The sequence below is a fragment of the Streptomyces sp. NPDC088766 genome (genome assembly GCF_044750845.1).
Classification (GTDB): Bacteria; Actinomycetota; Actinomycetes; order Streptomycetales; family Streptomycetaceae; genus Streptomyces.
In genome coordinates, this window is record NZ_JBIVKQ010000005.1 from 57,516 (window position 1) to 115,186 (window position 57,671).

Below are 57,671 nucleotides of genomic sequence, written 5' to 3' on the forward strand. Positions count from 1 at the left end.
GCCTCCCCCCAGCGCCTCACCTCCGACAGCTGGTGGCCGAGGTTGGTCAGCGAGGTGGCGAGGCCGGGTTCGTGGGCGGCGGGGTCGTCGGCAGCGAGCCGACGCAAGATCACCACCGCCTCCTGCCCAGCGGCGAGACCCTCGCCCCAGCGCCCCGCCCTTGACAGCCAGAGACCGAGGTTGGACAGCAAGGTGGCGAGGCCGGGTTCGTGGGCGGCGGGGTCGTCGGCAGCGAGCCGACGCCGGATCACCACCGCCTCCTGCGTCGCGGCGAGGGCCTCCCCCCAGCGCCTCACCTCCGACAGCCGGACGCCGAGGTTGGACAGCGAGGTGGCGAGGAGGTCGAATTCGTAAGGGTCAGGGAAACCGTGCGCCATCTGCTGGTGGGCCTGGGCGAGGGTCGTGGCGAGCCGGAGGGCGAGGGGGGCGATGATGCGCGATCGATAGGGAAGTGCGGCCGAGACCGATTCAAGTGCTGGGTAGGCGAGGGGAGCGGTGTCCAGGGATGTGTCCAGAGTGCGGAGGACGTACCTAGTGTCGGTGGTGCGGGCGGCGTTGTAGTGGGCGATGGCGGCGCGAGTCAGGACGGTGACGATCTGAGCCTGTTGGTCAGAGCCAGCCGCGCTGAGGAGGGCGGGCAGCTTGATGTCGCCCTCTATCAACACGCTGGTGGCGTGGTACTCGGCAATGCGGTCGGGTTGGAGCGAGCCCCAGTAGCGGTCGGGTCGGAGCGAGTCCCTGTCGCGGTCGGCCGGATACAGGCGTGCGAGCCACGCCGCGGCGCGTGTAGTCGTGTCGGCGGGCATACCTGGGACCGCGGCGAGGACGCGGGCGGCGGCGTCGGCGCTGTCGGCACCGCACAGGGCCGCGACCGCCACGGCGGCCTTCAAGGTGGTGGTGCCCAGGCCGAGTTTGAAGGCGGGGGCCTGCGCGCTGTCCTCCCAGAAACGTCCCTCGTGCTCAAGCAAGACCTTCTCCGCCGGGTCACCGGAGTCGGCGCGGGCGGGGCGCGGGCCGTTCTGAAGGAGCGTCACCAGGGCGGCAAGCTGCAGGGTGAGAGCGTTGCCGTAGCGGGGGTGGGCGAGGTCGTCGGCGGGGCGGAGCATGTCGGCGAGGGCTGTCCAGTCATGGCCGGGAACGCTGGGGATGCTGGGGACACGGGGTAGTAGGAGCGCCAGGTCGTGGGCAGCGTTACGGAATGCTTCGCTGCGGTCCTGGGAGGTTCGGGCAGCGGGCTGGAGCGGGCCGAGCGGGACAACGGGGGCTGCGGCCAGGAGGCGGCGGACAGGCGGGGTGGCGCTGAGGGTGTCGGTGCGCCATTCGCCGTCGGAGCGGGCGAGTAGGAGCAGGCGGACCCGGTGGCGGGTGGTGTGGAGGTGGGTGATCAGGCGGCGCAGCAGGCGGGGGCGGGTCTCGGCGTAGTCGACGACCAGGAGCAGGGGCAGTGCGGTGTTCAGGGGGGTGAAGTCGGGCGAGGTGTCGTGGTCGGCGAGGTCGGAGCGTAAGTGCCCGGTGACCCAGTTCTCGTGGCTGAGGGTGTCGGTGAGGTGGCGGGCGAGGCGGGTCTTGCCCTGTCCGCCGGGGCCGGTGATCACCTGGATCGCGATTTTGGCGGGGTTGGTGGTGCACCATGCGTGCAGGTCGGCGAGTTCCTGCTCACGGCCGTGGAAGGCGACGGCTTCGGTGTCGGCGCGCAGCAGGGCGGCGGGTGAGTCGAGGTCGCGGTCGACGGTGGCGGGTTTGAGAAGCGGGGCGGGTTCGATGGGTTCGAGGACCGGGTCCCAGCCAGTGTGCTCGGCGACCAGTCGACGGAACTCGGAGGGACGCCCGTCCCGGTCGCTGAGGAGGTGGCTGATGGGGGTGGCGGTCAGGCGGGTGCCGGCGTCGGCCTGGCGGTCGTGGCGGACGATGCCGCACAGCAGGTCGCCGACGGAGCCGTCGTCGGCCAGGACAGCGGCCCCGGAGATGCCGGACCAGCGGGTGCCGCCGACGGCCGACGGGCCGACGGGCACGGGCGTGGTGCTGGTGACCTCATAGCGGCGGGCGAGCGTCCCGGTGCCTGGGGTGATCTGGCCCTCCATGTGCTCGTCCAGGCGGCCCCGCTCGGGGTCTTTCTGAAACCGGGGGAAGCCGGTCAGGGATACCGGGCGGGAGCAGGTGCCGATGAGGTGCCCATAGCGCTGCGGCGGCCTGGCGATCAGGTCGGAGAGAGACTCGGGAACCGGCCAGTCGCAGTCGGCGGCGATCTCGACCAGCGCGGCATCGGCCTTGTCGTCCCGCTGTCGCCAGCGCACGCTCGCCGGGTACTCCCTCTCGCCGTCATCGGGTCGGCACACCGTCAGCGCGAACCGCCCGCCGCCTGGGTCAAGGTCGTCCAGGACGTGGTCGGCGGTCAGCACCAGCCTGGGGGCGACCAGGTACCCCGTCCCGAACCCCTTCGCATCCTCGCCCCTGAGGGCCACCCGGATCTGCACCCGGCGATCCAACTCCACGAACGCTTCCCCCTCCAGCCACGGTCACTGCCACATCAATCAGCCAGGAGCGGCTGCTCCCTGTCGCGGACCTCGACATCGCCGCCGCCCGGCTTGCCAGGGGTCAGCTTCACGGTCACCACGTGGGTGGCCTTGCGGCCACTCTCCTTCTTCCCACCCAGGCTGATCACGCTCCAACGCAGCCCGCCGTTGACGCCCTTGGTGCCGGTCAGCTCCAGGCCGAGGTCCAGCGTGATCTCACCCACCGTGAACCGCACCCCCTTGTCACCCCCGCCCGCGGGATCGGTGATCCGGCGCTGTGCCTCGGCGATCTGATCCCGCAGCAGGGTGATCGCGTCCGCCAGGTCCATCCACTCTTCGTCCGCACTGCTTGCACTGCTCATCTGCATCCCCTCCGTCTCGGAACACGCCCTCCCTCCCGGCGGGAAGAGAGACGTATCTGGCTGTTTCTCCGAGAAAAACCATCAGAAACCATGCCCTGCTCGGCGCCTGTGGTGTGACCGCCACATCCCCGGCCAGGCCGGGGATGGGCGCTGCCGCCCTCTACATGCCGGCCTCCGTGTCCTCGTCGTCGGCGGCGTCGACCGCCTCGCGCAGGGGCCGCAGCATCCCGCGGCCGGGAAGGGCGGGCCGGAAGCTGTAGCGGCCCAGGCAGTTGAGGTTCGCGTGCTTGAGCGGGGAGAGCCGGGCCACGTCCTCGTCCAGGACCTCGTGCTCACGCTGGCCAGCGGGCAGCGCATGCAGCGCCGTGACCGCGGCGTCGAGGTAGCGGCTGGTCCACAGCACGGCGGCGTTGAGGACCAGGCCGAGCGCGCCGAGTTGGTCTTCCTGTCCCTCGCGGTATGCCTGCATGATCTGCCCGCGCTTGCCGTGGCAGATGTCGCGGGCCAGCTTGTGGCGGGACTCCTGGACGGTGAGCTGCCGGTTCATCTGCCGGCGGTAGGTGTCGTCGACGGGGTCGACCACGCGCAGCAGGTGGAGGGTCTTGGCGATCCGCCCGTACTCGGCGAACGCGGTGCCGAGCGGGGTGGGGCGCCCCTCGCGGCCGAACATCCGCAGCAGGTCGTATGCCCTGACCTGCCCGGTCACCAGGGAGCCAGCCACTCGCAGCATGTCCGGCCAGTGCGTGATGACCTTGTTCAGGTTCACCCGGTTGCGGGCCAGGGCCTCCAGCGGCCCGTAGCCGCCGGTCGTGACACCGGGCATCTCCACGCGCCAGAACCGCTGGTCGGCCAGGTCGCGGAAACGCGGGGAGAAGTTGTAGCCGAGCATGGAGAACAGGCCGAACACTATGTCGGAGTACGAGGCGTTGTCGGTGGCGACCATCTCCGGCTTCACCCCGGCGTCCAGGTTGAGCAGGGTGTCCAGGATGTGCAGGGAGTCGCGCGGGGTGCCCGGCACCACCATCTGCCCGATGCCCGCGACCTGGTCATTTACGGCGTTGAGCCAGGTGATGCCGCGTTTGAAGTGGTAGTACTTCGGCGACGGACCGGCATTGATGGTGCGCTTGGGCACCACGAACCGCAGCCCGTCGACGGATGCGAGCAGGCCCTCTCCCCAGTGCTCGACGATCGGCACGCGTCCCTGGGCTTCGATCAGGCGCGCGTTAGCCGCGGCGATGGTGTCGGCCCGCAGGTAGTACTGGTCGACGTGCACGAGCCGGGCCCGGGTGAGTGCCTCGTCATTCGGGTCAATGACGGGGGTGTAGCCGATGTTGCACGCCTCCGCGACCAGCAGCGCTACCAGGGAGGTCTTCAGGTTCTCCATGCGGGTGCGGCCGTCACCGAGGTGCACGAAGGCGTCCAGGAACCCGGTCCAGGCATCAACCTCGAACAGCAGGTCCGGCAGGTCGATCCTCGGGAGCATCGCCGCGGTGGTCTTGCGCAGCCAGCGCAGCGATTTCGGTTCGCCGAGGGCGCCGAGCCGGTCCACGTTCAGCTTCAGCCGACCGTTGGGTTGCACCTCGAAGCTGAGCTTGGCGTCCTGCCCGGCCTCTTCCAGCCGCTCGGCCATCAGCTGCCACGCGGCGTCCAGCGCCCGCACCCGCCCGGCGAGGTGTTCCTCGACCGGCTGGTCCAGGCTCAGGCCGTGCAGGACGTCCTCGGCGACGGCCTCCCACTGCTTGCCGTCCAGCAGCCGCGCCCGCGGGTCGGACCATCGGTTCGACGGTGAGGCGAACACGTCCCGGCGGTTCAGCGCGCGGTAGAGCTGCTCCAGCACGCACACCACGTACGCGTCGCGGTCCACCGCTCCTTCGGGCAGGTCGGGGTTGGAGAACACTGCGCGCTTCCACGCCGGTGGCACGAGCTTGCCGTCGATCTCGCGTGGCAGTAGCGGCTTGGCCTTCACCTTCCGCCGGGCCAGTGCGGGCAGCCGCTTCACCGCCGCCAGCACCCTCGCCCCGCCGGAGGCCGCCCCGAGCGCGGCCGATTCCCCGAGCAGGGACAGGAAGGGGCGGACGGTGTTGTAGCGGGTGGCCAGCAGGCGCCGCATCTCGGCTTCTGCCTCGTCGTCCCCGGGCGGCAGCAGCTCGTCCAGCAGCGTGGCGGCGGCCTCGACGTCCTCGCGCGGGCCGACCTCCGTCTCCAGCGCCCGCCACAGCGCCGCTGCGTCCAGGTCGGCGCCGTGCTCGGTGACGAGGTTCAGTTGCTCGCTCCACAGCCGGTACACCGCCGTGACCGTACGGGACGCCTTCGCCAGCCGCGGCTTCGCCGCCAGCCAGTCCTTGTCCGTGGCCCGCTTCGCTGCGCTGATCAGCTTCACCTGCATCAGCAGCGCGAACAGGTCCAGCGCGTCATCGATCGCGGACGCCTCCAGGTGCCGCACCACCGACGTCAGCAGCGCCGTGCGCTTCGGCTCCGGGGTGCGCTCCAGGTTCGGCGCCTTGCTGCCCAGCCCCGTACGGGCCAGCGCCGCCAGCCGGTTCGGCGGCACCTTGCCGATCTTCACCCGGCCCAGCTGGAAGGAGGAGATCTCATCGATCCGCTCCAGAGCCTTCGCCATGCCGGTGCCCGTGGTCCGCGTCGGCGGCCGGCGCAGCCGCTCCAGCTCCGAGACCCGCCGCCCCTCCGGCACCTCAAGCAGCGCGACCAGATCGCCGTGCAGCGACGCGTCCGCCCGCTGCACGGCCCTGGCCACCGTGACGTACAGCCGCTTCTCCGCGACCGCCCGGACCTCCGCCACCTGCCGGGCCAACACGCTCACGCCCGGCAGCAGCACCCGGTTCCGGCGCAGCCACCCCACCGCCTGGTTGAACAGCGCCACCGGCCCCTCGGCGTGCGTCCACGCACGACCGTGCAGGAACGCACGGAACTTCCGGCCCCACTCGTGGTCCTCGAACTGGTGGTAGCCGTAGGCGTCCCGGATCTCCCACGCATGCTCGTACGCCGTCATCTGCCGCTCGGTGTACCGCTTGACACACGAGACATCCTCCACGCCCAGGTGCTCCCCCAGGTACTCGATCACCGACCACGGCACATCCAGCGGGTCCTCCAGGAACAGCCCCAGGTAGCGGACGGTGCACATCTGGAGCGCGAACCCCAGCCGGTTGTGATCCCCGCGCCGCTTCCGGATCAACTTCCGGTCGACGTCATCGAGGTAGAAGAACCGCTCCAGCTCCGGCCGCGTCGGCTCCTCCACGAACCGCCCGTACGCCCCAGCCTGCTCATCAGTCAGAAACTCCACTGGCACCCGGCGGACGCTAGCCACGCGCCGAGCCATTCATGCGATCTTCCGCCGAACAACCGCAAAACCGGGAACCCCTGTGCTACTGGACCAAGATCAAGTGCTTAGCGCTAACGGCTGCTCCGTTGTTCCCCGAGGCCGTGGTGGTGCCCCACGTCCTGCGCCGGCACGGCTTCAGGCCCTTCGCCGTCTCCCCGGCCCGCCGAGTCCGCGCCGCGGAGCGGGTGCCGGCCCCGGCCCGGAAACGGGCGACGCTACGTGCACCACCACAGGAACCGTTCGCACGTTTCCGACGGTGACGGTTGCGGCTTCGGGTCGGAGGTGGTCGGGTCGGCCGAGGGGGTGCCGGGGGCGGGGTCCGCCGGGGTGGAGGCCGCGGGGGGCGTGCCCGGGGCGGGAGCCGACTGGGGGTCCTGGTCCGTGTCGTCCCGGGCCGTCTCCGACTCGCCGGGCGACGCCGACGCCGATGCCGACGGTGACTCCGAGGCGGAGGCGGAGGCGGACGGGTCCGCGGACGGGGAAGCGGTTTCTCCACCGTCGCCCTCCGCGTCGTCGTCCGGCTCGGCCGTGGCACCCGGCGCCTCCTCGGACTCGATCCGCGCGGACTCCCCGCCTGCCGCCGCCGGGTTCGAGGAGGAGCCGAACCCGGTTGCGTCGATGCCGAGTTCGGCCAGGCTCAGGCCGCCCGCGGCGAGCAGGAAACCGGCGGTGACGAGGAGCGTGCGGCGACGGCGACGGCGGTGCGCGGCGGCCTTGCGATCGCGACGGCTCGCCTCGCCCTCGGCGGGGCCCTCACCGGCCGGCCCGCGTTCCCCGCCGCCCCGGCCGCGGCCCTGTTCACGGCGGCGCGCGCGTCCGGCGGCGGGGGGCGCGGAATCGCCCCCGGCGCCGGCCCCGACACCGGCGCCGGCCCCGACACCGGCACCGGCACCGGCACCGGCACCGCCCCTGGCCCCGAACTCAGGCTCGGCGTCGGTCACTTCGGGAGCTTCGGGGACCTCGGGAGTGCCCCGGTCCGCACCGGGGCCGCGCTCTTTCGGCAAGGGCTCCTCGGGGGCGTACGGATCCGGTTCGTACGCCTCCTGCGGGTGCGTGGGCAACCGGTCGGCAGGGGTGCCGCACCCCGGGCAGGCGAGGGCGCCGTTGAGGTGCCGTCGGCACGGGTGGCAGTAGTCCATGACGCGGGAAGACTAAGTTCCCGGCGTGTGAAGTTCCTAGCGCCGCCTGTGAAGATTGTGCAGGGAACCGACTGTTCCGGTTTGGCTACCTTGAGCTACCGCCTCCGGCCGACCCGGAACCGCCGGTCGCGCCCCGCACCGAAAGTCCCGCCCGAAACTGTCGAAACCTCTCTGTGTCCACCCCATTGACACCCCCCTGGCCGCGTCCTTACTGTCACGCCAGCATTTCGAACGTGTGACGAAATCTCGAACAGCTGAAGGGCAACTTCCGTGCGCATCACCGGAATCAGCACCCACGTGGTGGGGACGCCTTGGCGCAACCTGACCTACGTCCAGGTGCACACCGACGAGGGCATCACGGGTGTGGGTGAGACCCGCATGCTGGGCCACACCGACGCGCTGCTCGGTTACCTGAAAGAGGCCGAGACCAACCACATTCTCGGCTCCGACCCGTTCGCTGTCGAGGACCTCGTGCGCCGCATGAAGTACGGCGACTACGGCCGGGCGGGCGAGATCGTGATGTCCGGTATCGCCGTCGTCGAGATGGCGTGCTGGGACATCAAGGGCAAGGCCCTCGGCGTCCCCGTCTGGCAGCTGCTCGGCGGCAAGGTCACCGACAAGGTCAAGGCGTACGCCAACGGCTGGTACACCACCGAGCGCACGCCGGAGGCGTACCACAAGGCCGCCCAGGGGGTCATGGAGCGCGGGTACAAGGCGCTGAAGATCGACCCCTTCGGCACCGGGCACTTCGAGCTGGACCACGAGCAGACCCTGTACGCCGTCTCCCTCATCGAGGCCGTGCGCGACGCCATCGGGCCGGACGCGGAGCTGATGCTGGAGATGCACGGCCGGTTCTCGCCGTCGACCGCGGTCCGGCTGGCGAACGAGCTGGCGCCCTTCAAGCCGGCCTGGCTGGAGGAGCCGGTCCCGCCGGAGAACCTCAAGGCACTGGAGAAGGTCGCCGCCAAGGTCGACATCCCCATGGCCACCGGTGAGCGCATCCACGACCGGATCGAGTTCCGCGAGCTGTTCGAGAGCCAGGCGGTCGACATCATCCAGCCGGACGTCGGCCACATCGGTGGCATCTGGGAGACGCGCAAGCTCGCCGCGACCGCCGAGACGCACTACATGCTGGTCGCCCCGCACAACGTCGGCGGGCCGGTGCTGACCGCGGCCTCCCTCCAGGTCGGGTTCAGCTCACCGAACTTCAAGATCCTCGAACACTTCAACGACTTCGCGGACTCGGAGATCAAGAAGGTCGTCAAGGGGGCCCCGCAGGTCGTCGACGGTTACTTCCACCTCTCCGACGCCCCCGGTCTCGGGGTCGAGCTGGACGTGGACGCGGCCGCCGAGTTCCCCCAGCAGCAGGCCCGCTTCGACCTGTGGGCCGACGGCTGGGAGCAGCGCAAGCCGAAGGGCACCGGGCAGTGAGCACCGCCGTCGTCGTCGAGGCGCCCGGCGAGCACCGGCTCACCGCGCACACGCCCCGCCGGCCGGAGCCAGGTGAGGCGCTGGTGCGGGTGCACGCCGTGGGCATCTGCGGCAGCGACCGCGAGGTGTACCAGGGCAACCGGCCCGAAGGATACGTCCGTTACCCGCTCACGCCCGGCCACGAGTGGTCCGGGACGGTCGAGGCGGTGGGCGCCGGGGTGCCGGTCTCGCTCGTCGGCCGCAAGGTGGTCGGAGAGGGCTTCCGCAACTGCCAGGTGTGCGACCGCTGTCACGCGGGTGAGACGACGCTGTGCTCGGACGGGTACGAGGAGACCGGCTTCACCCAGCCGGGCGCGATGGCGGCCACGCTGACCCTGCCGGCCCGGCTGCTGCACGTGCTGGCTCAGGACGCCGACCTCACGGCGGCGGCGCTGCTGGAGCCGGCCGCCTGCATCGCGGCCGCCGCGATCAAGGCGCACGCCCTGCCGGGCGAGCGGGTCGCCGTGGTCGGCACCGGGACGCTGGGCATGTTCGCCGTGCAGTTCCTGCGGGCGGGCTCGCCGGCCGAGCTGCTGGTGGTCGGGACCCGCGACGACCGGGAGGCGCTGTCCCGGCGCTTCGGCGCCACCGACTTCCGCACCAGGGACCAGGACCTGCCCGACGACTTCGACGTGGTGATCGAGACCGCCGGGTCCGCCTCGGCCGCCCGCACCGCCGCCTCCCTGCTCAGGCGCGGCGGCCGGCTGGTGCTGACGGGCATCCCCGGTCCGGGCGCCGACGGCCTGGACCCGACGGACCTGGTCGTGCGGCAGCTGGAGGTGCACACCGTCTTCGGAGCGCCGCCCGACGCCTGGTCGCACACGGTGCGGGTGTTCGGGGCCGGGCTGCTCGATCCGCTGCCGCTGGTCACGCACGAGCTGCCGCTCGCCGAGTTCTCCGAGGCGATCAGGCTGGTCGGCTCCGGCGACCCGAAGGTGGGCAAGGTGCTGCTCCGCCCCTAGACGTACGCCGGTGCGGGGCGGCCTGACGGCCCGCACACCGGCGTACACCCGGTCCCCCCACGCCTTGAGCCGCGAACCTCGTCCGACATACCGAACACGAAGGACAGCTTGTGACGACCGACGCCTCCACTACGGCCGCCCGCCGACCCGGTGAGCAGGTGCTCACCGCGCTCGGACTGGGCGCGCCAGCCCTCGATCCCGCCGACACCTCCACCCACTCCTTCCCGGGCGGCGGCCGCTGGCGCACCGAGATCCCCTCGTGCGAGGGTCCCGAAGCGCTGGGTGTCGTCCTGAAGGAGGCCTCGCGGCTCGACGTGCCGATCCACCGGATCAGCCAGGGCAGCGGCGTGTGGATGCTGACCGACGCCGAGATCACCGAGATGGTCGACGCGACGAACGAGCGCGACATCGAGCTGTGCCTGTTCACGGGGCCGCGCGGCACGTGGGACATCGGGGGCTCGACGCGTACCGACTCGCGCGGCGGGGGGCTGCGGGCCCGCGGCCACGACGCGGTCGCCGGATGCGTCGAAGACGCCGTGCGGGCGACGGAGTTGGGCGTCAAGTGCCTTCTCGTCGCCGACGAGGGCGTGCTGTGGACGCTGCACCGGGCGCGGTCGGCCGGCCTCATCCCGGCCGACACCACGCTCAAGGTCTCGGCGCTGATCGGCCCCGTCAACCCGGCCGCCTACGCGGTCTACGAGCGGCTGGGCGCCGACTCGGTCAACGTGCCCAGCGACCTGACGCTCGATCACCTCACGGAGATCCGGCGGGTGTCGGGCGCTCCCATGGACATGTACATCGAGGCCCCCGACGATCTCGGCGGGTACGTGCGGATGTACGAGGTCGCCGAGCTGATCCGGCGCGGCGCACCGCTGTACCTGAAGTTCGGCCTCTCCAAGGCCCCCGCCATCTATCCGTACGGCCACCACCTGCGCGAGGTGACGCTGTCCACGGCCCGCGAGCGGGTGCGGCGCGGCCGGCTGGCACTCGACCTGCTGGCGCGGCACGGGGCGGACGGGGACATGGCGCCGCTCGGCTCCCGACTGCCCGGCGAACTCAACAGATTCGACATCCAGTCATAACGTTACGGAAACCCCGCTTCACAGAAGACGACACAGGCGCGCAGAATCCCACACACCTCTTTCTCGGTCTTCGGGGAACCTGCCGGGAGCGCCGTCGCACCGCGAGACAGACCGAATCCGCGCACACCGAACCCTGCACACCGAACCCTGCACACACATCAAGGATGATGACCATGGGTAACCGCAGAGCCGCACTCGCCGCCGTCGCCGGCGCCGCCTCCCTCGCCCTGACCCTGTCCGCCTGCGGCCAGAGCGGCGAGGGCGGCAGCGAGGAGAACAAGAGCGGCGGCGCCAAGGGCGGCACGATCGGCATCGCGATGCCGACCAAGTCCTCCGAGCGCTGGATCTCCGACGGCAAGAACGTCGAGAAGGACCTCCAGGCCAAGGGCTACAAGACCAAGCTGGTCTACGGCGAGGACAAGCCCGACCAGCAGGTCTCGCAGATCGAGAACCTGATCGCGCAGGGCGTCAAGGCGCTGATCGTCGCGGCGATCGACAACAAGTCGCTCGACAACGTGCTCCAGCAGGCCAAGGACGCGGACATCCCGGTCATCTCCTACGACCGCCTGATCCTCGGCAGCGAGAACGTCGACTACTACGCCTCCTTCGACAACTCCAAGGTCGGCGAGCTGCAGGCGAACTACATCGTCGACAAGCTCGGCCTGAAGAGCGGCAAGGGCCCCTTCAACATCGAGCTGTTCGCCGGCTCCAACGACGACAACAACACCAAGTACTTCTTCAACGGCGCGATGAGCGTGCTCCAGCCGTACATCGACAGCAAGAAGCTCGTGGTGCGGTCGGGCCAGACCCAGCTCACCCAGGTGACCACGCTGCGCTGGGACGGCGCCACCGCCCAGCGCCGCATGGACGACATCCTGACCAAGTCGTACAAGACCGAGAAGGTCGACGCGGTCCTGTCGCCGTACGACGGCATCTCCATCGGCATCCTGTCGGCGCTGAAGTCGGACAACTACGGCTCCGCGAGCAAGCCGCTGCCGGTCCTCACCGGCCAGGACGCCGAGCTGGCCTCGGTGAAGTCGATCATCGCCGGTGAGCAGACGCAGACCGTCTACAAGGACCTGCGCGAACTGGCCAAGGTCGCCTCCAACATGGTCGACGCGGTCCTGAACGACAAGAAGCCCGAGGTCAACGACACCAAGACCTACGACAACGGCGCGAAGGTCGTCCCGGCCTACCTGCTGGAGCCGGTCAGCGTGGACAAGACCAACTACCAGAAGGTCCTGGTCGACGGCGGCTACTACACGGCCGACCAGCTCAAGTAGCCCCCGCCCCCTAAGGATTGGAAGGCACGACCATGGCGGGACCCGTCCTGGAAATGCGCTCGATCGTCAAGACCTTTCCCGGTGTCAAGGCGCTGTCGGACGTCTCACTGACCGTCCGGCAGGGCGAGGTCCACGCCATCTGCGGGGAGAACGGCGCCGGCAAGTCCACCTTGATGAAGGTGCTCTCCGGCGTCCATCCGCACGGAAGCTACGAGGGCGAGATCCTCTTCGAAGGAGAGGTCTGCCAGTTCAAGGACATCAGGGCGAGCGAGCAGCACGGCATCGTGATCATCCATCAGGAGCTGGCGCTGGTGCCGTTCCTGTCGCTGGCGGAGAACATCTTCCTCGGCAACGAGCACGCCAAGCGCGGGCTGATCGACTGGAACCAGACCCTGCGGCACGCCTCCGAGCTGCTGCGCCGGGTCGGTCTGAGCGATCACCCCGAGACCCGCGTCGCCGACATCGGCGTGGGCAAGCAGCAGTTGGTGGAGATCGCCAAGGCGCTGTCGAAGGAGGTGAAGCTGCTCATCCTCGACGAGCCGACCGCGGCTCTCAACGACGAGGACAGCGGCAAACTCCTCGACCTGATCCTGGAGTTGAAGAACCAGGGCATCACCTCGATCATCATCTCCCACAAGCTGAACGAGATCCGCAAGGTCGCCGACTCGGTGACGATCATCCGCGACGGGCGGTCCATCGAGACCCTCGACGTGAAGGCCGCGGACACCACCGAGGACCGGATCATCTCCGGGATGGTGGGCCGCGACCTGGACCACCGCTTCCCCGAGCGGACCCCGCACGAGGCCGAGCAGGGCGCGGCCCCGGCCCTGGAGATCCGCAACTGGACCGTGCACCACCCGATCGACCAGCAGCGCAAGGTGGTCGACGACGTGTCGATCCACGTGCGGCGCGGGGAGATCGTCGGCATCGCGGGCCTGATGGGCGCCGGCCGCACCGAACTCGCGATGAGCGTCTTCGGGCGGACGTACGGCCGGCACGCCGCCGGCACGGTCCTCAAGGACGGCGAGGAGATCCGTACCAAGACCGTCCCCGAGGCGGTCAAGCACGGGATCGCGTACGTCACCGAGGACCGCAAGCACTACGGCCTCAACCTCATCGACACCATCAACCGCAACATCTCGCTCAGCGCGCTGGGCAAGGTCGCGAGGCGCGGTGTGGTCGACGAGCACGAGGAGCGGCAGGTCGCCGAGCGGTACCGCAAGTCCATGAACATCAAGGCGCCGACCGTCTTCGAACCGGTGGGCAAGCTGTCGGGCGGCAACCAGCAGAAGGTCGTCCTCAGCAAGTGGATCTTCGCGGGTCCCGACGTGCTGATCCTGGACGAGCCCACGCGCGGCATCGACGTGGGCGCCAAGTACGAGATCTACACGGTCATCGACAAGCTGGCCGCCGAGGGCAAGGCGGTCGTCTTCATCTCCTCCGAGCTGCCGGAGCTGCTCGGCATGTGCGACCGCATCTACACGATGGCCGCGGGGCGGCTGACGGGTGAGTTCCCGCGTGCCGAGGCCACGCAGGAATCGCTGATGCGTCAGATGACGAAGGACAAAGAGGTAACCCGATGAGCACGGATGTGACCGCCAAGAGCCCGGCCCCCGCGCCGCCCGGCAAGAGCGGGGGCGCGGCGGGCGAGGGCCTGCTCCAGCTGATGCTGGACGGCATGCGCCGCAACATGCGGCAGTACGGCATGCTGATCGCCCTCGGCCTGATCGTGGCGCTGTTCGCGGTGTGGACCGACGGCGACCTGCTGCTGCCGCGCAACGTCTCCAACCTGGTGCTGCAGAACAGCTACATCCTGATCCTCGCGATCGGCATGATGCTCGTCATCATCGCGGGCCACATCGACCTGTCGGTCGGCTCGCTGACCGCGTTCGTCGGTGCCTTCGCGGCCGTACTGACGGTGCAGCACGACGTCTCCTGGCCCGTCGCCGTGGTGCTGTGCCTGGTCGTGGGCGCCGTGGCGGGCTCGGTGCAGGGATTCTTCATCGCCTACCTCGGCATACCGTCGTTCATCGTCACCCTCGCCGGGATGCTGACCTTCCGCGGTGTCACGGAGATCCTGCTGGAGGGGCAGACCCTCGGCCCGTTCCCGCAGGGGCTGCAGAAGATCGGCAACGGGTTCCTGCCGGAGACCGGCCCCGAGACCAACTACCACAACCTCACCCTGCTGCTGGGCATCGTCCTGATCGCGTTCGTGGTCCTCCAGGAGATCCGGGACCGCAAGCGCCAGCAGGAGTTCTCGCTGGAGATCCTGCCGCGCAACATCTTCCTGCTGAAGCTCGTCGCGATCGTCTCCGCGCTGCTCGTCGTGACCCTGCTGCTCGCCAGCTACAAGGGCGCGCCGATCGTGCTGATCATCCTGGGCCTGCTGGTGGTCGGCTACGGCTACGTGATGCGCAACTCGATCTTCGGCCGGCACATCTACGCGATCGGCGGCAACCTGCCGGCCGCGAAGCTGTCCGGCGTCAAGGACAAGAAGGTCACCTTCTACGTCTTCCTGAACATGGGCGTGCTCGCGGCCCTGGCGGGTCTGGTGGTCGCCGCCCGCCTCAACGCGGCCTCTCCGAAGGCGGGCCTGAACTACGAACTCGAGGCCATCGCCTCGGCGTTCATCGGTGGCGCGTCCATGAGCGGCGGTGTCGGAACCGTCCTCGGCGCGATCATCGGCGGTCTCGTCCTCGGCGTGCTGAACAACGGCATGAACCTCCTGAGCGTCGGCACCGACTGGCAACAGGTCATCAAGGGCCTCGCCCTGCTGGCCGCGGTCGGGTTCGACGTGTGGAACAAGCGCAAGTCCGGTTCGTAAGTCAGTTTCGGGCCCCGTCAAAGCAGCCGGCGGGGCCCGCCCTTATCGAGGGAGCCGCACATGGAACTGAACCGACGCACGGTCATCGCGGGAGCCGCGGCCGCGGGCATCGCCGCGAGCACGCTCGGCGGAACGGCACACGCCGGCGACGGCACCGCTCACTCCACCGACGGCAGAACGCCGGTGCGCAAGCTGTTCGGCACGCTCGCCGACGGCACCGAGGTGCACAGCTGGTCCCTGTCCAACGGCGGCACCCGCCTGAAGGTCCTCTCCTACGGCGGGATCGTCCAGTCGCTGGAGATCCCCGACCGGCACGGCCGCCACGCGAACGTCTCCCTCGGCTTCGACAACCTCGAGGACTACGTCGCCAAGTCACCGTACTTCGGCGCGCTGATCGGCCGCTTCGGCAACCGGATCGGCAAGGGCCGGTTCACGCTGGACGGCAGGGCCCACCAGATCGACGTCAACGACGGCGCGAACACCCTGCACGGCGGCTCCAAGGGGTTCGACAAGCGGGTGTGGGACGTCGAGCCGTTCACCAAGGGCTCGGACGTCGGCCTGCACCTGTACTACACGAGCGTCGACGGGGAGATGGGCTACCCCGGCACGCTCAAGGTGAAGGTGACCTACACCCTCACCCGGCACGGCGACTGGCGCATCGACTACGAGGCCACCACCGACAAGGCCACCGTCGTCAACCTGACCAGCCACGTCTACTGGAACCTCGCCGGCGAGGACAGCGGCTCGATCCACGGCCACCAGCTGAAGATCGCCGGCTCCCGCTACACGCCCGTCGACTCGGGGCTGATCCCCACCGGCGAGCTGGCGAGGGTGGCCGGCACCCCCTTCGACTTCCGCCGCACCAAGACCGTGGGCGAGGACATCCGGGTCGCCCACCAGCAGCTGCTGTACGGCCAGGGCTTCGACCACAACTGGGTCCTCGACAAGGGGATCACGGCCCGTCCGGTGCCGGTGGCCACCCTGCGCGACCCCTCCTCGGGCCGCAGGATGACGATCTCCACCACCGAGCCCGGTCTCCAGTTCTACTCGGGCAACTTCCTCGACGGCACGCTCGTCGGCAGCGGCGGCACCGTCCACCGCCAGGGCGACGCGCTCTGCCTGGAGACGCAGCACTTCCCCGACTCGCCGAACAAGCCGTCGTTCCCCTCGACGGTGCTGCGGCCCGGGCAGACGTACCGCACGACGACGGTCCACTCCTTCGACAGCTGATACGTCAGACAGCCGATACGACCGACAGCCGATACGTCAGACAGCTGATGCGCCGTCACCGGCGGTCCGCCCCCGACCGGCGGCCGCGTCCTCACCGCCGGCGCACGACTTCCCACCGATTCCCCGGCGGTTGAACGGCGCCACCGCGGTATCCGTATGAAGAGGTGGCCCGCGCTCCCCCGCGCGGGCCACCCACATGACGACGGACCCGGTCGTCCCCGCCGGGTCCGCCCCATACGGAGGTTCCATGGCCGACAACGTCACCTCGTTGTTCCGCAGCACCGCCGCGCACAGCCCGTCGATGGCGGCGCTGACGCGGGAGGGCGGCGACGGGGGCGGCCCGGTGGACTTCTGCATCCCCTGCAACCCGTACTTCCCCACGCCGCAGATGTTCGACGACATGGCCTCCCGGCTGCGGGACATCATCACGTACTACCCGAGCAGCGCCGACACGATCACCGCCGAGCTGTGCAGCCTGCTCCAGCTCCCGCCGCAGGCGGTCGCGATGGGCAACGGCTCCACCGAGCTGATCACCTGGATCGACCACCTGCTGGTGCGCGAGTCCCTCGCCGTCCCCGTCCCCACCTTCGGCCGCTGGACCGACCAGCCCATGGAGACCGGCAAGCGGGTCGACATGTTCCCGCTCCAGGAGTCCAGCGGCTTCGCGCTGGACCTCGCGCAGTACGCCGAGTTCATCCGCTCGCGCGGCACCCGCGTCGCCGTCATCTGCAACCCCAACAACCCCGACGGCGGGTTCCTGCACAAGCACGCCATCGTGCAGTTCATGGACGCGATGGCCGACCTGGACCTGGTCATCGTCGACGAGTCGTTCCTGGAGTTCGCCGACGCGGAGAGCGAACCCTCGGTGGTCCAGGAGGCGATGCTCCGCCCGAACGTCATCGTCCTGCGCAGCCTCGGCAAGAACTTCGGCCTGCACGGCATCCGCTTCGGCTACCTCGTCGCCAACCCGGCCCTGGCCGGCCGCGTCCGCTCCATGCTGCCCAAGTGGAACCTCAACTCCTTCGCCGAACACGTGGTGTTCATGCTGAAGGAGCACGGCCCCGAGTACGCGCAGAGCCTGATGCAGGTACGCCGCGACCGCCTCGACATGGCCAGCCAGCTCTCCGCGCTGCCCGGCCTGACCGTCTACCCCTCCCAGGGGAACTTCCTCTTCGTACGCCTTCCCGTGGGCGCCGAGGGGACGGTCGTCCGCGACCGGCTGCTCACCGAGCACCGGATCCTGGTCCGCGAGTGCGGCAACAAGATCGGATCCTCCAGCCGCTTCCTGCGGCTCGTGGTGCGCCCCCAGGTGGACGTGCGTCGCCTGGTGTCCGGCCTGGAACAGGTGCTCTACGGGACCAGGAGGGGAGCCGCCGTACCGGAGCTGGGCAACGGGACCGGCTACAGCTCGGGTACGGCGGCGGTGGACCGGCTGGTGGGAGCGACGAACGGGGCGGGCCTGCAGGGGCTCGCGGCGCAGGCGCAGGCACTGGGCGGCGGGGCGCCGATGCCTCTGCCGACTCCGACTCCAACTCCGGCGCCGGCCCCTGCGCCGCAGCCGGTGCCGGTGCCGGTGCCGGCTGCGGCGCAGGTGTTCCCGCAGTCGGTTCCGGCACCGGCATCGGCGCCGGCGCCGATGCCCGCGGCGGCCGCCATGGCTCCGGTGCCGATGCCGATGCAGATGCCCGCGCCCGCGGTGGCCGCTCCGGCGGCGGCGATGGAGCCTCGGACGGCACCGGCGACGGCTGCTCCGGCTGCCCCGGCCGCCGGGCCGATGGGTGGGCCCGGCGGGCCGACCCCGCCGGGTGTGCCGGCCCGCGGTGGCCTGACGGCCGCGCAGGTGCGGGGCACGAACGGGTTGTCGCCCGCGGCGACGACGGGCTGGCCGAACGCCCAGAACTGGCCCAGTCCGGCGGGAATGGGCCAGGCGGGCTGACCCGGGGGACGTCGGCGGATCCGGCGGCAGCCGTTCCGGTCGGCTGCGCCGGCTGGTGCGAGTGTGCCGTGACGCCGCGGGAGAAGAGGGAGACGTCCTCGGGCGCCTCTCCCACCGGTGACCGGGGTCGGAGGTTCCGTTCCCCCAGAAACCGCCGACCACGCCGGTCACCCCATGACGGTGAGCCTTGTTCCGCACTCCACGCTCCGCACTCCGCGGGACCCCGGCCTCGGGGCGGCCGGCGGAAGGGTAGCCGACCGATCCCCCGCAGGTTCATCCATGTGAAGAGTGAACACGTACATAACTATTGACGTGTCCTGGTCCAGATCCTAGTTTCGGCTCAGAAAGCGCTTTCTCAACTGTGTTCCGTGTTCCGTGTCCCGTGTCCCGTGCAGAGCCGCACCTTGGAGACGAACCATGCGCCTGAAGCCCGTCATCCGGTCCGCCGGCCTCCTCGCCGGATTACTCGTCGCGTCCTCCGTGGGGAGCGCGCACGCCACACCCGCCCACCTCGCCCTGGAGGGCGACGCTCAGGTCCTGGCGAGCGACCTGTACGTGGCGGGCAACGGCAGTGACAGCAACCCGGGGACCCTCGCAGCCCCGTTGAAGACGATCCAGCGCGCGGTGGACCTGGCGCAGGCGGGCACCACGATCCAGGTCCGGGGTGGAACGTACGCACCGACCACGAACATCCGGCTGCTCAAGAGCGGCACGGCGAGCCAGCCCATCACGATGCGGAACTACAACGGCGAACGCGTGGTCATCGACGGCGAGAACATGCCGTACACCCCGGGAGCGGTGGGCTCGAGCATCCCCCGGATCGAGCGCGGGGCCGTCCACATCGAGGGCGAGTACTGGCGGCTGACCGGACTGGAGATCGTCCACGGGCCCTACGGGGTGTTCGGCCTGGACACGAGCCACAACGTCTTCGACCGCCTCGTCACCCGGGACAACTACGAGTCGGGGTTCCACCTCCAGGGCGCTTCCGGCGACAACCAGATCCTGAACCTGGACAGCTACGGCAACCGCGATCCGCGGAAGAACGGGGAGAGCGCCGACGGGCTGGCCATCAAGGAAGGCTCCGGGAGCGGGAACGTGGTGCGCGGCGCCCGGTTGTGGAACAACGCCGACGACGGCCTGGACTTCTGGATGTTCGACAGCTCGCCGATCCTCGTCGAGAACACCCTCGCCTGGGGCAACGGGTTCAACCGGTGGAACCTGCCCGACTACCAGGGCGACGGCAACGGGTTCAAGATGGGCGGCAACGGTGTGGCCGCCGACCACACCGTGCGCAACAGCATGGCCTGGGGCAACTCCGCCGGCGGCTTCGTCGACAACAACAACCCGGGCAAGATGAAGATCGACCACTGCACCGCGTGGAGCAACACCAAGGCCGGGTTCGACTTCAGCCGCTCCTCCAGCACGCTGACCAAGAACCTGGCGGTGGCCAACGGCAGCAACGTCTCGCTGGGCTCGAACTCCACCGGGAGCGGCAACTCCTGGAACACCGGCGGCACATGGTCACTCGTCAGTACCGACGCGAGCACCATCACCGGGGCCAGGACAGCCGCCGGCGCCATCCCGTCCTCCACCTTCCTGCGCCCGGCGAACGGCGCGGACGCCGGAGCACGGTTCTGAGCGACCTCCCCCGGAGAAGTCCAGGGGCTCGCCGAGAGTTCGAGGCCGCGGAGGGAGCTGCCGAGGGCCCGGCGAGCCCGATGTCCGGCAAATGACTTGACGGTCCGTCACTTTGCCCGACTGACAGCTCCCCGACAGGAACGCTCCCTACGGTGCCGTGTTCATGACAGACACCTCAGGAGTACCCCGTCCCGTCGGACGCCGGACCGTGCTGATCGCCACCGGCGCCACCGCCGCCACCCTGGCCGTGGGTGCGGCCGCCGCCCCCGGAGCGCCGGCCGCGCCGGACACCGCCCCCGTGGCCGCGGCGGCCGTGTGCACCCTCACGAAGGAGATGACCGAAGGCCCCTACCACCTCGACGGACAGTACGTCCGCGCCGACATCACCGAAGGCAAGGCGGGCATCCCGCTGAAGCTGAACCTCACCGTCGTCGACGACGACACCTGCGTGCCGCTCGCGGGCGCCCTGGTCGAGCTGTGGCACGCCGACGCGCTCGGCGAGTACTCCGGCTTCGTCGGCAACAACGGCCACGACGAGCCCGACGACGGCACCTTCCTGCGCGGCGGCGTGCTCACCGACGCCCGCGGCGTCGCGGCGATCACGACCGTCTACCCGGGCTGGTACCGGGGCCGCTGCGTCCACATCCACGTCAAGGTCCACACGAACGTCACCGTGACCTCGGACGGCCACTTCACCGGCGGCCAGGAGCTCCACACGGGTCAGCTCTTCTTCAACGAGACGGTCACGACCGCCGTCGCGCGCGTCTCGCCGTACTCGACGAACACGGTCACCCGCACCACCCTCGCCCAGGACTCCATCTACGACGAGGGCGGCGCCGCCTCGGGCCTGCTCACCCTCACCGCCCTGGGCAGCACCCCCGCCGCGGGCTACACCGGAACGCTCACCCTGGGCGTCGAACGCTGACCTCGACGCCGGACGTCACCGCGGGTGCGGTGGCGTCCGGCCGGCGGACGGTGTGGATCTTCTGTCCGGCGGGGCTTCGGCGCAGCAGGAGCAGGGCGCAGTCGTCCTCGGCGCGGGCGTCCGGCAGACAGCGGGTGGTGATGTGGTCGAGGGCCGGCGCGGCAGGCAGCGTGCCGGCCTGGGCGAAGGCGTCGTGCAGGAGGGCGCGGGCGTGGGCGGGGTCGGTGCCGGGCCGGTCGGTGAGCCCGTCGGTGTGGAGCAGCAGCTGGGCGCCGTCGGGGAGCCGGTGAAGCGTGGACGGATAGGTGCTGTCGGTGAAGATGCCCAGGGGCGGACCGCCGTCCGTGGCGAGTTCGCGCAGGCCGTCCCGGGGGCTGTACACGAGGGGCGCGGGGTGTCCTGCTGTGGCGCAGCGCATCTCGCCGGTGGCGGGTGAGAGGACGATCAGGCAGCAGGTGGCGGTGCGGGCACGTTCGGGATCGTTGTCGTTGTCCTCCGTGAGCAGCCGGTTGGTGTGGTGCAGCAGCTCGGTGGGGTCGTCGGTGAGCGCGGCGTAGGCGCGGATGGCGGTGCGCAGCCTTCCCATGAGGGATGCCGCCTGGGTGTCGTGTCCCTCGATGTCTCCTATGGCGAGCAGCAGGTCGCCGTCGCCGGTGGTGAAGGCGTCGTACCAGTCACCGCCGGCGTGGGCGCCCGCGGCCGCGGGCAGGTACAGGGCGGTCAGTTCGGTGTCCGGCAGGTGGGGCAGCGCGGGGGGAAGCAGGCCCTTCTGCAGTTCGACGGCGCGCGCGTGTTCCGCGTCCCAGGCGCGGCAGCGCTCCAGGGCACGTCCGAGCAGCCCGGCGGCCGCGATGAACAGTGCGTGGTCCTCGGCCGTGAAGGCGTGGGGCCGGATGAAGGACAGCATGCAGGCCGCCGGCCGTGCGTCGGGGTCGGACAGGGGGATCGGCAGGGCGGCCCAGGCCTGCCGGTCCAGGAGGGGGGCGGTGTTGACGTAGTGCGGGTAGGCCGCGATGAGCTCGTCGTGGGAGGCGATGAACACGGTGCGGTGCTCGCGCAGGGCGTCGGTGAGGGGGGCACTCGTGCTCAGCGCGATGCCACGGAGGGCGTCGAGGTGTTGCTGCCCGTGGCTGGTCAGTACGTGCAGGCGCTCGTCGGCGGCTTCGGCGAGCACGATGGCGTCGGCGCCGAAGACGGCCAGCACGTCACACGCGGCTGCGGCCAGTTCGCTGGTGCTGCCGACCGACGCGCACGCGGAGGCGAGGGCGCGTATCTGTTCGGCGCGCCGCATCTGCCGGTGCATGCGGGTCTCGCGCCGGACGGCATCGTCCGTGTCGACGGTGATGTCGGTGACGTGGCCGGTCAGCACCACCCGGTCGCGGGCGTCCGTACCGCGGGAACAGCGGGCCTGGAGCGTGCGTTCCCCCTCGGTTCCGACGACGCGGTAGACGACCTCGTACGTGCCGGGCCCGGTCGCCACCTGCGCGAGAAGGCGCCGGGCCTGCGGCAGGTCCGCAGGCGGGAGTGCCGCCAGGGCCGCGGACAGTGGATGCCGGCCCGGCCCGGGCAGTGCGTGCAGGTCGGCGAAGACGCTGTCGGCGGTGATGTCCTGATCGGCCAGGTCCAGGACGAAGGCACCCCGCTCGATCTCGCGCAGCCGGGGCAGCGCGTCGGCCCGGTGCGGTCCCGGCAGGGCGGCCAGGGCGTCGGAGACGTCTTCCGCGACCGCCGACAGGAACGCCTCCTCGGCGGCGGTGAAGGGCTCCGGTCCCGGCCTCAGGGCAACCAGCGTGCCCTGGGACTTGCGCAGCGGCAGGGCTGCCGCGGCCGCCGGGGCGGTGGCCAGCGGCAGCGGATAGGGGCGTTCGAGCCCGTGACCGGTCCAGGTGTGACCCAGTGCCGCCGAGCAGACCGGCCAGCTGCCGGAGCGTTCCAGGGGCCGCAGCGGGGGCTCCCAGACGGAAGGCAGTCCGCTGATGCCACAGGGGAACAGGTGGCTGCCGTCCTCCTGGGAGAGCATGAGCGCCCAGCCCACCACCCCCAGCCAGGCGCACGAGCCGGCCAGCGACGCCGACATCTCCCACGCGCTGCCCGCCTCGCGCAGCCCGTACCGGACGCGGCTCAGCGCATCGGAGGGGATGTCCATGACGACACCTTCCACTACCAGATCTTCACGTCATCGACACTAAGTCCTGTGGACGGACGAACGATAGAAAAGTTCGTAAATATTACTTACTGCAATACTTTGGACATCGAAAAACAGGAGAGCCCGCTTTCTTCTTCCCCGTCAGCGCAATGACCGGATGCACCTGCGCATCGACAGGGCGCGGGAAACACCGGCCCGAAGCGGCCCTGGATCCTTTGAGGCGATGACGGCCCGGGGCCGGTCTCCCCGTCCGCCGGTCCGACCGGCAACGGGCCACGTACCCGCCTGCCCGGCGGGGACGAAAGGCCTTCGGTTGGTCCTCACTGAGAAAGTTGGTGGGCACCGCGCGCTCCTTGATCGTTTACGTGACTCGCGCGCGAGGGTCTCAGCCTCTCCAACTGCTTGTTCGGTGATCTTCCATTCCGGTCCGGATCATCACCGCATCTGGTGGGCAGACCCGCTGGCCGTGCATACCGGGGACTTCCGGCTGTACGGCCGGAAGGGAGGATTCTGGAGGTACGTCCAGGAGGAACCGGCGTTGCGGCCAGCGCGGCACCGAGCTACCGAAAGGCAGCAGGCATCACGCTTCATCCGCCCAGACGGCCTTCACTCCGTCCAACTGGATGTGCACGGTCCGGGACATCTCTCGGTATCCCCAGGGGGGTCACCGCTGAGCCGGCGCGCACCCTACGAGCAATGCTGCGCGAGGGTGTGGTGGCGGGGCTGCGGAACGTCGTCGCCCCGGCCCTCGGTTCGGAGGGCGGCGAAGTCGGCGTGCGCCGCCTCGACGGCCTCGGGGTACGTCTGGGTCTTCTCGTGCTCGGCGAGCGCCCGGTAGATGCTGGCGAGGCCGGGATTGTGGCCCTTGCGCTTGCCGGTGGCGATCCACAGGTCGGGGCGGATCTGCTCGACGGACTCGCCCAGCGCGCGCCGGCGGAGCACGGTGTGCAGCATGTCATCGGTGATGACCTGGGGCCGGCCACCGTGCTTGCCCTTGCGGGCTGCGGCGTCGAGCCCTTCCAGGGTCGACTCACGGATGTTCTCCCGCTCGGTCTCTGCCATCGCCGCGAAGAACGCGAACAGCAGCCTTCCCGCCCCGCTGGGGTCGTACATTCCCTGGAGGGGACCGGCGAGCATCTCCAGCACCAGGCCGTGGGCGGTGAGGTGGTCCGCAAGGGCTGTGAGTTCGGCGGCATCGCGGCCCAGTCGCTTCATCTCGTACACCGTGACGATGACCCGGCAGTGCGGGGCGTGGGCCTTGATCTCCCGGGCGGCCTGCAGCGCGGCCTCGAACTGCGGGCGCACCCGCACCCGGGTGCTGATCTTCTCGCTGAAGATCTTGTCCCTCGGGATGCCGTGCTTGGCCAGAGCATCCAACTGCGACTGGAGCTCTTGGCTCAGGTGCGAGCATCGCGCGTACCCGATGCGGATGTCCGCGCTGGGGGTGTCCGGGTCGATGGGCGCCGGGGGCGGGGTGCCGGGCCGCCACGACTGCCCCGGGCTCCGGTCGGCCGGTGTCGGCACCCGTAAGAGCTCGGCGAGCCGGGGCACCTTCGTGAACCGGCCGGCGTGGTAGGTGCCGGCGACCGCTCCGCCGCGCGAGCGGCACGGCGATCCGGGCTCGGCGCCGCGGCGGGGGCAGGGATGACGCTCGACTTCGTCCGCGTCGGTCGGGGAGGGCTCGTGAGGGTCCGCCATGGCCTCGGATCTCGACACAAACAATTCTCGGAAGGGAGCGACTCCCCTCTTTGCGTGAGAGCGGGTTCTGAGAATCAATCCGAGATCAACGGGGTCCCGGCAGCCCGTTCTCGATCTCGCTCTGGCAAAGGTTCGTTTGTGAGAATCATTGGCTGGGAGAGCCAGCCGGATTCGGCTGGCTCTCCCTCTCGCGAGATCTTGTCGCCCCACCGGAACAAGCCGATCCGCAGGAGTCGGGTCAGGTCTCGACCCGCTTCACGGTGATCTCGTACTGGTCCACGGCGCCCTCCCACTTGGCCACCAGCGGGCTGTCCTCCTCACTGGACTTGCGCGGACAGAAGGCGAGTTCGTCGGAGCGGGGGTCGCAGAACGCACGCAGGTGCGCTCGGAGACCAGCGTGTTCCACGGCTGTGATCGCTGCCTCCGTCGTCGCGGCTGTCTCCTCGCGCGGCACGAGGCTGTCGGGGTCCTCGCCCATGCCGGTGGCGACCCGGAGGGCGTCAAGGAGGGTGCCGTCCGACGCAATCCTGGCGTCCGTCAGTCGCCAGGTCTTCGCGAGCAGGTCCGGTGAGGTGAGGTCGACCCCGTGGTGTGCCGTCAGGCGCGCCAGATCGGCGCCCCTGACCTGAGGGTAGCGATCGGAGCCGGCCAGTTTGACAGCCGCCAGGCCTTCCTTGAAAGCGGCCGGGAACTCCGCCGCGTCGGTGTAGATCTCGAACAGTGACCGACTCGCGTCAAACCGAAGGTCCGGGTAGCCCACTTCGTCGAGCAGCAGCAGGTTCTCGTTGGTTATCGTCTCCCGGCCGGTGAGAGCGGCCGGCTCCAGCCAGACGGGATCCTTGTCGGCCCCGGTCTCGTAGAGCCAGTTGCCGCTGTAGCAGGCGGCGTATTCCGCGCCGGAATCGAAGTCCGCGAGGGGGTGGTTCAGCAGGACGCTGAAGGCCTGTGTCAGTGACGACTCCCAGTCATCACCGGTGGTGGGGTGGGGAGGTTGGACATCACGCTGACGACTTTCCTGGGTCGGGGCCGTGGCAACGGGGAACGGGCTCCACGGCACGGAGCGGTGGCGGGCCAGCACCGCCACATCCCGGCCGAACCCCACCACCAGCCGGCCATCCGCAGCAACAGCCACCGCGCCCACGTCCACGGGAAACACCAGCTCCGGCCCGGCCGGCCGGTGGCCAGGTCCCACACCCGCACCGTCTCATCGGAGCTGCCGGTGACGGCGACTGGCCGGCCGTCCACCACCCCCGTCGCGACAACGCGTACCGGCTCGGTGTGGCCGGTGAGGGGCTCACCGACCGGCCGGCCGGTGGCCAGGTCCCACACCCGCACCGTCTCACTGCCGTCGGCGACAACGGCGACTGGCCGGCCCTCCACCACCTCCGTCGCCACCGCCCACACCCCATAGGTGTGGCCGGTGATGGGCTCGCCGATTGGCCGGCCGGTGGCCAGGTCCCACACCCGCACCGTCTTGTTGTCGTGTTCGGCAACGACGACAGGCCGACCCTCCATCACTGCCGTCGCCTCAACGTGTATTGGCCCAGTGTGGTCAGTGAGGAACTCGCCGACGGTCCTGCCAGTGGCCAGGTCCCACACCCGCACCGTCCCGTCCCGGCTGCCGGTGACGGCGACAGACCGGCCCTCCATCACTGCCGTCGCCACTCCACCGGTGGCGAACGGCTCGCCGACAGGTCGGCCGGTGGCCAGGTCCCACACCCGCACCGTCTCACTGCCGTCGGCGACAACGGCGACTGGCCGGCCCTCCACCACCTCCGTCGCCACCGCACTCACTGTGTCCGCGTGGCCGGGGAGCGCGTGCTGGAAGCGAAGGTGGATCGTGCTGCTCGTTGCCCACTCCACTGCCCACCATGCGTCGGGTTTGCCTTCCACCGGCACGGAGGTGATGCGTGCCGCCAGTTCCCGGTCCCCGAACCGGGCGGCGTCCAGGGCCAGCAACTGCCGCCGCACCCCCGTACCGGCGTCACGGTGCAGATAGGCCGACTCGCGGTACACCGCCCCCGCCAACCGTGCGGCAGGCCCCGAGGCCGCATCCACCAGGCCCAGCACCTCATCCGGGTCGGCATTCACCAGAAACCCCGGATCCACCAATCGCCCGTCTGCAGCCCCGGCCCCATCAACGTTCAAATCATCCGACATACCCGCATCCAACCAGTCCCCACCGACACACCACCCCCAACCGACACCCCCCACCAAACGATTACGTAGCCAACCGCGTAGGACTACCGGTACCCCTCTTCGCGTGGCGGACGCCCTCGCCACCCGCCCACGACACCGATTCGCGCCTGCGACCTACCTGACCGCTGACGTGTGGCACGTCTCGCTCGCATTCCGGCCCCTCCCATCGCCACCCTGGTGGCCCGGATCACGGCCTGTCGAAACTTCTGACAGCAACACCGGTTTCCTGGTTCATTCCCACTCGGACCCCAACTCCTCGTCGCCGACCAGTTCGGCCGGCTCCACCCATGCGGCGACCTGCTCGCTGGACGGGTCCTCGGGGAGGTCGGGGGTGGCGGCGCGGACCATGGCCACCGCGGCCGGGTCGACGTCCTCCGCGCCGAAGGTGCCGGCGACGAAGTCGTCGACCAGACGCCGGCGTTCCTCGCCGGACAGTCGCGTGAGCCTGTGCATGAGCTTGGTCTCCTCGGGGTCGGACCCGCGTCCGGCCACGACTCGCAGGACGCTCCGGCGCAGTCGCAGCACCCGGATCCGGACGTCCACGGCGTCGGCCTGCGCGGCGGCGACCTCCGCCACCGAGAGCTCGCGGTCCAGGACCCGTCGGATCGTGGCCAGGTCCACGCCCAGCTCGCGCAGGGTGCGCAGGAGTTCCAGACGGAGCAGTGCGTCGAGGTCGTAGAGCCGGTAACCGGCGGGGCTTCGGGTGGTCGGCGCCACCAACCCCGAGTCGGAGCAGAACCGGATGGCTTTCACCGACAGGCCGGTTCGCCGGGAGAGCTCCCCGATCGGGTAGAGGGTCGTGACGTCCATGTCCCCCACTCTGGGGTCTCCCGTCACCGGAGACTCAAGCCCGTTCCCGGCGGGTCCCCGACCGGGGCGTCCTGCTCGACGCCGTGAACACCACGGGCATCGCGGGTGGGATCCGCGGACCGTACGGCGTCTCAGTCGGCGAAGACGGTGCGGGTCTCGAGGTAGGCCTGGAGGCCGTGGATGCCGAACTCGCGTCCGAAACCGGACATCTTGAAGCCGCCGAAGGGGCTGATCGGGTCGTCGACGAGCTCGTTGATCTCGAGCAGGTCCTGCACGAGGAGGAAGAAGTCGCGGGCCTGGCCGTCGATGTAGCCGGCGAAGAGAGGCGGGGCGCCGAACTCGGCGACGGTCGTCGCCACCAGTTCGTCCATGCGCTCGGTCAGCGCGTCGGCGATCCGCTGCAGGTACCGCTTGCGCTCCTCCAGGCTGGTGGTGGACCAGGCGGGAAAAGCCGCCTTGGCCGCGGCGATGGCCCGCTCGGCGTCCACGGCGTCACCGCGTGTGGAGCGTCCGATGAGTTCACCGGTCGCGGGGTTGTGCACGTCGACGGTCTCCTGACCGTGGGATTCGACGAAACGCCCGTTGATGAAGTGCTGGCTGACGATCTTCACGATGAGTCCTTTGTCGGAGGGAGGTTCTCGGGATCACTTCCGCACCGGGTCGTTCTCGACCGGGTGCCGCGGCTCGGCGGCGCGAGCGGAGGCGGAGAGGCGGGAAGGTGGGGAGGCGGAGAGGGAGCCGTCGTTCGGGCGGCGAGGGAGGTCGCCCGGCTTGTCGTGCCCCACCGGGGTGGCGGGCGACGGGCGGTGAACGGCGGGCGGTGGGGCACGGCAGGTCCCGACGGGCCCCGGGTGCGTTTCGCCGGCCGCGCCGAGGGGCGCCCGCGGCGCGTTCCGGGGTGTCAGACGGTGAGGACGATGCGGCCGGGGACTTCGCGGGCCTCGAGCCGGCGGTGCGCTTCCGCGGCTTCGGAGAGGGGGAGTTCGTCGACGCGCTGGGTCAGCCGGCCGTCGGCGAGGAGGGTGACGACGTGCGCGGCGGAGGGCCTTGCGGCGAAGGGGTCGGCCTGGAGGTAGGGGCCGACGGCGAAGCCGAGCATGCTCGCGTTCCTGCTCCACAGTTCGTCGCCGGTGACGGGGGCGTCCGGGGTGCGGGCGGCGTGGCCGAGGACGAGGATGCGGCCGAGCGGGGCCAGGACGTCCAGGCCGGCGGTGCGCAGCTCGCCGCCGACCGGGTCGACCACGACGTCGACGGGGCGGCCGTCCAGGGCCTTCACGAAGTGGTCGCTGGTGAGGACCTCGTCGTAGTCCAGGTGGTCGGTGTCGGCGATCCTGGCCCGCGAGCTGACGGTACCGGTGATGCGGGAGGCGCCCAGGGAGCGGGCGACGGCGGGGAAGGCGGCGGCCAGGCCTCCGGCGGCTCCGTGCACCAGTACGCTCTCGCCCTCCCGCAGGTGTGCCACGCGGGTGAGGGCCAGGTGGGCCGTGACGGCGTTGGGCAGGACCGCGACGGCCTGGGCCGGGTCCACGTCACTCCCCTTGAGGGAGACGGTCATCGCGGCTTCGGCCAGTGTCACGGTGGCGTACCCGCCCAGGCTCATCCGGGACAGGGTCACGACCGGCTCGCCGACCTGGAACCCGGTGACGCCTTCGCCCAGTTCGCGGACGGTTCCGGCGACCTCCAGGCCGGGCACGAACGGCGGCCGGGGGAAGCCTGGCCGGCCGGCCAGGTCGCCGCGGCGGAAGAGGACGTCGACGAGGCCGACCGCGGCGTGGCTGGTGTCGATGGCGATCTGCCCCGCTCCCGGCTTCGGGTCGGGCAGTTCCACCGGGACCAGGACCTCGGGCCCGCCGAATTCACTGATGGTCATCGCACGCATGGGAACGCTCCTGCTTCTCGGGCTGTGGGAGGGAGGGAAAGAGGAAGGGGGGAGGCCGCGGCAGGGCGCCGGGCACGGGGGCGGGGCCGGACATTCCCGCGGAACGGGCTCCTGAACTGCCGGGCACGCATCGCGGCGCCCGTCCGACACGGCCTGCGGACGAGGAGCCCGTCGTGTCCGCCTGCCACGACGACAATAACGCAATGGGCTTGCGTTGTACAACGCAAGCCCATTGCGTTGCTAACATCGATCACATGACGCAGCCGAACACCTTCCAGCGCGCCTACTCCCGCCACCACAAGGAGCAGCGGGCCGCCGACCTCATGGAGGCCGCCCGCTCCCTGGGCACCCGCGACGGCGTCCGCGCGGTCACCCTGACGGCGATCGCCGGCCATGCCGGCGTGCACGCCTCGGCGGTCCGCCGCTACTACTCCTCACGCGAGGAGATCCTGCTCAGCCTCGCCGAGGAGGGGTACCGCGACTGGTCGCAGGACGTCGCCGCGCGGTTGGCCGACCGCCGGGTCACCCCGGACGAACTGGCCCGCGCCCTGACCGCCTCACTCGCCGAGCGGCCGCTCTTCTGCGACCTGCTGACCCACGTTCCCCTCAATCTCGAACGCGAGGTCACCTACGAGCGCGTCCGCGCCTTCAAGACCGTCGCTCTCGGCAGCGTGGAGACCCTCGTCACCGCCATCGCCTCGGCCGGCGGACTCGACAGGGCGCAGGCGGGCGACCTGGTCATCGCGGTCATCGCCATGGCCGCACCCCTGTGGCAGGCCGCGCACCCCGCCGAAACCCTCACCCGTCTCTACGCGGAGGAGCCCTCGCTGGCCCACCTCGGCATCGCCTTCGAACCCACCCTCATCCGCCTGATCAGCATTCTGGCGGACGGCATGACCCGCCGGCCGTGACCACCGGCGGCCAGGGCCCGGCGACCGGGAGGACCGGGCCAGGACCCACCGGCCCGACATCCGCGGACAGCTCCCCGGGAACGAGGAAGCGCCTTGCGGCCGGTGCCCGACCCCCGTCAGGCGCCCGCCCGTCGCGCGATGCCGAGCCAGCCCGGTACGTCCACCTCCGCGCGGACCGTCTTGCCCGGCGCGGGCGCGCGGTCCAGCACCTCCCAGCGGGCGGCGACCGCGTCCACGAGCAGCAGCCCGCGCCCCGCCTCGCCGAGCGGACACGGCGGACGTACGGCACCGGGGCCGGGCGGACGCGGGCCCGTGCGGGTGTCCGTGACCTCGACCCGGACGCTTCCGGGGATCAGGAGGAGCCGCAGCTCGAAGTCCCTTCCCGGTACGCGGCCGTGCGTCACCGCGTTCGCCGCCAGCTCCGCCACGATCACCGCGACCGCGTCGGAGACGTCCGTGCCGTGCGGGACGCCCCAGCGTTCCAGCTGGTGCAGCGCGAGGTGCCTGGCCAGACGGGCGCCCCTCGGCGTGGCACTGAGCCGCTGCGTGAACACACGTACGGTGAACAGGGGTTGGGGGGTGGGACGTACTGTCATGCCGCCAATGTGACGGGCCGACAGGGGGGTTCACCAGGTCCGACCCGCGTACGCCGCGCGAGCGTACGCGGTCACCGGGTGGACAGTACTCGTCACGGGGCGTGACCATGGGGTGCGGGAGGTGACCATGGTGGTCGACGGGCAGGTGGGCACGGGCAGCGGCGAGCCGGAGTCGTCGGACAGTCTGCGGACGTTCGGCGCGGTGGTCCAGGCCCTGCGCGAGTTCAACGGGCTGAGCAGGGAGGAGTTCGGCGGGCTGGTGGGCTTCTCCAAGCACACGGTGGCCCCGGTGGAGTTGGGCAGGCGCATGCCGGACGTGGACTTCGTCGAGGCGGCGGAGGGGGTTCTGGGAAACACGGGGGCATTACGGCGCGCCGTGGAGCACCTCGTACGGCAACCGGGGCTGGCGGCTTGGTTTCGGCGGTGGGCTTCGATGGAGAAGCTGGCCATCGGCCTCTTCAACTACGAGTGCAGGATGATCCCCGGACTCTTGCAGACGGAGGCTTACGCACGACAACTGTTCGCCGACGAGTTGCCGCCGCTGGCGGACGAGCAGATCGAGGCCAACTGGGCAGCCAGGGCGGAACGGCAGAAGTTGCTGCGGGAACGTCCGAACACCGCCTTCAACTTCATCATCGAGGAACACGTATTGCTGCGGCAGACCGGGGGCATCGACGTCACCCGCGAAGCCATCGACCACTTGTTGAAGGTGGCGGAGTCGCGGAACGTAGAAGTCCAGGTCATGCCCCTCGTCCAGCCCTCCCACGCTGGGCTGCACGGCCCGATCGCCCTGCTGGAAACCCCTAAACACAAGTGGTTCGGATACAGCGAGGGCCAAGAGAGCGGGCACCTCATCTCCGACGCAAAAGGGATCAGCGTCCTCCAGAACAGGTATGCCAGGATTCGTTCACAGGCTCTCGCCATCCAGGATTCCGTGAGCCTGTTGCGACGGATGCGAGGAGACCTATGAGCACGTCCGAACTTGCCTGGTTCAAGAGCAGCTACAGCAGCGGTTCAGGCGACAACTGCATCGAGGTCGCCACCCTCCCCCACCACGTCCACGTCCGTGACTCCAAGGACAAGCGCGGTCCCCGGCTCACCCTCTCCCCCGCCGCCTGGGCGGAGTTCGTCGCCCACGCGGGCAGGTGAGCGCGAAGGGGCCGCCCGCACCCGCACGGGCGGTCCCTTCGGCTCACCTCACTTGCCCGGGCACTCCTTCCAGGCCATGTGGTAGACGGTGCTGATGTCGCCGTCGGTCGAGTCCATGGTCATGAAGCTGACCTTGCCCGGCGCCGAGGTGCCCGCGTTGACCCGCAGCTCGGTGTTGATGTTGAAGTTGCGCTGGACCCCGCAGGGCGCCCACACGAGCTGCGCCCAGTCCGTCGAGTCGGTCGCCTGCCAGTTGTCGTCGTAGGCGCCGCTGACGGTGTGGTTCTTGTACACCGTGCTGGACGAGCCCTGGAAGTAGTACGAGGCCCGCTGCACGGCGCTCGCGCCCGGCTGGAGCAGGGCGTAGCCCCGGTAGTCCGCGCTGGCGATGGCGTAGGTGAAGCCCTGCGGGACGTGGACGACGAGGTTGAGCTGGCAGTTCTTGCGGAATGCCGTGGGGTCGGAGTTGCCGCCGGCCTGGGCGAGGTAGTCGCTGTAGGTCACGGTGAAGGCCGTGTTGTCCTCGGAGACGGCGACGGCCGCGGTGCCCGCCGGGCAGCCGGAGCCGTTCACCGTGGCGACGTCGATGACGATCCTGTCCGGGGGCGGGTCGACGAACCCGGAGGACGGGTTGTGCGCGGGAATCGCGGAGGTGACGAGAGCGGCGACGGCACCGCTCAGAAGGAGCCCACCTGTCATGGTCTCTCCCTGGGATCGGGGGGTGGCTGCGTCCCGCCTGTCACACCAACTCTGTTAATTTCAAATGGAGTTGCTGTGAAGGGACGGGGCGTTCGCAGCGTAGGGAGACGCGCGGAGCGGGCCCAGACCGAACTCCGGCCATTCACCTCGACCCGTTCACACCGGCACCCCGTTCCGCCTCTTCTCTGTGACCGTTCCTGTTCAAACCGTTGACACCCGGCAAACCCCCTCCTAAGGTCACGCAAACATTTCCGACCTTGTGTCGAGATTTCGAACGGCGGAAGGCAAGCGCTCTGAGCACCACCGGAATCAGCACCCACGTGACCGGAATGCCGTAGCACGGCCCGACGTGCCCACAGGTGCACACCGGCAGAGGCATCACGAGTGTCGACGAGACCCGGATGCCGGGCCGCACCGCCGCACATCCTTCGATCTCACGCCGCGCCCTCTCCCCGCGGTCCGGTCCGTCCAGCGCGCCCGGACCCCGCAGGACGCCGGCGTACCTGGCTCCCTCAACGACGAGAAGAACAAGGAACGATCACCATGCGCACTCGAAGAGCCGCTCTCGGCATCATCACCGGCGCCTCCCTCGTCCTCGCCCTGGCCGCGTGCGGCAAGGAGAGCGCGGCCGGCTCCGGCTCCGGTTCCGGGGACGGCACGATCGGGATCGCCATGCCGACCAAGTCCTCCGAGCGCTGGCTCACCGACGGCAAGAGCATGGTCAAGGACCTCGAGGCCAAGGGGTACCGGACCAAGCTGGTCTACGGGGACGACGACCCGCAGGCCCAGGTCACGCAGGTCGCGGACCTGGTCAAGCAGCACGTCGACGCGCTGATCATCGCGGCCATCGACAACAAGTCGCTGACCGGCGTGCTCCAGCAGGCCGCCGACGCCGGCATTCCGGTGATCTCCTACGACCGGCTCATCCTGGGCAGCAAGAACGTCGACTACTACGTCTCCTTCGACAACGAGCAGGTCGGCCGGCAGCAGGCCCTCTACATCATCGACCGCCTCGGCCTGGAGGACGGCAAGGGGCCGTTCACCATCGAGCTGTTCGCCGGGTCGCCCGACGACAACAACACCAAGTACTTCTACGAGGGCTCGATGTACCTCCTCCAGCCGTACCTGGACAGCAAGCAGCTGGTCGTACGGTCCGGCGAGACCAAGCTCGACGAGATCACCACGCTGCGCTGGGACGGGACGACCGCGGAGGCGCGCATGAAGCGCATCCTGTCCAAGTCGTACAACGGCGAGACGGTCGACGCGGTCCTGTCGCCGTACGACGGCATCTCCCTGGGCGTCCTGTCCGCGCTCAAGTCGTACGGCTACGGCTCCGACGGCAAGGACCTCCCCGTCATCACCGGTCAGGACGCCGAACTGGCCTCGGTGCGGTCGATCATCGCGGGCGAGCAGTCGCAGACCGTCTACAAGGACCTCCGCGAACTGGCCACGGTCGCCGCGAACATGGCCGACGACATCCTCAAGGGCAGGACGCCGAGGATCAACAACAGGAGGGGCTACGACAACGGCGTGAAGCCCGTGCCCGCCTACCTGCTCCAGCCGGCGAGCGTCGACAAGAGCAACTACAGCTCCGTCCTGGCCGGTTACTACACCGCCGACGAGCTGAAGTAGCGGCGGTCACCGGTTCTCCCCGGCCGCCAGGTCGCGGACTCCGGCCGGGAGGGCGTCCGCGGCGACATCAGCCACCGTGACGCCCTCCAGGATCTTGCGGACGTGACGCGCAGGGCGAGCCGGTAGCCGTCGTGCCGGAGGCCGCCGAGGATCCCCTCCAGGAACTTGTGCGGGATGCCCTGCCCGGCGGAGACCGCCACCGCCTTCACCGGGTCACCGCCCTGCCGTACGGCCAGCTTCAGTACCGCCCGTACCGCGTAAGTCCGCCCGTACCGAGACCATCATGCCGCCGTTGCGGGGCAGGCGGCGCCTTCGGGTCGGGGCTCCGCGGCCCGTACCGCCGGACCGGCCTGGGGAACATCGGAAAGCGTTGTTCACCACCAATCGTCGAGGGCTGCGACCAGCACAGCCACCTCGTAAAGGACAGTGAGCTCGCCATAACAGCGATGCGAACATATTTCGCATTTATGTCAGTCACCGAAGCATGGTTCAACTCTACCTAGGGCTAGGTAGAGTTGAACCATGCCTGAAGAGCCCTCCACTCCAAGGATGACACTCCCGACACAGCTGGTGCTGCGGGCATTCCTGGAGAAGCCCGCTGAAGAGTTGTACGGGTTGGAAATTTGCGCCAAAGCCCAACTCGCCAGCGGCACGATCCATCCGATTCTGGCTCGCCTGGAATCCGTAGGCTGGTTGATTTCACATTGGGAGGATACTGATCCGCACGAGCAGGGGCGTCCCCGTCGGCGTTACTACCGACTGAGTCCAGACGGTGCCGTGCTTGCCAGGGAAGCACTCGCTCGTACGACTGCCGCCAGAAACGCGCTCGGCGTCCTGCGTCCGGGCCTGACCGGAGGTGCCGGCGCATGAGTCCGGCTTCTCCTTCGAGCACCCCGAGCGTCGTCGGTGAGTTCGAGGCCGACCAGGCTCGCAGCCTGGCTCGTGACCTCGTCCGCAAACTCGCTCGTGCCGACACCCGCGCCCGGACACTGGCTCGCGCTCTCGCCCTCCAGCGTGCAGGTGCTGTCAGCAGCGATGTCGACCTCGCGTTCGACGTGGCCGAAGCCGTCGCCCATCTACATCTCCGCGCAGTCCGCCTCCCGTCCGCGATCGGGGCACCCGCCGCTCTCGAGGCCCGGACCGCCCACCTCGCACAGGGACTCGAGCACGTTTCCGGTACGTCCTGCGAGCTCGCACGACAACTCGACCGCGCATACCCCCGTGGAAGCGCTCGGGCCAGGCGCATCACCCGAGCCTGCGACGAGGCCACGGCCTTGCTGCATGACTTCACGTCCGCCTTGCACCGCCCAGAGACAACCTCCGATTCGAGCTCGGCTCAAAGGCGCGTGAGCCTACCCGCGCAGTGGCTTGTCTGTTCCGCGGTGCGCGTCCTCCCGGCTTCAGAACGCCCCCGCTACGCAGAAGAATGGCGCAGCGAACTCTGGGACCTCGCCACTGAGCCACGCCACCGCCATCTCGCTCACGCGCTTCGCGTCACGGTCCACGTCTGGCCTACTCGGCGGGCAATTCTGCATGCCCAGCGAGATGACAGCGGTTGGGAATGGTGAGAAGAATGCGAGCTACAGGAGTAGCCGCAGTGGTTTCGCCGTTCGCGACGGCACTGCCGACGGGAACAATGCCATGGCAGGCGGAGCTTGCACTGGCACTGTCAGGGCCACTGGTGTACGGATTGCATCACTTCTGGGTGTACAGGCTGAGCCGCCGGGCTCTGGAATGCGCTCCTCGCGACGACGTGGTGAATGTACTCGCGTACGGCACAGGACAGCCTCCGGATACCCGCAGGCCGGTACAGAACTGAGCACCCGCGTCTCAACAGAACGTAGAGCCTTGTTTTCTACCGGTAGTCCCCGGTGTAGCTCGGGGCGAGAAAGGCATGCGACGTCTTGCGTCCGCTTCATGATGACTGAGGGGCATGGGCGGCGCCGGCCTGAGAACGCCAGAGGAGCAGGAGGCGGCCGGTCGTACTCGGGGCTGTCGGGGAGGCCTGTCATGCCTCGGCCTTCGCGGTGACGCGGATGCGGGCCGGTCGTCGTGTTCGTCACATGCACAGGATCGGACAAGTGGGCCGGCTCATCGGTGGTTCATGCGCCGGCGACGACGATGCCTTCGTGGCCGAGGCGGTTTGCGGGGTCAGTGATCGCCATCGCTGTGGCCCTTGGGGCGGGCTCGCACGTGCATGCGTTCGCCCTGTCGGCCCAGCACGGACAGTACCTCGCACGGTGCCTCGCCGGTGGTGCCGAACCAGTGCGGAACCCGCGTGTCGAACTCCGCGACCTCGCCCTGACCGAGGACGAGGTCGTGCTCACCGATGACGATACGCAGCTTCCCGGAGATGACGTAGAGCCATTCGTAGCCCTCGTGCGTCTTCAGTTCGACCTTGTTCTTCGTCTTGGGTATGACGATCTTCCACACCTGGACGGCACCCGGCTGACGCGTCAGCGGAATGACGGTCCGACCATGGACCTGGTGCGGCTTCAGCCGCACCCGTGGATCGCCCACCTCCGGTGCCCCGACGAGCTCGTCCAGCGGCACTCCGTACGCATGCGCCAGAGGCAGGAGCAGTTCCAGGTTCGGCTTGCGCTGGCCGGTCTCCAACCGCGACAGGGTGCTCTTCGAGATGCCTGTCGAGCCGGCCAGCTCGGCGAGGCTGACGTTGCGCTGCGCGCGGATCCGCTTCAGCCGCGGTCCCACTTCGTTGAGCGCGGCAGCGATTCGTTCGTTCGAGTCGTCCATGCCCCCAGCGAACCGCGCACGTCCCGGTTTCGGCAACAGATGTCGCTGATCGCGGGACGTCGGCCGCATGGTCTGGGGCATGAACACCTACGACATCGCAGTCATCGGCGGCGGAGCCGCCGGACTCTCCGCGGCCCTGGTCCTCGCTCGCGCCCGTCGAGAGGTCGTCGTCATCGACAACGGGCGGCCCCGCAACGCTCCGGCCACTCACATGCAGGGCTTCCTCTCCCGTGACGGCATGCCCCCGGCCGAACTCCTCGCGGCCGGACGGACCGAGGTGGCCGGCTACGGCGGGGAGTTCGTCCGCGGGACGGTCAGCGGCCTCACGCGGTCGCCCAGCGGCACTTTCGAAGTGCTGCTCGAAGGCGGTGGCACCTTGCTCGCCCGACGGGTGCTGGTCACCACCGGTCTGAGCGACCGGATCCCCGACATCCCGGGCATGACCGAACGGTGGGGCCGCGATCTGCTGCACTGCCCCTACTGCCACGGCCACGAGGTCCGTGACCAGCCCCTCGGTGTCCTCGGCGGCACCCCCGGCGCCGTCCAGCACGCGTTGCTGATCCGGCAGTGGAGCCCGGACGTCGTTTTCTTCCCTCACACCGCCCGGCTCGCCGACTCCGACCGCGAGCGGCTCACCGCCCGCGCCATCGGCATCGTCGAGGGCGACGTCGCCGGCCTGGTCGTCAAGGACGACCGGCTCTGCGGGGTGGAACTCGCCGACGGCCGCCTCGTCCCACGCACAGCGGTGTTCGTGCGGCCCGAGTTCGTCGGCAACAGCGCCCTCGTCCGCGGCCTCGGTGCCCGGACCGACCAAGCCGGATGGCCGCTCGCCGACGCCGACGGCCTCACCTCCGTGCCCGGCCTCTGGGTGGCGGGGAACGCCGCGAATCCGCGGGCGCAGGTCATCACCGCCGCCGGCGAGGGCTCCGCCGCCGCGATCGCGATCAACAACGATCTCACCGAGGAAGACGTCCAGGACGCCGTCGAGGCCTTCCGCGCGGTCCTGCCCGCCTGAAGCAACGACATCCGGCACCCACCATCCGAACGAGAGGTACCACCCGTGTCCGACAAGAACGCCCCGCCGGCCGGACCGCCGACCAAGCACCAGCTGGCGCTGATGATCTGGCTCTGTGTGTTCCCCACCCTGGCCCTGCTCAATGTGACGCTGGCCGGCTGGCTGAGCCCCATGCCCGTACTGCTGCGCACCTTCGTGCTCGCCACCATCGCCGTCCCGATCGTGATCTACGGCCTGATGCCCCAGTTGCACAAGATCCGCATCCGTGTCCTCACGGCCAGGAGCAATTCATGAGCCACCCTCGCCGTGTCGCCGTCCTCGGCGGCGTCGCCTACTTGATCACCTTCGCGGCCTCGATCCCGGCGCTGCCGCTGCTCGAACCGGTCACCGATCACGCCAACTACGTTTTGGGCGCCGGGAAGGACACCCAGGTAGTTCTCGGCGGCGTCATGGAACTGGTCACCGCCTTCGCCTGCGTTGCCACCGCCCTGGCCCTCTACCCGGTGACCCGGCGAGTGGGCAGGACCGCAGCGCTCGGGTTTTTCTCCTCCCGCCTGGTCGAAGCCGGCCTCATCCTCGTCGGTGTCGTCAGCGTCCTGTCGGTCGTGACACTCCGCCAGGACCTCGGCGGCAGCCCCGACGCACCGGCCGGCCTGACCACCGTCGCCCAAGCCCTGGTCGACGTCCGCGACTGGACCTTCCTGTTCGGCCCCGGAATCATGCCCGCCGTCAACGCCTTGTTCCTCGGAACCGTGCTGTACCGCGCCGGCCTGGTCCCCCGCTCGCTTCCCGTCATCGGCCTCGTCGGCGCACCCCTTCTGGTCGCGAAGACCATGGTGGTCACCTTCGGCGGCATGGACGGCCTCTCCGTCGTCGCCTGGCTGCTGACTCTCCCCATCGCGGCCTGGGAACTCGGACTCGGCCTCTGGCTCACGTTCAAGGGCTTCCGTCCCTCACCCGCCCTCACCCCCGGCCCCGTGCCGGCATGAACCGGGGCATCCGGCTCCGGCACCTCGCCTCCGAGCGGGGCCTGGACCGGATACGCGCCCGCCTTCGCACAGGTCGTGGGTCACGTCTGGGTCCCACGACCAGGTGGCGGACCACGGACGACACCCGACCCGGTCCTGGCCTCCGAGGCCTGCAAGCAGCGCGACGCGGTCGAGCGGTGCACCGACGAGCTCACACAACGGCGCGGGCAGGCAACCCGCCGGGACAAGACCGCGACCGTCCACCCCGCCGGACTCCCTCTCGCCGCCATTTCATCTGGTCGGCAAGAGGTTCCGGAGGAAACACGCTAGGCCAGCCGGATCACGTTCCAGGACAGCGGCTCCAGCGTCGCCCGCAGCGTCCCGTCCGTGACCGCCGTACCGTCCACCGCGTGCGGGACGACCCGTTCGGGGTCGTCGAGCGTGTTGCGGGCGTCCGGGTCGGCGTCGGCGAGCGCGCTGTGCTCGACGAGGCGGGAGACCCCGAGGCCGTTCAGGGTCACGTCCAGCGGGAGCGCCCCGGTGCGGCTGCGGTTGACCGCGAAGACCGTCACGGAGCCGTCCTCCGCGCGGACGGCGGTCGCGTGCAGCAGGTCCGTCTCGCCGTACTTCTGCGTCTCGTACGTCGGCGAGTCCACCCGGACGTCGAGCACCTCGCCCCGCCCGTGGCGCGACGCCTGCGCGAACGGGAAGAACGTCGTCTGGCGCCACGCCGGGCCGTCCGGCTCGGTCATGATCGGCGCGATGACGTTGACCAGCTGGGCCAGGCAGGCGACGGTGACGCGGTCGGCGTGCCGCAGCAGGGCGATGAGGAGGGAGCCGAAGACGACGGCGTCCAGGACGCTGTAGTTGTCCTCCAGCAGGCGGGGGGCCTCGGGCCAGTCGTCCCGGGCGAACGTCGTCGCCTGCTCCTGCCAGCGGGACATGTACCAGACGTTCCACTCGTCGAAGGAGAGGTTGATCCTCTTCTTCGACTTCAGCCGCGCGCCCACGTGGTCGCAGGTCGCCACCACGTTCTCGATGAAGGACTCCATGTCGACGGCGGACGCGAGGAAGGAGTCCAGGTCGCCGTCGTGCGGCTCGTAGTAGGCGTGCAGGGAGATGTGGTCGACCAGGTCGTACGTCTCCTGAAGGACCGTCGCCTCCCACGCGGCGAACGTCGGCATCGACTGGGCCGAGCTGCCGCAGACGACGAGTTCGACAGCGGGGTCCTGCTGGCGCATGGCGCGGGCGGTCTCGGCGGCGATCCGGCCGTACTCCTCGGCCGTCTTGTGGCCGGTCTGCCAGGGGCCGTCCATCTCGTTGCCGAGGCACCACAGCCGGATGCCGAAGGGGTCCTTGTCACCGTGGGCGGCGCGCAGGTCCGAGAGCGCCGTGCCGCAGGGGTGGTTGGCGTACTCCTGGAGTTCGAGGGCCTCGGCCACGCCTCGGGTGCCGAGGTTGACCGCCATCATGGGCTCGGTCTGCGGGCCGATCTTCCTCAGGAAGGCGATGTACTCGGAGAGGCCGAAGCGGTTGGTCTCCGTCGAGTGCCAGGCCAGGTCCAGGCGGCGGGGGCGGTCCTCCACCGGGCCGACGGAGTCCTCCCACTTGTAGCCGGAGACGAAGTTGCCGCCGGGGTAGCGGACGGCGGTGACGCCGAGTTCACGGACGAGGTCCAGGACGTCCTGCCGCAGACCGGCCTCGTCGGCGGTGGCGTGGCCGGGCTCGTGGATACCGGTGTAGACGCAGCGGCCGAGGTGTTCCACGAAGGAGCCGAAGACACGGGGGTCGACCCGGCCGACGGTGAAGGCGGGGTCGAGGGTGAAGCGGGCGGTGCGCATCGTTTCCTTTCGGGGGCGTCGTCGTCCGTGCGAGGTGAGGGAGGAGAGCCGGGAGGCCGGCCCGCACCGGAGGCGAGCGCGTCGGCTCCGGGTCGTCCCATGCCCCGCCCCGCTGTCCGGTGGTGTCCGGTGGTGTCCAGTGGGGTCCGACCCACCGATGTTCGACATGTCGAATCACGCTCGCCACTTCGAACGGGACCGTAGATTCGATGCGCCCTCCCGTCAATGGTTCCGACAGGACTCACGGCAACCTGCGGGAGCGGAACCGACAGCGCTTTCTGCCAAGGTGGCGCTTTGATCCCGCCTTTCGCCCGCTTCCGCTCCGCCGCACGCCCGCCCCCCTCCCGTGCCGCGCCCGACCGGCGCCCGATCGGCGCCCGGTTCCCCGTGACGGGGACGCGTCCGGCCGCGTAGCCTCGAAAGCGGCTGCCGCTGGGCGGTGGGAAAGGGGAGCGGATGGACAACGCGGGCGTGCGCACGACGGCTGCCCGGATCGCCTCGGCGCTGCGGCGCGCGAGGACCGGCCCCGCCATGCGCCACCTGGCCGGCGAACTGGCCACCGCACTGCGGGCCCGGCCCCGGACACCGGCCGGAGTGCGCGAGATCGCCCGCGCGCTGTGCGAGGAGATGGCCGCGCTGCGCGGCGGACGGCCCGTCGAACTGCGCTTCGAGCGGTTCCCCGACGAGATCGAAGTGACCGGCCTGTGGGTCGAGTTCGAGGACTTCGACCTCGTCATCGTCGAGGAACGCGCCGAGGAGGTACAGCAACTCGTCATCCTCGGACACGAGTTGTGGCACCTGCACGCCGGACACGACCACCACCACACCGCCGGCACGGCGGCCGCCCGCGCCCTCGCCGTACGGCCCGCGTGGCGCGACGTGGCCCTCGCGGTCGCCGCCCGCAACGGCTCCCGCGCCCAGGACGAGGCCCAGGCCGACGACTTCGGCCACCGGCTCGCCGCCGCGCTACGGCCCCTGCTGAACGGCGGCGACGGCACCGCCGCTCCCCTGGAGCCCGTGCAGCGCTCACTGGGCTACCGGGGACGCGGGGGCGGTGACCGGCGTTGAACGACCTGGTCCCCCCGGCGGCACGGCTCACCGAACCGCTGGCCGCGACACCGGCGGGCTTCGTCAACGACTTCTACCCCTCCTTCTGGTGGATCCCCGCCGGCATCCTCGCCGCCGCCCTGGCGATCAAACTGCCCAGCATCATCCGGCTGTGGACGGACCCGCTGCTGCGCGCGGTCGGCGGCCTGCTGCTGCTCGCCTGCGCGGTGTTCGTGTTCGTCGCGCCGTCGACGATCGCCTGGGTCAACCGAGTCACGGGCGTGCCCAACATCTCCGGGCCCTGGGTGTACTCGCTGCTCACCGCGTTCTGCGGCTCGTGCCTGCTGCTGATCATCACCTGGCGCAACGGCCTGTCCGACCGCTCCGCCCGCACCCGCTCCGCCATGCGCTGGGTCCTGGGCACCTACGCCGCCGTGATCGCCGCACTGTGGGTGCTGTTCGCCCTCGCCGAGATGCCCGAGGAACGGCTGCGGGACCTCGACACGTACTACGCGAACACGCCGTACGCCCGCGAACTGATCGTGCTCTACCTGCTCGCGCACACCACGGCCACGCTGGTCACCAACGCGCTGATCTGGAACTGGGTGCGCGCCGACGGACTCGACGCCCTGCTGCGCTGGGGGCTGAAGTTCCTCGGTGCGGGATACGCCCTCCAGTTGGTCTTCGACGCGGCCAAGGTGACCGCCGTGGCGGGGCGTTGGGCGGGGCGGAACCTGGACTGGCTGAGCACGGCCGTGGCGCCGCCGCTGGCCTGCCTGTCCGCGATCCTGATCGCGGTGGGCTTCATCCTTCCGCACGCCGGCCAGTACCTGCACGACCGCCGGCAGGTCAGGGACGCCGTGCGCGAACTGCGGCCGCTGTACCTGCTGATGAAGACGGTCGGCGGCGGCGGTGTTCCCCGCGTCCTGCGCTCCGCTCCCGAACTGCGCCTGATCCGCCGGGAGACGTTCATCCGCGACGGGCTGCTGTCACTGGCCCGGTTCGTCGACGAGGACCTGCGCCGGCGGTCCCACGACGCCGCCCTCGCCCTCGGCTTCCCGCCGGACCGGGCGAAGGCGCTGGCCGCCGCGGTGACCGTGCTGGACGCGGCGGACGCCAGGAGCCGCGGACGGGAACGCGACACCGACGGCGAGGCCGACACGACCGACCTGCTGCGGGACATCGGCGCGGTGTCGCGTGCGCTGCGGCAACCGGACGCGGTGCGGGCGGTACGGGAGGCTGCGGTGCGGGAGGCTGCGGTGCGCGGGGCTGCGGCACGGGAGGGGACCGCGGTGCCGGAGGTGGCCGCGGTGCCGGAGGGGGCCGCCGCCGCGTCGGACGCCGACCGGGCCGACATCCCGACCGGTGGGGGCCGCCCCGACGCCCCGGCGGGCGGCGTCCGGTGAGGGGGGCCGACACGGGTGCGGCCGACACGGGTGCGGCCGGGGCCGCACGGTGGTCGCGGCTTCTCCATACCGCGTCCACCGGTCCCGCACACCCGTCGACAAAGGCCGGATCTGGTGGGCGGAGGGCGGGCCGCTCCAAGTGAGGCACGGGGAGTGGGCACCGGGCACCAAAATTTTTCGGCCAAGGGCGCCGGGACGCCGTACCCCGTTCATCCGTTACAGCCGCTTCCTCCCGGCCGAGTTCGCGCCGAATTCTCCCGCCCGCGCGGGCCGAGGTAGCTGAAACGGCGAAGATCTTGGCATATTGCACGGACCGAACGCCCGCGCAGCCACGGGGAGAACCGTGCGTACGAACAGGGAGATGCGTCGCCTCGCCGACACCCTCATCGCTCCCATCCGGGTGCCGGTCCCGGCCGAACCCGAGGTCCTGTTCGACGCGGTCGTCGCGGCGGCCGCGCGCTGGCGGGGCCGCGAGATCGTCGTGCACCGGGCGGTGTTCCCACCGCACACCGCCAGCGGGCTCTGGCTGGAGGGCGCGGACCACGACGACGTCGTCATCGACGAACGGGCCGCCGTCTGGCACCAGATCGTGATCTTCTGCCACGAGGTGTGGCACATGCACCGGCGCCGGGCCGACGCCGTCCCCGGCACCGCTCCGGCCGCCGCCGCCCGCAGCGACTTCACCCTCTCCGACGAGCAGGAGGCCGACCGCTTCGGCATGCTGATGGGCCGTCGGCTGCGCACCTGGCTGGAAGCGTCCGCCGACTCCGTGTACGCCGACCGCGGCGACGACACCCAGGACATCGCCGGACGCATCGGCGCGGCCCTCAACTACCGCGGAACCCGGAGATGAACGGAACCCGCGGATGACCGGACTGCCCCACTACGTCAGCGGCGCCGTCCTCTGGCTCGGCCTGCTGGTGCGGGCCCCCGACCTGCTGCGCCACCGGCACGACCCCTATCTGCGGTCCATCTGCGCGGTGCTCGGGCTGGCCGGGCTCTGCTTCCTCCTCGGGGCCCCGCCCACGGTCGGCGCCGTCAACCGGCTCGGCGCGACCCCCAACCTGGCCGCGCCGCTGACGTACGCCGCGATCACCGGATACAGCGCCGCCTCCCAGGTGCTGATCGTGCACTGGCGGGGCGGACCGCGGGTGCGCCGGACGGCCCGGCGCTGGATCCTGGCGTACACGCTGGTCGTCCTCGGCATCGTCACGACGTTCGTGCTGGGCGACGCGCCCGTGGAGCGGCGCGTCGACCTGGACACCTACTACGCGAACACCCCCTACCTCCGCGAGATGATCGTGCTCTACCTGCTGGGGCATCTCGCCGCCGTCGGCGTCACCACCGTGTCCGCCCTGAGCTGGGCCCGCGAAGTGCACGGCTGGCTGCGGGCGGGCCTGCTGACGCTGGGCTTCGGCTCGCTGTGCGGGGTCGTGTACAGCCTGGCCAGGCTCACCGCCGTGGCCGCCCGCTGGACCGGCCACGACTGGTCCGCCCTGGTCACCGACGCCTCCCCGGCGGCGGCCGGACTCGGCGCGGTCATGACGGTCGTCGGCGTCCTCGTCCCGCTCGCCGGGCCCCGGCTGACGGAATGGCGGCGGACCCGGCGCACCTACGCCCGCCTCGAGCCCCTGGAACGCGAACTGGACGGCGTCCTGACCCGCCACGCCCTGCGGCTGCCCCGGCCGTGCTGGGCCCGGCCGGCCACCCGGCTGGTGTGGCGCCGGACCAGCATCCACAACGCGCTGACCCACCTGGACGCCTACGTCGACCGCGAGCTGTACGACGCGACGCTGCGGGCCGCCCTGCGCCGTACCGGCGACGCCGAGCGGGCCGCCGCGACGGCCTGGGCGACCGTCATCGCGGCGGCCGTGCGGCAGGAGGCACACGCCGGACCGGACGGCGGCGACGGCCGTTCCCCCGGGGAGTCCGCCTGGTTCCTGGAGCGGGCGCCGGACCCGGCCGCGCTGGTGCGCATCGCCGACGCGCTCGCCGGCGAACCCCTCGTGCGTACCGCCGTACCGGAGACCGTGGCCGATCGTGTACCGGAGCCCGTGGCGGGGGCCGTGACGGGGGCCGTGGCGAACACCCGGCCGGTGCCCGCCGAACGGAGGCCGACCGCGTGAGTCTCGTCGTCTACCTCGCCGGCGCCGTCCTCCTGCTCTCCGCCGCCGTGCTGTTCCGCCGGCCCCGCCCGGCCGCGCCCAACCCCCTCACCGCCGCCACCTGCGTCGCGATCACCCTGGGCGCGCTCGTCTTCGTCTGCTCCGCGCCGGTCACCCTGGCCGCCGTCAACGACCTCACCGACATCCCCAACTTCGGCGCCCCGCTGACGTACGGCATGCTCTCGGCGTACAGCTGCTCGCTGCTGATCCTGCTCGCCCACTGGCGGGGCGGGCCGCCCGATCGGGTACGGCGGCAGGTGCTGCGCGGCATCGCCGTGTACGGGCCGCTGATCGTGGCCGTGATCGTGCTGTTCGCGCTGGCCGACGCGCCCGTCGAGCGGCTCACCGACCTCGACACCTACTACGCGAACACGCCGTACATGCGCGAGATGATCGTGCTCTACCTGCTCGGGCACACCGCCGCCATCGTCGCGATGGCCGTGGTGTGCGTGAAGTGGGCCCGGGAGGTCACCGGCCTGCTGCGCACCGGGCTGCTGCTGATCCTGGTCGGCGCGCTGCTGGACCTGCTCGGCTTCCAGCTGACCAAGTACACGGCCGTCGTCGCCCGTTGGACCGGCCACGACCTCGACTTCCTGTCCACCAGCGTCGCCCCGCCGATGGCCGCCCTCGGCGCCCTGCTCTGCTCCGCCGGCTACGTCCTGCCCCGGCTGCTGCCGGCGGCCGTCGCCCACGGCCGCGGGCTGCGGGACCACCGGCGGCTGCGGCCGCTGTGGGCGCGCGTGGGGTTCGTGTCGGTGGCCCCCAAACCGCCCGTGTCCTGGTGGCGGCTGCCCGAGGAACGGCTGCACTGGCGGGAGGTCGCCATCCACGACGCGCTCCTCGCCCTCGCCCCCTACTTCGACGACCGGGTCCGGGCACGGGTGTTCGCCGCCGCCCTCGGCGAGGGCCGCGGCGCGCACGAGGCGCGGATCGCCTCGGAGGCGGCCATGCTCGCCGAGGCCGCCCGGCGGGCCGCCGCGCGCGAGGCGCCGTGCGGGACACCGAGCACCCACCGGCTGCACGCCACCGAGGTCTCCGGCGCCGCCGGGCTGGTGGAGCTGGCGCGGGAACTGGCCCGAACTCCGGTGCCGGACACGGCGGGTGAAGGTACGGTGAAAGCCTTCCATGGCTGAATGCCGGATGCGGCGGCGCGCCCGCACGGCTGAACGGCCTGGTGGGCGGGTCCCTTCGCGGCGCACGGGCCGTGCGGCCGGTCCCGCGGTGGCCGAATGTCCGCCTTCATGAGGCCTGCCCCACCCGAGACACCCGCCGTGCCCGCCGTGCCCACCGTGCCCGCCACGTCGGGCCTGTCCGCCCCGCCTGCCCTGTCCGTCCCGCCTGCCCTGTGTGCCTTCACGGCCGAGTACGAGGAGCCCCATGTCCAGTAGAGCTGTCGTCATCGGTGCCGGCCTGGCCGGCATGCTGGCCGCGGCGGCCCTGTCCACCGTCGTGGACGAGGTGACCGTGCTGGAACGGGACGACCTGCCCGACGAACCCGAACACCGCAAGGGCCTGCCGCAGGGCCGGCACGCCCACCTCCTCATGGCCGGCGGACTCGCCGCCATGGAGGACCTCGTGCCGGGCGTCGACATGCGCAAGCACCTGCTCGCCGCCGGGGCCCGCGAGGTGTCCCTCAGCTCCGGCATGATCGCCCTCACGCCCGAAGGCTGGTTCCGGCGCTGGCGCCACGAGGGGCCGCGGATGATGACCTGCAGCCGGGCGCTGCTCGACTGGGCGGTCCGGGGCGCCGTACTGGCCAACACCGGGGCCCGGATCCGCAAGGGCCGGGTGCTCGATCTGACGGGCGACGCGCGGCGCGTCACCGGCGTACGGGCCGCCACTCCCGACGGGGACGAGGTGATCGACGCAGACTTCGTGGTCGAGGCGAGCGGGCGCGGTTCGCGGGTCGTCAACTGGCTGTGGGAGCTGGGGATCTCCGGCATCCGGGAGAAGACGGTCGACGCGGGCCTCGTCAACGCCACGCGGATCTACCGCACCCCCGAAGGGGCCGGGCGGTTCCCGCTCACCATCATCCAGGCCAACCCCTATCAAGGGCTGCCCGGACGCAGCGGCATGGTGCTGCCCATCGAGGGCGACCGGTGGATGGTCAGCCTCGCCGGGACGCGGGGCGGCGGCGAACCGCCCTCCGACCCCGACGGATTCCTCCGGTACACGCTCGATCTGCCGCACCCCCTGGTGGGACGGCTGATCTCGGGCGCCGAGCCGCTCACCGGCATCCACGTCAGCCGCAGCACCAGCAACCACCGGCGGTACCTGGAGAAGGCGCGGGAGTGGCCCGAGCGGTTCGTCGTCCTCGGCGACGCGCTGGCCACCTTCAACCCCGCCTACGGGCAGGGCATGTCCGTGGCCGCGCTCGGCGCGCGGGTGTTGAGCCGGGAGCTGCGACAGGACGGCGGGACCGGCACGGCGGGGCTCGCGCGGCGGGTGCAGCGGGGGGCGGCGGCGTCGGTCGAGGCGGCCTGGACGATGGCCGTCAGCCAGGACGTCTGGTTCCCCGGAACGCGGGGCGGCGCCCCCACCGTCGCGGACCGGCTGGTCACCCGGTTCACCCGGCGGGTGATGCGGACGGCCACGGGGTCGTACGACGCGGCGGCGGCGCTGTGGGACGTCACGAGCCTGACGGCGGGACCGGAACGGCTGCTGCGCCCGTCGGCACTGCTGGCGACCCTGAGCGGTCCGGCGCTGCGGGCGGCGGCGGGACCCCCGCTGACCGAAGCGGAGCGGGGGATCCTGCGGGGTCTGGAGGCCGCCGGCACCGGGGCGGGGTGACCCCGCGGGCCGGCCGGTGCCCACCCGCGGCGGCACCGGGCCGGACCGGAACCGGCCCCCCGCCCGGCCGCGGGCACGGCTGCCGCCCGGGGCGGCACGGATGGGCACGAGTGGGCGCGGGCGGCGCCCGGTCGGCGCCGCATCGCGCGACCCGCCCCGCCCCGGCGCGCCCCCCTCAGCCCTCGAACGCCGGCTGGGGCAGGCCCTTGCCCGCGTCGGGGACGACCAGGAGCGAGCCCGCCAGGGGGTGGGGTGACGTCAGGCCCACGCGGGCCGTCGTGACGTACAGGTCGGTCAGGCCGGGCCCGCCGAACGCGCAGGCCGTCACACGGGGGGCCGGCAGCCGGATCTCCCGGTCCAGCGCGCCCGCCGGGGTGTACCGGCGCACCGCTCCGCCGTCCCACAGGGCCACCCACACGCATCCGTCCGCGTCGACCGTCAGCCCGTCGGGGAAGCCGGCGCCCTCCTCGATCGTGACGAAGGGGCGACGGTTCGTCACCCGGCCGTCGGCGTGGTCGAGGACGTCGACGCGGCGGGTCGGGGAGTCGATGTAGTACATCAGCGTGCCCGAAGGGCTCCAGCCCGTCCCGTTGCTCACCGCGACGTCGTCGAGGACCACGGAGACCGAGCCGTCCCCGGTGATCCGGGACAGGGACCCCCCGCCCGGCGCCTCGTCGTAGCGCATCGTGCCGGCCCAGAGCGAGCCGTCCGGCGCGACGGCCGCGTCGTTGGCTCGGCGGCCTGGGACCGGCTCGTGGTGGAGCCAGCGGAAGCCGCCGTCCTCGTCCAGGAGGCCCACGCCGTCCCGGAGGTTGAGGACCAGGCCGCCGCCCGCGCGGGGCTTGGCCGCGCCCACGTGCTGGTCGGTGACGCGCACCGTGCGGCGGCCCGTCGACGGGTCGTAGGTGTGCAGGCGCGAGCCGAGGATGTCGAGCCACAGGAGGCGGCCGCCGGCCGGGTCCCAGGTCGGGCCCTCGCCGAGGGCGGCCTCCGCGCGGACGGCGACGTCGAACGTGTCGGTCATGCCGCGCTCCGGTAGCCCAGCTGCTCGGACAGTTGGGCCGCGCCCTTGGCGGCGAGCTGCTCCAGCTCGATGCGGCGCTCGTCGCTCCAGCGGATCATGGGGACGGAGATCGACAGCGCGGCCACGACCCGGCCGGTGCGGTCGCGCACCGGGGCCGCCACGCAGCTGACGTCCGGGTTCGACTCGCGGCTCTCGACCGCGATGCCGCGCTCCCGGATCTCCGCCAGGGCCTCCCGCAGGGCGCCGGGCTCGGTGATGCTGTTGGGTGTCATGGCGACCAGGTCGGCGTCGTCGGGGATCCGTGCGGTCAGCTCGGTGTCGGGGAGGGAGGCGAGCAGCATCTTGCCGACGGAGGTGCAGTGCGCGGGCAGGCGCCGGCCCGCCGCCGACACCATGCGTACGGCGTGGGTGGAGTCGACCTTCGCGATGTAGATGACGTCCGTGCCCTCCAGGATCGCCACGTGGACCGTCTCGTCGCAGGTCTCGGCGACGGTCCGGGCCACCTGCTGGCCCTCGGCGGCCAGGTCGAGCTGCTCGGCGTAGCGGCTGCCGAGCTGGTACGGCCGCACGCCGAGGCGGTAGCGTCCGGGCTGTCCGGGGACGGTGACGATGTACGACCGGGCGGCGAGCGTGGTGACCAGCTCGTGCACGGTGGTGCGCGGCAGTTGGAGCCGGCGCACGATGTCGGGGGCGGAGAGCGTGCCGTCCCCGTCGAGGAAGAGCTCGAGAATGTCGAGAGCCCGGGTAACGGCAGGTACGAGTCGTCCCACGGCCGGCCCCCTCCCTTGGTTCGTCTCAGGCCTGCGTTCGAAATTTCAACAGACGATCGGCATGACGAACACAGGCTAGTCACACAGCGCGGCGCCGGGCAATGGCCGGGGACGGGATACCGCACACCGGGGGCGGGACACCGCACGTCGGGGACGGGGCACCGCACGTCGGGGACGCAACACCGCACGTCGGCGGCGCGTCGCCCGGTTCCCCGCGAGGCCGTCCGGCCCGTGGGCGACGATGGACCGCATGCCGTCCGGCCCGTGGACGACGATGGACCACATGCCGTCCGACACGCGCCCCGCAGGCCGCCCCTTCACCCCCCTCGACTTCCAGCTGGTGCTGCTGCGCCGCATGGCCGACCACAATCCGGGGCCGGTCGAGGACGCCCGCCGTGAGCTGGGCGCCTCCCTGACCGACATGCGGGAGGCCAACAGGCGTTGGCAGGCGATGGTGCGCTCGCCGCACGGCAGGGGCGCCGCCGCCCGGTACCGCTCCGTCCTCGGCGCCCCCGAGTCGCGCTCGGCACGCCGGATCGGCGACCTGGACTGCGAGGCGTGGCGGTGGCCGCTGCCCCTGTGGCCCGCCCTCCGCTTCGAGGTGCTCCTCGCCCCGGACGGCGCGGTGTGGAACGAGTGGCTCGTCCGCGCGCCGGGTGCCCCCGCCCCCGCCCTGCGCACCCTCGACGACCTCGCCCCCTGGTCCTGCACGGTCGACGAGGCCGCCCGCGCCTTCGCCCCCGCGCGCCCCCTGGAGGGCTCGGCCCCCACCCGCTGGGGCCTGGCCTTCACGGCGCCGGACGGGGAGGGGGTGCGGCGGGAGGTGGTCGCCGAGTTCACCTGGGGGCTGCTGCAGCGGACGGCGGTGCGGGGGTAGCCCCCGAAGAGCCCCGGCGGGCGGCGGCGGCCGCCGCGAGGACCGCCTCCACCACGCGCGGCACCGACTCCGGGTGCAGGAACAGGAAGAGGTTCGGTTCCACCAGTTCCAGCTCCATCACCCGCGGCCGGCCGTCGTCGCCGTCGACCAGGTCGACCCGCGCGTACAGCAGCTCGGGCGCGCCCGGCACGGCGGCCAGTGCCCGCTCGGCCACGTCGAGTTCGGCCGCCGTCGGGGTCCAGGGCTCCAGCCCCGGATGAGCGACCTTGGCCGCGTCGAAAGCGGTCCCGGGAGCGAGCACGGCCCGCTTGCGGCTGGCGTGCAGCAGAGAGCCCCCGAAGAACTGCAGGGCCCGCTCCCCCGCCGTGTCGATGCTCCGCGCATACGGCTGGACCATCGCCGTCAGCCCCTCCTCGTGCATGCGCGCGAGCTGGCGCACGGCGGTGTCGTGCTGGTCGGGGGTGTAGCGGGCGGCGTAGCGGGCGCCGGCGCCCGAGGTGGGCTTGACGACGTACTCGTGGTCGCCGGGGAGGTCGGCCGGGTCGCCGGGGGCGAGGTAACGGGTGGGGACGACGGGTATCCCGGCCGCCGCGAGTTCGCCGAGGTAGCGCTTGTCCGTGTTCCAGCGCACGACGGCGGCCGGGTTGGCCAGCCGGGTCGCCCCGGCGCAGCGCTCCGCCCACGCCGTGAACTCGGCCGCGCGCCAGCTGTAGTCCCAGGTGGAGCGGATCAGGGCGAGGTCGTAGGAGGCCCAGTCGACGTCGGCGTCGTCCCAGCACACGGCATGCGCCTCGGCCCCCGCCTCCGCCAGGGCCCGCACCAGGACCGGCAGGTCACGGTCCTTGCTGGGCTCGGGCCGGGGGTCGTAGGTGACGAGGGCGACTCGGGGCACGGCGGGACTCCGTTCTCCTGGCGGGCACGAACCCGCAGGCTAACCGCCGCCCCCGCAACCGCCACAACCCGTTTGACCTTCCCCCTCGGTGAAGCCCCAGCATCGGTGGCGGAACGGACACGGGAACGGGGTGCGCATGCACATGCTGACGATCGGGGCCTTCGCGAAGGCCTCCCGGCTGTCACCGAAGGCACTGCGGCTCTACGACGAGCTGGAGCTGCTGCGCCCCGCGCGGGTCGACCCCGCCACCGGCTACCGCTATTACACGGCCGGCCAGCTGGAGCAGGCTCGGCTGGTGGCGTGGCTGCGGCGGATCGGGATGCCGCTCGCGCGGATCCGCGCGGTGTGCGCGCTCGACCCGGCGGCCGCCGCCGGGGAGATCCGCGCCTACTGGGCGCGGGTCGAGGCGGAGACGGCCGTACGGCGTGACCTCGCGGCGTTCCTCGTGGACCAGTTGTCGCACGCGTCAGGGACACCACAGACATCGAGGAAGGACACCACCATGCTGGAACTTCGTCACTCGGCCGGCTCGGACCGGGGCCTCGTCCGCCCGGAGAACCAGGACACCGCGTACGCGGGCCGCCGGCTGCTCGCGGTCGCGGACGGCTTCGGACCGGCGGGCGCCCCCGCCAGCGGGGCGGCCGTGGCGGCCCTGCGGTTCCTGGACACCGAGGAGGTGCCGGCGGGGGACGTCCTCGACGTCCTGGAGGACGCCGTGCGCGGCGCGAACGACGCGGTGCGGGACGCGGCGGACGGCGCGGACGACGCCGGTACGACCCTGACGGCCCTGGTGCGGACGGGCTCCCGCCTCGCCCTGGTCCACATCGGGGACTCCCGCGCCTATCTCCTGCGCGACGGCGCCCTCTTCCTCATCACCCACGACCACACGGTCGTCCGGTCGATGATCGACGAGGGCCGGCTGACCGCCGAGGAGGCCGCCACGCACCCGCAGCGCGCCCTGCTCCTGAAGGCCCTGACCGGCGCCGCGCCCCCGCACGCGGAGCTGCGGCTGCACGACGCCCACCCCGGCGACCGCTACCTGCTGTGCTCCGACGGCCTGTCGACGGTGGTCCCCGAAGCCCGGATCCGCGCCCTGCTCACCGGGACCCCCTCGCCCGCCGACACGGTCCGCGCCCTGCTCGCCGAGGCGAACGGCGCGGGCGGCCCGGACAACGTCAGCTGTGTCGTGGCCGACGTGGTGGAGGCGGCCCGACCCACGCCGGCGCGCCTGTCGGAGGAGCGGAGGTGACCGGCGTCGGCCTCCGGAGGCGACGGGCCGGGCCGGTCATGAGGTAGGAACGATGCTGTCGTCCCCTGCCCGAGGAGTGTTCCGGTGTCCTCTCTCTTCCCGGCCCTGACCGGCCCGCCGTCCGGTTCGCCGTCCGGTCCGCCGTCCGGTCCGCCGTCCGACCGTGTGGCCCTGCGGTTCGGCGACCTGTCCCTGACCTACGCGGAACTCGCCGGTGCGGCGGGCTCCCTGGCGGACCGGCTGCCGGGCGGCGGCGCGCGGGTCGCCGTATGGGCGACGCCCTCGGCGGAGACCGCGGTGGCCGTCGTGGCGGCCCTGGAGGCCGGGGTGCCGGTGGTGCCGCTCAACCCGAAGTCCGGGGAGAAGGAACTCGGGCACATCCTGTCCGACAGCGCGCCCGCGCTCCTCCTGGCCGCGCCCGGGGACGAACTTCCCTCCGCGGCACGGGACCTGCCGCGTCTCGACGTGGACGTGCGGGCCACCGGCGGACGGCTCCCCGACCGTGTGCCCGTGGGCGGCGAGGACCCCGCGCTCGTCGTCTACACCTCCGGCACCACCGGCCCGCCCAAGGGCGCGGTCATCCCCCGGCGGGCGGTCGCGGCGACGCTGGACGCGCTCGCCGACGCCTGGCGGTGGACCGGCGAGGACGTGCTGGTGCACGGGCTGCCGCTGTTCCACGTGCACGGGCTGGTGCTGGGCGTCCTGGGGCCGCTGCGGCGCGGGGGGTCGGTGCGGCACTTGGGCCGGTTCTCCCCCGAGGGGGTGGCCCGGGAGCTGAACAGCGGCGCCACCATGCTGTTCGGGGTGCCGACCATGTACCACCGGCTCGCCGAGACCCTCCCCGGCGACCCCGGCCTCGCCTCGGCGCTCGGCCGGGCCCGGCTGCTCGTCTCCGGCTCCGCCGCGCTGCCGGTGCACGACCACGAACGCATCACGGCCGCGACCGGGCAGCGGGTGATCGAGCGGTACGGCATGACGGAGACGCTGATGAACACCTCCGTGCGCGCCGACGGCGCACCCCGCGCGGGCACGGTCGGGGTGCCGCTGCCGGGCGTGGAACTGCGGCTCGTGGAGGAGGACGGGACGCCCCTGACGTCGTACGACGGGGAGAGCGTCGGGGAGATCCAGGTGCGCGGGCCGAACCTGTTCACCGGGTACCTCGACCGGCCGGACGCCACGGCCGCGGCGTTCACCGCCGACGGCTGGTTCCGGACCGGGGACATGGCGGTGCGGGACGCCGACGGGTACGTCCGGATCGTGGGGCGCAAGGCCACCGACCTGATCAAGAGCGGCGGTTACAAGATCGGCGCCGGGGAGATCGAGAACGCGCTGCTGGAGCATCCGGGCGTGCGGGAGGCCGCCGTCACCGGGGAGCCGGACGCCGACCTCGGGGAGCGGATCGTGGCGTGGATCGTGCCCGCCGACCGGCACTCGCCGCCTGCCGAGGAGGAGTTGGCCGGCCATGTGGCGCGGCGGCTCGCCCCGCACAAGCGGCCCCGCACGGTGCGGTACCTCGACGTGCTGCCCCGCAACGACATGGGGAAGATCATGAAGCGGGCGCTGCCGTCATGAGCGGCCCGCTGCGGCTCTCCGCGCGCGAGATCCTCACCCTCGTCCTCGACGCCCCCGGCTCCCCGGGCTCTGCCGGCTCCCCCGGCTCTGCTGGCTCCTCCGGTCCTCCCGGTCCTCCCGGTCCTCCGGAATCTTCCAGCTCCTCCAGCTCCTCCGGTTCCTCCGGTTCCTCCGGTTCCTTCGACGAACTCCCCTGCCCGGCGCGCGAGTCCGCCCCCGACGGCCCGCTGGCCTGGCCCGGCTACGACGCCTCGCGCGCCCGCGGCGCCGAGCGGACCGGGGAGACGGAGTCCGTGGTCTGCGGCGTCGGCCGCGTCGGGGGCACCCGGGCCGTGCTGATCGCCTTCGAGTTCGGTTTCCTGGGCGGCTCGCTGGGCGAACGCACCGGCGACCGGCTGGAGGCGGCGTACCGCCACGCCCGTGACCACCGGCTGCCGGTCGTCGCGCTGGTCGCCACCGGCGGCTCACGGATGCAGGAGGGCATGGTCGCCCTCACTCAACTCCAGCGCGTGGCAAGGGAGTCGGCGCTGACCCGGCAGGCCGGGCTGGCACAGATCGCCGTGCTGCGCGATCCGACGACCGGCGGCGGCTGGGCCACCCTGGGCGCGGGCGCCGACGTGGTGCTCGCCCTGCCGGGCGCCCAGGTCGGCTTCGCCGGGTCGCGGGTGCGGCCGCCGGACGCCGACCCCGCCGCGTACACCGCCGAGGCGCAGGTCGCGGCGGGTTCCGCGGACGCCGTCGTGGAGCCGGGGGCGCTGCGGGAGACGCTGGGGCGGTGGCTGCGGCTGCTGACCCGCCCGTCGCAGGAGCCCGCGCCGGTCCCCCGCGCCCTGGGTGCGCAGGACCTTCCGGCCACCGGCTGGGACGCCGTGCTGCGCGCCCGCTCGCCCCGGCGTCCGCGGGCCGACGCCTACCTGGACGCCTACTTCGGTCTGCGCGCCGCGATCGGCGGTGACCGCTGCGGCGGCACCGATCCGGACGGCATGCTGTGCGGCTTCGGCGAGCACCGGGGCCGTACCGTCGCCTACGCCGCCCAGACCGGAACCGCGACCCGGCCCGCCGGCTACCGCACCGCCACCCGGCTGATCCGGCTCGCGGACCGGCTCGGCATCCCGGTGCTGACCCTGGTGGACACGCCGGGCGCGGCCAACGACGCCGAGGCGGAGCGGCAGGGCGCGGGCGCGGCGATCGCCGAGCTGTTCGGCGCGGTGGCCACCGCGCGGACGCCCGTCACCACGCTGGTGATCGGCGAGGGCGGGTCCGGGGGCGCGCTGGCCCTGGCCGCGCCCGGCCGGACCTGGGCCACCCCGGACAGCTATTTCTCGGTCATCGCGCCGGAGGCGGCCGCCGCGATCCTGAAGCGGCCGCCCGGTGAGGTGGAGGCGACGGCCGGCCGGCTCCGCATCCGGCCGCAGGACCTGGCGGAGCTGGGGGTGGTCCGCACGGATCTGCCGTGAGGGCGCCGGTGTCAGGGGGAGGGGGCGGGAAGGGGGCGTGGCGGGTTTCCGTCGGCGGCGGCGGGCGGCGGAAGCGGGAACAGGACAATCTCCCGTACCGTCCGTGACAATGGCGGCGCGCGGAGCCGCGGTTCGAGAAGTACGACGGGGGCGTCATGGCAGCAGTGGTGGAGTTCACGACGGACGACGGCGCCGTGGTCGCCGTCGAGGCCGTGGAGGAGCAGCGGCCCGGTTCCCGGCTGGTGGCCCGCGGCGACGGCACCGTGCGGGCGGCCCGCACCTTCGAGGGCGCCCTAGAGGGCGTGCGCTCGGCCGCGGAGGCCGCGCTGCGGGTCTTCCGCGACGGCGCGCTGCGGCCCGACGGCGTGGAGATCGAGTTCGGGGTGAAGCTGGCGGCCGAGACGGGCGCGATCATCGCCAAGGGCACGGCGGAGGGGCACCTGGTCGTCAGGCTGACCTGGTCCCCGTCGGCGGGCCGGCCGGGGGAGACCGCACCGGCGGCCGCACGGCCGGAGTCCTCCCCCCTCTCATGAGGAGCGCCGAGTGGCAGGCCCGGGTCGAGTGCGCCGGGCAGGTCGTCGGAGCGGGCTTCCTGGTCACCCCGCGCACGGTCCTGACCTGCGCTCACGTCGTCCACGAGGGGCCGGCCGGGGCACTGGCGGTGACCTTCACGGAGCGGCCCGGCTCCGCGCCCGTCGCGGCCCGGGTGGTGGCCGAGGGCGGCTGGGGAGGTGGCAGCACCGACCTCGGCGACCTCGCCGTCCTGGAGCTGGCCCACGAGGTGGACATCGCCCCGGCGGCGCTCGCGCCCGTGGACACCGCGTACGGCCGGCAGCCGCGCAAGCTCGTCGTGTACGGCTTCCCGCTCGGCTTCGACGAGGGCACGCTGGCCGAGTACCGCGTCACCGCACCGCAGTTGCTCAACCGGGAGTGGATGCAGCTGGAGGCCTGGCAGCCGGACGGGCAGCCGCTCGAACCGGGGTTCAGCGGTGCCGCGGTCACTCTCGTCGACACCGGTGAGGTGGTCGGCATGGTGACGGCCGCGGCCGGCGCGCAGGGGGTGCGCAACGGGCGGATGATGCCCACCGAGGTGATGGCCCGCTACTGGCCCGCTCTCGCCGGGCTCGTCCCCACCTCCGACCACCGCACCGCCGACCGCGCCCGGCTGCGGGAACTGGTGGAGCGGGCCGTCCGCGCCGGCCTGGACTGCGACCCCGTACGGCTCTACCGGGCCGCCGCCGGACCGCTGGACCCCGAGCCGCCGCGCGAGGGCTTCGACTCGCTGCGTTCGGCCGCGCTGTTCGTGCTGTGCGAGATCGACGGCGAGGACGCGGCCGGCACCGTCGCCCGCTTCACCGGGCACGTGGAGGCGCTGTTCCGGGCCCCGGTGGAGACGCCGGCCGCGCCGCGGTGGTCGCCCA

The 57,671-nt window shown here is 71.5% G+C and carries 46 protein-coding genes and 2 pseudogenes (1 of these 48 only partly in view); 30 read left to right on the top strand and 18 right to left on the bottom strand.

Annotated elements, in window-relative coordinates; genetic code table 11:
* The 4 genes from ACIP5W_RS09350 to ACIP5W_RS09365 all read right to left on the bottom strand — a co-directional run.
* Positions 1 to 2,492 (bottom strand): tetratricopeptide repeat protein (locus ACIP5W_RS09350; RefSeq protein ID WP_401469172.1); only part of this gene is annotated, 2,492 nt, incomplete at its 3' end.
* A 35-nt stretch (positions 2,493 to 2,527) separates the two neighbouring features.
* Positions 2,528 to 2,875: a trypco2 family protein gene (locus tag ACIP5W_RS09355; protein WP_401469175.1), complete on the bottom strand. Its 348-nt coding sequence runs from the start codon at positions 2,873 to 2,875 to the stop codon at positions 2,528 to 2,530.
* A 160-nt stretch (positions 2,876 to 3,035) separates the two neighbouring features.
* Entirely contained in the window at positions 3,036 to 6,182 is a 3,147-nt protein-coding gene (locus tag ACIP5W_RS09360) for a Tn3 family transposase (RefSeq protein WP_401469178.1), read from the bottom strand.
* Between the two features lie 248 nt (positions 6,183 to 6,430).
* Positions 6,431 to 7,156 carry a hypothetical protein gene (locus ACIP5W_RS09365; protein ID WP_401469181.1) on the bottom strand — a complete coding sequence of 242 codons (726 nt, stop codon included), beginning with the start codon at positions 7,154 to 7,156 and terminating at the stop codon, positions 6,431 to 6,433.
* A gap of 468 nt (positions 7,157 to 7,624) precedes the next feature.
* Here ACIP5W_RS09365 and ACIP5W_RS09370 point away from each other — a divergent pair, with 468 nt between their 5' ends.
* The 10 genes from ACIP5W_RS09370 (at position 7,625) to ACIP5W_RS09415 (ending at position 20,704) form a co-directional block, all read left to right on the top strand.
* Complete coding sequence (locus ACIP5W_RS09370) at positions 7,625 to 8,785, top strand: mandelate racemase/muconate lactonizing enzyme family protein (RefSeq protein ID WP_401469184.1); 1,161 nt, start codon at positions 7,625 to 7,627, stop codon at positions 8,783 to 8,785.
* On the top strand, positions 8,782 to 9,786 hold the full coding sequence (locus tag ACIP5W_RS09375; protein WP_401469187.1) for a zinc-binding dehydrogenase: 1,005 nt from the start codon (positions 8,782 to 8,784) through the stop codon (positions 9,784 to 9,786). The genes ACIP5W_RS09370 and ACIP5W_RS09375 overlap by 4 nt, the downstream gene beginning before the upstream one ends.
* 110 nt (positions 9,787 to 9,896) lie before the next feature.
* The gene (locus tag ACIP5W_RS09380) at positions 9,897 to 10,868 is read left to right on the top strand and encodes a hypothetical protein (RefSeq protein WP_401469190.1); all 972 of its coding nucleotides are present in this window, start codon (positions 9,897 to 9,899) and stop codon (positions 10,866 to 10,868) included.
* A gap of 173 nt (positions 10,869 to 11,041) precedes the next feature.
* On the top strand, positions 11,042 to 12,151 hold the full coding sequence (gene chvE, locus ACIP5W_RS09385) for a multiple monosaccharide ABC transporter substrate-binding protein (protein WP_401469192.1): 1,110 nt from the start codon (positions 11,042 to 11,044) through the stop codon (positions 12,149 to 12,151).
* Positions 12,152 to 12,183: 32 nt separating this feature from the next.
* Positions 12,184 to 13,734 carry a multiple monosaccharide ABC transporter ATP-binding protein gene (gene mmsA, locus ACIP5W_RS09390; RefSeq protein ID WP_401469195.1) on the top strand — a complete coding sequence of 517 codons (1,551 nt, stop codon included), beginning with the start codon at positions 12,184 to 12,186 and terminating at the stop codon, positions 13,732 to 13,734.
* On the top strand, positions 13,731 to 14,975 hold the full coding sequence (gene mmsB, locus ACIP5W_RS09395; protein ID WP_401469198.1) for a multiple monosaccharide ABC transporter permease: 1,245 nt from the start codon (positions 13,731 to 13,733) through the stop codon (positions 14,973 to 14,975). Before mmsA ends, mmsB begins: the two co-directional genes overlap by 4 nt.
* Before the next feature lie 60 nt (positions 14,976 to 15,035).
* Positions 15,036 to 16,205, top strand: a complete 1,170-nt coding sequence (locus tag ACIP5W_RS09400; RefSeq protein WP_401469201.1) for an aldose epimerase family protein — start codon at positions 15,036 to 15,038, stop codon at positions 16,203 to 16,205.
* A gap of 247 nt (positions 16,206 to 16,452) precedes the next feature.
* Entirely contained in the window at positions 16,453 to 18,141 is a 1,689-nt protein-coding gene (locus ACIP5W_RS09405; protein WP_401469204.1) for a pyridoxal phosphate-dependent aminotransferase, read from the top strand.
* Between the two features lie 417 nt (positions 18,142 to 18,558).
* Positions 18,559 to 19,779 carry a right-handed parallel beta-helix repeat-containing protein gene (locus ACIP5W_RS09410; RefSeq protein WP_401469207.1) on the top strand — a complete coding sequence of 407 codons (1,221 nt, stop codon included), beginning with the start codon at positions 18,559 to 18,561 and terminating at the stop codon, positions 19,777 to 19,779.
* A gap of 163 nt (positions 19,780 to 19,942) precedes the next feature.
* Entirely contained in the window at positions 19,943 to 20,704 is a 762-nt protein-coding gene (locus tag ACIP5W_RS09415; RefSeq protein ID WP_401469210.1) for an intradiol ring-cleavage dioxygenase, read from the top strand.
* On the opposite strand, the gene ACIP5W_RS09420 is transcribed toward ACIP5W_RS09415, so the two are convergent.
* The 6 genes and pseudogenes from ACIP5W_RS09420 to ACIP5W_RS09445 form a co-directional block, all read right to left on the bottom strand.
* Entirely contained in the window at positions 20,682 to 22,850 is a 2,169-nt protein-coding gene (locus ACIP5W_RS09420) for a PP2C family protein-serine/threonine phosphatase (RefSeq protein ID WP_401469213.1), read from the bottom strand. The two genes, ACIP5W_RS09415 and ACIP5W_RS09420, sit on opposite strands and share 23 nt — an antisense overlap.
* 687 nt (positions 22,851 to 23,537) lie before the next feature.
* A complete protein-coding gene (locus tag ACIP5W_RS09425; protein ID WP_401469216.1) occupies positions 23,538 to 24,548 on the bottom strand; it encodes a recombinase family protein in 1,011 nt (336 codons plus the stop codon).
* A gap of 948 nt (positions 24,549 to 25,496) precedes the next feature.
* Positions 25,497 to 26,720: a hypothetical protein gene (locus ACIP5W_RS09430; protein WP_401469219.1), complete on the bottom strand. Its 1,224-nt coding sequence runs from the start codon at positions 26,718 to 26,720 to the stop codon at positions 25,497 to 25,499.
* A 279-nt stretch (positions 26,721 to 26,999) separates the two neighbouring features.
* Positions 27,000 to 27,557, bottom strand: a pseudogene (locus ACIP5W_RS09435) (MerR family transcriptional regulator); the annotation flags it as partial.
* A gap of 131 nt (positions 27,558 to 27,688) precedes the next feature.
* Positions 27,689 to 28,168 (bottom strand): aldehyde dehydrogenase family protein, encoded by a 480-nt coding sequence (locus ACIP5W_RS09440; RefSeq protein WP_401469222.1) that lies wholly within the window; start codon positions 28,166 to 28,168, stop codon positions 27,689 to 27,691.
* A gap of 290 nt (positions 28,169 to 28,458) precedes the next feature.
* Entirely contained in the window at positions 28,459 to 29,427 is a 969-nt protein-coding gene (locus ACIP5W_RS09445) for a zinc-binding alcohol dehydrogenase family protein (protein WP_401469225.1), read from the bottom strand.
* A gap of 263 nt (positions 29,428 to 29,690) precedes the next feature.
* On the opposite strand from ACIP5W_RS09445, the gene ACIP5W_RS09450 reads away from it, so the two are divergent.
* Entirely contained in the window at positions 29,691 to 30,347 is a 657-nt protein-coding gene (locus ACIP5W_RS09450; protein ID WP_401469227.1) for a TetR family transcriptional regulator, read from the top strand.
* Between the two features lie 116 nt (positions 30,348 to 30,463).
* Here ACIP5W_RS09450 and ACIP5W_RS09455 read toward each other — a convergent pair whose 3' ends face one another.
* A complete protein-coding gene (locus ACIP5W_RS09455; protein ID WP_401469230.1) occupies positions 30,464 to 30,943 on the bottom strand; it encodes an ATP-binding protein in 480 nt (159 codons plus the stop codon).
* A gap of 127 nt (positions 30,944 to 31,070) precedes the next feature.
* On the opposite strand from ACIP5W_RS09455, the gene ACIP5W_RS09460 reads away from it, so the two are divergent.
* Positions 31,071 to 31,913 carry a Scr1 family TA system antitoxin-like transcriptional regulator gene (locus ACIP5W_RS09460; RefSeq protein ID WP_401469748.1) on the top strand — a complete coding sequence of 281 codons (843 nt, stop codon included), beginning with the start codon at positions 31,071 to 31,073 and terminating at the stop codon, positions 31,911 to 31,913.
* Entirely contained in the window at positions 31,910 to 32,092 is a 183-nt protein-coding gene (locus ACIP5W_RS09465) for a DUF397 domain-containing protein (RefSeq protein WP_401469233.1), read from the top strand. The genes ACIP5W_RS09460 and ACIP5W_RS09465 overlap by 4 nt, the downstream gene beginning before the upstream one ends.
* A gap of 48 nt (positions 32,093 to 32,140) precedes the next feature.
* On the opposite strand, the gene ACIP5W_RS09470 is transcribed toward ACIP5W_RS09465, so the two are convergent.
* The gene (locus tag ACIP5W_RS09470) at positions 32,141 to 32,791 is read right to left on the bottom strand and encodes a DUF4360 domain-containing protein (RefSeq protein ID WP_401469236.1); all 651 of its coding nucleotides are present in this window, start codon (positions 32,789 to 32,791) and stop codon (positions 32,141 to 32,143) included.
* A 543-nt stretch (positions 32,792 to 33,334) separates the two neighbouring features.
* Between ACIP5W_RS09470 and chvE (ACIP5W_RS09475) the strand changes: the two genes are divergently transcribed.
* Complete coding sequence (gene chvE / locus ACIP5W_RS09475) at positions 33,335 to 34,423, top strand: multiple monosaccharide ABC transporter substrate-binding protein (RefSeq protein ID WP_401469239.1); 1,089 nt, start codon at positions 33,335 to 33,337, stop codon at positions 34,421 to 34,423.
* A gap of 6 nt (positions 34,424 to 34,429) precedes the next feature.
* On the opposite strand, the pseudogene ACIP5W_RS09480 reads toward chvE (ACIP5W_RS09475), so the two are convergent.
* A pseudogene (locus ACIP5W_RS09480) lies at positions 34,430 to 34,708 on the bottom strand (Rrf2 family transcriptional regulator).
* 237 nt (positions 34,709 to 34,945) lie between these two features.
* Between ACIP5W_RS09480 and ACIP5W_RS09485 the strand changes: the two are divergent.
* Positions 34,946 to 35,293 carry a PadR family transcriptional regulator gene (locus ACIP5W_RS09485; RefSeq protein WP_401469242.1) on the top strand — a complete coding sequence of 116 codons (348 nt, stop codon included), beginning with the start codon at positions 34,946 to 34,948 and terminating at the stop codon, positions 35,291 to 35,293.
* A 1,281-nt stretch (positions 35,294 to 36,574) separates the two neighbouring features.
* On the opposite strand, the gene ACIP5W_RS09490 is transcribed toward ACIP5W_RS09485, so the two are convergent.
* The gene (locus ACIP5W_RS09490; RefSeq protein ID WP_401469245.1) at positions 36,575 to 37,177 is read right to left on the bottom strand and encodes a helix-turn-helix domain-containing protein; all 603 of its coding nucleotides are present in this window, start codon (positions 37,175 to 37,177) and stop codon (positions 36,575 to 36,577) included.
* A gap of 79 nt (positions 37,178 to 37,256) precedes the next feature.
* Between ACIP5W_RS09490 and ACIP5W_RS09495 the strand changes: the two genes are divergently transcribed.
* The 3 genes from ACIP5W_RS09495 to ACIP5W_RS09505 are packed head-to-tail and all read left to right on the top strand — an operon-like array spanning position 37,257 to position 39,181.
* On the top strand, positions 37,257 to 38,192 hold the full coding sequence (locus tag ACIP5W_RS09495) for an NAD(P)/FAD-dependent oxidoreductase (RefSeq protein ID WP_401469248.1): 936 nt from the start codon (positions 37,257 to 37,259) through the stop codon (positions 38,190 to 38,192).
* A gap of 45 nt (positions 38,193 to 38,237) precedes the next feature.
* On the top strand, positions 38,238 to 38,486 hold the full coding sequence (locus ACIP5W_RS09500; RefSeq protein WP_401469251.1) for a hypothetical protein: 249 nt from the start codon (positions 38,238 to 38,240) through the stop codon (positions 38,484 to 38,486).
* Positions 38,483 to 39,181, top strand: coding sequence for a DUF4386 domain-containing protein (locus ACIP5W_RS09505; RefSeq protein WP_401469254.1), 699 nt, complete (start codon positions 38,483 to 38,485; stop codon positions 39,179 to 39,181). Before ACIP5W_RS09500 ends, ACIP5W_RS09505 begins: the two co-directional genes overlap by 4 nt.
* A 305-nt stretch (positions 39,182 to 39,486) precedes the next feature.
* Here the strand turns inward: ACIP5W_RS09505 and ACIP5W_RS09510 are convergent, their stop codons facing one another.
* A complete protein-coding gene (locus tag ACIP5W_RS09510; protein ID WP_401469257.1) occupies positions 39,487 to 41,001 on the bottom strand; it encodes an alpha-N-arabinofuranosidase in 1,515 nt (504 codons plus the stop codon).
* 456 nt (positions 41,002 to 41,457) lie between these two features.
* Here ACIP5W_RS09510 and ACIP5W_RS09515 point away from each other — a divergent pair, with 456 nt between their 5' ends.
* The 6 genes from ACIP5W_RS09515 (at position 41,458) to ACIP5W_RS09540 (ending at position 48,409) form a co-directional block, all read left to right on the top strand.
* Positions 41,458 to 42,069, top strand: coding sequence for a toxin-antitoxin system, toxin component family protein (locus ACIP5W_RS09515; protein WP_401469260.1), 612 nt, complete (start codon positions 41,458 to 41,460; stop codon positions 42,067 to 42,069).
* 38 nt (positions 42,070 to 42,107) lie between these two features.
* Complete coding sequence (locus tag ACIP5W_RS09520) at positions 42,108 to 43,454, top strand: MAB_1171c family putative transporter (protein ID WP_401469751.1); 1,347 nt, start codon at positions 42,108 to 42,110, stop codon at positions 43,452 to 43,454.
* 343 nt (positions 43,455 to 43,797) lie between these two features.
* Entirely contained in the window at positions 43,798 to 44,307 is a 510-nt protein-coding gene (locus tag ACIP5W_RS09525) for a toxin (protein WP_401469263.1), read from the top strand.
* 13 nt (positions 44,308 to 44,320) lie between these two features.
* Positions 44,321 to 45,580, top strand: coding sequence for an MAB_1171c family putative transporter (locus ACIP5W_RS09530; RefSeq protein WP_401469265.1), 1,260 nt, complete (start codon positions 44,321 to 44,323; stop codon positions 45,578 to 45,580).
* Entirely contained in the window at positions 45,577 to 46,752 is a 1,176-nt protein-coding gene (locus ACIP5W_RS09535) for an MAB_1171c family putative transporter (RefSeq protein WP_401469268.1), read from the top strand. The genes ACIP5W_RS09530 and ACIP5W_RS09535 overlap by 4 nt, the downstream gene beginning before the upstream one ends.
* 244 nt (positions 46,753 to 46,996) lie before the next feature.
* A complete protein-coding gene (locus ACIP5W_RS09540; protein WP_401469271.1) occupies positions 46,997 to 48,409 on the top strand; it encodes an FAD-dependent oxidoreductase in 1,413 nt (470 codons plus the stop codon).
* Positions 48,410 to 48,584: 175 nt separating this feature from the next.
* Here the strand turns inward: ACIP5W_RS09540 and ACIP5W_RS09545 are convergent, their stop codons facing one another.
* Together ACIP5W_RS09545 and ACIP5W_RS09550 are read right to left on the bottom strand one after the other, a co-directional pair.
* Complete coding sequence (locus ACIP5W_RS09545; RefSeq protein WP_401469274.1) at positions 48,585 to 49,433, bottom strand: SMP-30/gluconolactonase/LRE family protein; 849 nt, start codon at positions 49,431 to 49,433, stop codon at positions 48,585 to 48,587.
* On the bottom strand, positions 49,430 to 50,203 hold the full coding sequence (locus tag ACIP5W_RS09550) for an IclR family transcriptional regulator (protein ID WP_401469277.1): 774 nt from the start codon (positions 50,201 to 50,203) through the stop codon (positions 49,430 to 49,432). Before ACIP5W_RS09550 ends, ACIP5W_RS09545 begins: the two co-directional genes overlap by 4 nt.
* A 283-nt stretch (positions 50,204 to 50,486) precedes the next feature.
* Here ACIP5W_RS09550 and ACIP5W_RS09555 point away from each other — a divergent pair, with 283 nt between their 5' ends.
* The gene (locus ACIP5W_RS09555) at positions 50,487 to 51,080 is read left to right on the top strand and encodes a hypothetical protein (RefSeq protein ID WP_401469754.1); all 594 of its coding nucleotides are present in this window, start codon (positions 50,487 to 50,489) and stop codon (positions 51,078 to 51,080) included.
* Here the strand turns inward: ACIP5W_RS09555 and ACIP5W_RS09560 are convergent.
* Positions 51,040 to 51,972 (bottom strand): RimK family alpha-L-glutamate ligase, encoded by a 933-nt coding sequence (locus tag ACIP5W_RS09560; protein ID WP_401469280.1) that lies wholly within the window; start codon positions 51,970 to 51,972, stop codon positions 51,040 to 51,042. The genes ACIP5W_RS09555 and ACIP5W_RS09560 overlap by 41 nt on opposite strands.
* 136 nt (positions 51,973 to 52,108) lie before the next feature.
* Between ACIP5W_RS09560 and ACIP5W_RS09565 the strand changes: the two genes are divergently transcribed.
* The 5 genes from ACIP5W_RS09565 to ACIP5W_RS09585 form a co-directional block, all read left to right on the top strand.
* Entirely contained in the window at positions 52,109 to 53,221 is a 1,113-nt protein-coding gene (locus ACIP5W_RS09565; protein WP_401469282.1) for a MerR family transcriptional regulator, read from the top strand.
* A gap of 84 nt (positions 53,222 to 53,305) precedes the next feature.
* The gene (locus tag ACIP5W_RS09570; RefSeq protein ID WP_401469285.1) at positions 53,306 to 54,793 is read left to right on the top strand and encodes an acyl-CoA synthetase; all 1,488 of its coding nucleotides are present in this window, start codon (positions 53,306 to 53,308) and stop codon (positions 54,791 to 54,793) included.
* Positions 54,790 to 56,250: a carboxyl transferase domain-containing protein gene (locus ACIP5W_RS09575; RefSeq protein ID WP_401469288.1), complete on the top strand. Its 1,461-nt coding sequence runs from the start codon at positions 54,790 to 54,792 to the stop codon at positions 56,248 to 56,250. Before ACIP5W_RS09570 ends, ACIP5W_RS09575 begins: the two co-directional genes overlap by 4 nt.
* Before the next feature lie 155 nt (positions 56,251 to 56,405).
* Positions 56,406 to 56,783: a CU044_2847 family protein gene (locus ACIP5W_RS09580; protein WP_401469291.1), complete on the top strand. Its 378-nt coding sequence runs from the start codon at positions 56,406 to 56,408 to the stop codon at positions 56,781 to 56,783.
* A protein-coding gene (locus ACIP5W_RS09585) for a trypsin-like peptidase domain-containing protein (RefSeq protein WP_401469294.1) crosses the window boundary here: on the top strand, positions 56,780 to 57,671 show its 5' portion. Its footprint extends 806 nt past the window's final position; the window shows 892 of its 1,698 coding nt (coding positions 1-892); its start codon is at positions 56,780 to 56,782; its stop codon lies off the right edge, out of view. The genes ACIP5W_RS09580 and ACIP5W_RS09585 overlap by 4 nt, the downstream gene beginning before the upstream one ends.

What these genes read in the sequence shown, in the direction of transcription:
- ACIP5W_RS09355 (WP_401469175.1), bottom strand. Translation starts at nt 2,875, where the DNA reads ATGAGCAGTGCAAGCAGTGCGGACGAAGAGTGGATGGACCTGGCGGAC.
- chvE (WP_401469192.1), top strand. Translation starts at nt 11,042, where the DNA reads ATGGGTAACCGCAGAGCCGCACTCGCCGCCGTCGCCGGCGCCGCCTCC.
- mmsA (WP_401469195.1), top strand. Translation starts at nt 12,184, where the DNA reads ATGGCGGGACCCGTCCTGGAAATGCGCTCGATCGTCAAGACCTTTCCC.
- mmsB (WP_401469198.1), top strand. Translation starts at nt 13,731, where the DNA reads ATGAGCACGGATGTGACCGCCAAGAGCCCGGCCCCCGCGCCGCCCGGC.
- ACIP5W_RS09400 (WP_401469201.1), top strand. Translation starts at nt 15,036, where the DNA reads ATGGAACTGAACCGACGCACGGTCATCGCGGGAGCCGCGGCCGCGGGC.
- ACIP5W_RS09405 (WP_401469204.1), top strand. Translation starts at nt 16,453, where the DNA reads ATGGCCGACAACGTCACCTCGTTGTTCCGCAGCACCGCCGCGCACAGC.
- ACIP5W_RS09410 (WP_401469207.1), top strand. Translation starts at nt 18,559, where the DNA reads ATGCGCCTGAAGCCCGTCATCCGGTCCGCCGGCCTCCTCGCCGGATTA.
- ACIP5W_RS09415 (WP_401469210.1), top strand. Translation starts at nt 19,943, where the DNA reads ATGACAGACACCTCAGGAGTACCCCGTCCCGTCGGACGCCGGACCGTG.
- ACIP5W_RS09420 (WP_401469213.1), bottom strand. Translation starts at nt 22,850, where the DNA reads ATGGACATCCCCTCCGATGCGCTGAGCCGCGTCCGGTACGGGCTGCGC.
- ACIP5W_RS09425 (WP_401469216.1), bottom strand. Translation starts at nt 24,548, where the DNA reads ATGGCGGACCCTCACGAGCCCTCCCCGACCGACGCGGACGAAGTCGAG.
- ACIP5W_RS09445 (WP_401469225.1), bottom strand. Translation starts at nt 29,427, where the DNA reads ATGACCATCAGTGAATTCGGCGGGCCCGAGGTCCTGGTCCCGGTGGAA.
- ACIP5W_RS09450 (WP_401469227.1), top strand. Translation starts at nt 29,691, where the DNA reads ATGACGCAGCCGAACACCTTCCAGCGCGCCTACTCCCGCCACCACAAG.
- ACIP5W_RS09455 (WP_401469230.1), bottom strand. Translation starts at nt 30,943, where the DNA reads ATGACAGTACGTCCCACCCCCCAACCCCTGTTCACCGTACGTGTGTTC.
- ACIP5W_RS09460 (WP_401469748.1), top strand. Translation starts at nt 31,071, where the DNA reads ATGGTGGTCGACGGGCAGGTGGGCACGGGCAGCGGCGAGCCGGAGTCG.
- ACIP5W_RS09465 (WP_401469233.1), top strand. Translation starts at nt 31,910, where the DNA reads ATGAGCACGTCCGAACTTGCCTGGTTCAAGAGCAGCTACAGCAGCGGT.
- ACIP5W_RS09470 (WP_401469236.1), bottom strand. Translation starts at nt 32,791, where the DNA reads ATGACAGGTGGGCTCCTTCTGAGCGGTGCCGTCGCCGCTCTCGTCACC.
- chvE (WP_401469239.1), top strand. Translation starts at nt 33,335, where the DNA reads ATGCGCACTCGAAGAGCCGCTCTCGGCATCATCACCGGCGCCTCCCTC.
- ACIP5W_RS09485 (WP_401469242.1), top strand. Translation starts at nt 34,946, where the DNA reads ATGCCTGAAGAGCCCTCCACTCCAAGGATGACACTCCCGACACAGCTG.
- ACIP5W_RS09490 (WP_401469245.1), bottom strand. Translation starts at nt 37,177, where the DNA reads ATGGACGACTCGAACGAACGAATCGCTGCCGCGCTCAACGAAGTGGGA.
- ACIP5W_RS09495 (WP_401469248.1), top strand. Translation starts at nt 37,257, where the DNA reads ATGAACACCTACGACATCGCAGTCATCGGCGGCGGAGCCGCCGGACTC.
- ACIP5W_RS09505 (WP_401469254.1), top strand. Translation starts at nt 38,483, where the DNA reads ATGAGCCACCCTCGCCGTGTCGCCGTCCTCGGCGGCGTCGCCTACTTG.
- ACIP5W_RS09510 (WP_401469257.1), bottom strand. Translation starts at nt 41,001, where the DNA reads ATGCGCACCGCCCGCTTCACCCTCGACCCCGCCTTCACCGTCGGCCGG.
- ACIP5W_RS09515 (WP_401469260.1), top strand. Translation starts at nt 41,458, where the DNA reads ATGGACAACGCGGGCGTGCGCACGACGGCTGCCCGGATCGCCTCGGCG.
- ACIP5W_RS09530 (WP_401469265.1), top strand. Translation starts at nt 44,321, where the DNA reads ATGACCGGACTGCCCCACTACGTCAGCGGCGCCGTCCTCTGGCTCGGC.
- ACIP5W_RS09540 (WP_401469271.1), top strand. Translation starts at nt 46,997, where the DNA reads ATGTCCAGTAGAGCTGTCGTCATCGGTGCCGGCCTGGCCGGCATGCTG.
- ACIP5W_RS09545 (WP_401469274.1), bottom strand. Translation starts at nt 49,433, where the DNA reads ATGACCGACACGTTCGACGTCGCCGTCCGCGCGGAGGCCGCCCTCGGC.
- ACIP5W_RS09555 (WP_401469754.1), top strand. Translation starts at nt 50,487, where the DNA reads ATGCCGTCCGACACGCGCCCCGCAGGCCGCCCCTTCACCCCCCTCGAC.
- ACIP5W_RS09565 (WP_401469282.1), top strand. Translation starts at nt 52,109, where the DNA reads ATGCACATGCTGACGATCGGGGCCTTCGCGAAGGCCTCCCGGCTGTCA.
- ACIP5W_RS09575 (WP_401469288.1), top strand. Translation starts at nt 54,790, where the DNA reads ATGAGCGGCCCGCTGCGGCTCTCCGCGCGCGAGATCCTCACCCTCGTC.
- ACIP5W_RS09580 (WP_401469291.1), top strand. Translation starts at nt 56,406, where the DNA reads ATGGCAGCAGTGGTGGAGTTCACGACGGACGACGGCGCCGTGGTCGCC.